Consider the following 57,671-nt stretch of genomic DNA (forward strand, 5'->3'; position numbering starts at 1 on the left):
CCTTGAGGTCCGCCGTGCTCCATGAGGTCCGCCGTGCTGCATGATCCCGACCGACGACCGGCGACGACCAGCCACCCGCCGCGCCGGCCGCGCCGCCGCGCGCCAGGCTGCTCCGGGCGCCCGGAGCAGCCGCCCGGCGGATCTCCCTGCGTGCGGGGCCGCTTCCCGGAACTGCCGTACGGACGTTTGATATGCGATGGGACCGGATCCGGCCACCGCGGCGCTGTCGCACGTTTTTCCGGGCGCCATTCCTCGCTGCCCGGTGAATCTCGCGGTCCCGGCGGATTTCAGGGATTTTGCTGTGGCGGCAAGGCTTCGGTGCATAGAATATCGCGCGCTGCCCGCGACGACGGCCGGGCGGGTCGGCGGCGGGGGCGAGGGCGACATGACTGAGCTGCGGGAACAGGGGAGTCAGGGCGGTCCCGCCGGAGGCTCCGCACGCACGTTCGCTTTTCCTCGCCCGCGATGCTTACGGCGTGCCGGTGATATCCCGAGCGGTCACCACAAAGCGGCCCACTCCACAGCGGTGGGCCATTTTCTTTTCCGTGGAGTGTGATGCCATGAAACGAGTCGGAAGAGACTCACGCCGGTCGGCCTGGAGATTCGGGGATCCGCTGGCGCGAACGGGCTTGTCCGTCCTCTTACTGGCGGGCGGCGCCGTGGGAGCGACGTCCGGACCGGCCTCGGCCGCCGCCGACGGCACGCTGACGGTCCAGGTGCTGCGCGACTTCTTCGGCACCGGCGTGCTCAACGCGACGATGGACGTGCCCCAGCGGGGCATGAAGGCCGAGGTCTCCGACCCCGCCGGACACCATGTCACCGGTGTCACGGACGCCACCGGAAAGGTCGTGGTACCGGCCTCGGACGTGCTGAGCGGCGGCCGTTACCGCGTCGACGTCAGCGTTCCGGCGCCGTACGACGGCCATCTGCGGGCGGCGCCCGCCTCGACGGCGGAGAACCACTTCGACAGCTTCACGTCGTTCGTGGACGTGTCGGACGGCAAGGACGCCTCCGTGGTCACCGGGGTGTGGGACCCGGCCGACTACACGCTGCCGGACACGCGGTACTTCGTACCCGTCCACAACGGAGCCAACGGCACCGACGAGCGGGCGCTCGTGGCGTTCGGGACGAAGGTCCGCGGCACCTGCCCCACGGACACGGCGTGCCCGACCACGCTGGCCACGCAGGACCAGGTCGGCACGACGTTCGGGCTGGCGTACGACAAGGACCGGACCCGGCTGTTCCAGAGCGCGTTCGCCCGCCGCTACACCGCCTACGGCCCGCAGGGCGGGGGAGCCGTCTACACGGTGCCGGTCGACGGCTCGGGCGGGCCGCGGCTGTTCGCGCGGGTGCCGGACGCCGCGGTGACGCGGCACGACACCGCGAACCTGGTCAAGGATCCCGGGTTCACCGACGCGCCGGGCAAGGAGAGCATCGGCGGCCTGGCCCTGTCGGAGGACGGAGCCACGCTCTACGCGGTGAACCTGCGCTCCCGCAGCCTGGTGAGCTTCGACGCGACGGGCGCCACCGCCGCGGCACCCGAGGCGACGGTCCCGATCCCGGACCCGGGATGCGCGAGCCCCGGCGACTGGCGGCCGTTCGGCCTCCAGGTCCACGACAACACGCTGTACGTCGGCGGCGTGTGCAGCGCGGAGAGCACGCAGCGGCGCGCCGATCTGAAGGCCGTCGTCTCCGTCTACGACGGAAAGCGGTTCACGACGGTGCTCAGCCACCCGCTCACGCAGGAACGCGGCAGCGTCTTCGGTTCCGGCGACAGGGTCACCCACTGGAACCCGTGGAACACCCGACCCGACTCATGGGACGACCGGAAGTCGGGCGGCGTGTTCATCGACCCGCAGCCGGAGCTGGCCTCCCTCGCCTTCGGCCGCGACGGCTCCATGGTCCTGGGATTCCGCGACCGGTTCATGGACGTGCTCAGCTGGGGCGGCCTCGACCCGCGCCCGGGGAACGACACCGCGGAGAACGGCATGTCCGGCGGTGACATCACCATGGTCTGCGCCACCGCCACCGGCGAGTACCAGTGGGAAGGCACCGGAAGCTGCCCCGACCACGCCACTCCCGCCGACAGCGGCGGCCAGGCAGCCGGTGTCGTCGAGTACTTCCCGGGCGACTTCTACGCCAACGCGCACCAGGAGACCGCGCTGGGCTCGGTGGCCTACATCCCCCAGCAGCAGTGGGTCGCCAGCACGGAGTTCGACCCGGTCGTGCACGTGGCGACCTCCGGGACGGGGTACCACGACATCACGACCGGTCAGGGACCGGGCAACAACCCGACCGCCAACGGCTTCCAGTTCGTGAGCCAGGAACAGGGCGGCTTCGGCAAGGCGGGCGGGCTCGGTGACATCGCGTACGCCGCGGCCAACGCGCCGGTCCAGATCGGCAACGTCGTGTGGTTCGACGGCGACCACAACGGCATCCAGGACCCGGGGCACGTACTGCTGCCAGGGGCGACGATCGACCTGCTGGACGCGGACGGCAAACAGGTCGCGACGACCAGGACCGATGCCGCCGGCGAGTACTACTTCGGTGGCGTCGGCGCCGACTACCAGCTCACACCGGGCGCGAAATACACGGTCCGGTTCGACGTGTGCACCGCGGACACCGGCCAGGTGCCCGAGCAACCCCCGGCGAGCGAGCTGAAGTTCACCCTCCCGCGGGCCGGTGCCGACCGTGCGCACGACTCCGATGTGACCCCGCCGACCACCGGCCCCCTGTGCGACGGCCGCGCACCGGTCACGGCACCGGACAGGCCCGGGGGCGTCGATCACACGATCGACGCCGGGGTGTACATCCCGAAGGCGGAACCGAGCCCGAGCCCCACCCCGACCCCGTCGCCGACCGCCACCCCGTCGCATGTCCCGGCCTCGCCGCCGGCTTCCGTACCGCCGTCCGCCGCACCGCCCGCGAACAACCCGGCCCCGGCCGACGGAGGTCCGGGCTCGATGGCGCACACCGGTATGTCCGGGGTGCCGCAGATGATCGCCCTCGTCGGACTGCTGGTGGGCAGCGGCCTGGTCGTCGCGTTCGTGAGCCGGCGGCGCCTGCGCAAACACTGAGTCACCTGGCCGACAGCGATCTGCCGACCGTCGGGCGACGCCGTGACCGCCCGGCGGTGAGGCAGAGGCGAGCGAAGAAGGGATGAGGCGAAGAGTGTCAGCGTCGAGCCGCACGCGGAGCGTCAGAAGCCGGCAGGCTCCACCGGACCGTGCGGCCGAACGACGCCGATGGCGGTGGTCACGCCGGACCGTCGCCGCCGCCATCGCCCTGGCGGTCGCCGCGGTGGCCGCGGTGGCCGGGTTCCTGTTCACCGGCGGCGGCCCCGGCCCCGGCGGGCCGCGCGCGCTGACCTCGGACGAGTCGAACCGGCTGGCGATCACGCGGTTCCGCAACTACCAGGCGCACGGGCGCGCCGTGACCATCACCGTGCCGGGCACCGCCGGAGCGCTGACCGTCACGGCGTCCGTCGACTACCGGGGCAAGGCCGGCTACGGCGTGGTGCGCGGCACCGGGCGCGGCACCTCCAGCGACGGGCTGATCGAGTGGACGGCCACCTCGGTGTCCGTCCACCCGATGGCGAACGCTCCGGCGTACGCCCCCGTGGTGCCGCCCCGCTCGGACTGGTACCGCCGCCCGCTGCTGGCGTCCGGCAGCGCGCTCGACAGCTCGCTGGCGATCGCGCTCGGCCTGGGCAGCGATCGGCCGGACAACGCCCAACTGCTCCCGCAGAACGGCGCCGCCTGGCAGGGCCGGGACGAGGTGGGCGGCCACCGGGTGGACATCATGACCGGGCCGTCCGCCGGGCACCGCTCCGGCACGGCGGGCAACGTGCGCTACTGGCTCGGCCCGGACGGCACCATGTACCGGGTCCGCGTCAGCGTGGGGTCCGAGCCGCAGCCGGTGGACATCGACTTCGACACCCACCGATATGTTCCGGTCGCGCCGGTGACCGGAGCCGCGGCGAGCCGGTAGCCGCCGCTCAGGACACCCGCACCCGCGCGTTCGCGGCGAGCAGCGACACCGGCGGCAGGGGGACGTCCGCCGTCCTCGGCAGGGCCGGAACGGCGGGGACGGCGGTGGCGCCCGCGGTGGCGGCCCGGGGGAACTGCGGCTGCGGGCCCGGCGCCGCGACCTCGGTGAACGGGATGCCGCCGGGTGCCGTCGGCGCCGTCCACCTGCCGGCGGGGGAGAGCGACCCGGCCGGACGCGGACAGGCCGCGACCACCGCGAGCCGGGCGGGCACGGTGGTACGCAACGTGTTGCCCCGCAGGCAGTTGCCCCGCCCCCGCGCGGCGGTGGGGAACGTCCAGCCGACGTCGACACCGTTGCCGGTGAAGGTGTTCTCCACGATCCGGTTGCCGACCGGAGGCAGGTCGGCCGAAGCGGTCAGCACCAGCCCGGCGCTGCTGTTGCCGGTGACGCGATTGCGCGTGAACTCGTTGTCGCTGCCGCCGTCGACACCGATGCCGATGCCCCATCCGCCGTCGGCCTGCTGCGGCGTGGCCGTCTGCTGATTGGCGGCGATCAGATTGCCCGCGATCACGGCGCTTCGCTGCGGGAGCAGCTTCTCCTGGTGGTCCGAGTCGGTGGTGAGCCCGACCCGGTTGCCCGCCAGCCGGTTGCCGACCACATACATGTCCCCACCGGCGTTGGTGCCCTCGTAGCCGACCGCGTTCAGCTCGGCGACGTTGTCCCGCACCACGATGCGGCAGGGCTTGCACTGCCCGACGTAGATCCCCGAGTCGGCCGCGCCCGACGCGTACGAGTGCTCGATCACACCGTTCTGCGCGGAGAACGCGTAGATGCCGTACAGGCCGTTGCGGGTCGCGGTCACGTACGAGACCAGGAACGACTTCAGGAAGGTGACGGGCTCCTCGCCGGTGTCGTAGCCACCGCTGCGTCCCGGCATCCCGGCGGCCGCCTTCGCCGAACCGGTGACCAGGACGCCGTTCTGCGTGTTGTTCTTCACGGTCAGGTTCTGCACGGCCACCCCGGGGGCCGCGACGACCACGCCGTTCGGCTGCCGCAGCCGGCCGTCGATGACGACCTTGTCCCGGGACACACCGCGCAGCGTGACACGTGCCGTGCCGATCCGCACCGACTCGTGGTACACCCCCGCGGAGACCAGCACCAGGTCGCCGGGCCGGGCCAGCGACACTGCGGACGAGATCGTCGGGGCATCGGCGGGCACCCGGATCGTCACCTGCGCACCGCTCGGCCGCCGACCCTTGTCCGACCCGCCACCATCACCACCGCCGCACGCGACCGCGAAGGACAGCGTGCCCAGTACGGCCGCCAGCACGCGAAGAGCTAATCGAGGCATGATCCCAGTCTGGCACGGTGCCCCAACCGCGCGCCGGAGTATGGCGGTTCACCGGCGCGCGAACTCTCGGTGTGGCACCCTCACTCCATGCGCCGAGCCGCCCCCCACCCGTCGCGCCGCAGGTTCCTCGACGTCACCGGTGCCATGGTGGCCGCCGGACTGACCAGCGGGTGCACACCGGACCCCGCCCGGCCGGGCCGGAGCGCCCCCTCCGCACCGGCCACCCCCCTGCCGGTTCCGGCGACGGGCCGCCACCAGGCGGGCATCACCCTTCCCCGGACGGCCCAGCGCAACCTGCTCGCCGTGGTGGCCGACCTCGCCCCCGATGTGTCTCCCGGCCCGCTGCTGGCCGAACTCGGACAGACCGTCAGCGCCCTCGCCGCGGGCACCGACCCGCGCCTGCTGGGCCTGCCGCCGGGCGACCTCACCGTGACCGTCGGCGTCGGCCCGCGCCTGGTCCGCGCGGCCGGTGCCGCACTGCCCGGCGCGACGGACCTCCCGGAATTCGCCCGCGAGCGCATCGCCCCGCGAGCACGCGGCGGCGACCTGCTGATGCAGATCTGCGCCGGTGACGCGCTGCTCCTCCCGGTCGCCGCCGCCGCGCTCCTGGACCAGGCCGGCGCACGTCTGCGCGAACGCTGGCGGCAGTCCGCACGCCGCGGTGCGGACGTGCCCCTGGGCAACGGCCTCGCCGCGCCCCGCAACCCGCTGGGCTTCATCGACGGCATCGTGGGCCCGCACACGGCCGCCGAACAACAGCGCGACCTGTGGCTCGCCGGGCCGCCCGAGGTCGCCGGTGGCACCCTCGCCGTGCTGCGGCGCATGGAACTCGATCTGCCGCGGTTCGCGGCCCTGTCCGTCGCCGAGCAGGAAGCGGTCTTCGGGCGGCACAGGGCCGACGGCACCCCCCTCTCGGGCGGTCCCGTCACCGCGGGGCCGGACCTCGGCGCCAAGACGGCGGACGGCCGCTATCTCGTCCCCGCGGACGCCCACGCGCGCAGGGCCAACCCCGCCGTGGTCGGCACCGGCCTCATGCTCCGCCGCTCCTACAGCATCGACGACCCCGCACCCGGCCTGCTCTTCATCAGCTTCCAGAACGACCTGCGGACCTTCACCGCCACCCTCACCCACATGGACACCTCCGACGCACTGCTGCGCTTCACCACCACGACCGCCGGAGCGACGTTCCTGATCCTCCCCGGCTTCGACCGCCGACACCCGCTCGGATCCCGGCTGTTCGGCCGACCACGCTGAACCCGGCGCGCCCGGCGCTTCCTCCGGGCCACGCTCGTCCACCGGCTCGCGCCGTCCCTGGCGCTCTCCCTGCTGCCCCCGGAAGCGTCACCGGCGTTGCGCCGTTCAGGTGCCGCCGCACCTGCGGCGGCGGCCGACGGGGAAGTGTTCCAGGACGGCCGTCGAGCAACGAGGAGAGGTGGTGGCCGTGGCGGACGGACCGGTGGTCGCGGACGTCGTCGTGGTGGGCGCGGGCGTGGCCGGGCTGGCGTGTGCCCGCGACCTGGCCGCGGCCGGACGCGGCGTCACGGTGCTGGAGGCCGGTGACGCGGTGGGCGGCCGGATGCGGACCGACCGCCTGGACGGCTTCACGGTGGACCGCGGATTCCAGGTCGTCAACCCGGCCTACCCGCAGCTGAGGCGCCGCCTGCCCGCCCGCTTCCTTGCCCCCCGCCCCTTCCTGCCGGGCGTTCTGGTGCACACCGGCGACCGCCGGGTGCTGCTGGCCGACCCCCGTCGCCGGCCCGACACGGTGACGTCCCTGCTGACCGGGCGGCTCGCGCGACCGCGCGACCTGGCGGCTCTGGCCGCGCTCGGCGCCCGCGACGCCCTGGCCCCGGCCCGGACGCTGAAACACGCGCCCGAGCGCACCACCCGTGCCGCGCTGGCCGCCGCGGGCTTCTCCGACGCGTTCGTTCAGGACTTCTTCCGGCCGTTCCTCTCCGGTGTCTTCCTGGAGGACGCGTTGGAGACCTCCAGCCGGGTGTTCCACCTGGTGTGGCGCAGCATGCTGCGCGGCGCGCTGTGCCTGCCGGCCTTCGGGGTGCAGTCCGTGCCGCGCGCCCTGGCCGCGGCGCTGCCCGAGGGCACCGTACGGCTCGGCACCCCCGTGGCCCGCCTGGCCGAGGGGGCAGTGGTCACGGCCGACGGCACGGAGCTGCCGGCCCGCGCCGTCGTCGTGGCGACCGGCGCCGACGCCGCCGCGCGCCTGCTGCCCGGCCTGGACGTACCCGCCCACCGCACCGTCACCACGTACTACCACGTCGCGGACCGCTCCCCGCTGGGCCGCCCCCTGCTGCTCGTCGACACCCGCCGCCGCGTGCTGAACACCTGCGTCCTCAGCGATGTGGCGCCCGAGTACGCCCCGCGCGGCAGCGCCCTGATCGCCACCTCGGTGCTCGGCGGCGACACGGCGCCCGTACGGGACGCCGTGGCCGCCGCCCTGTCCGAGATGTACGGCACCGACGCCACCGCCTGGGACCTGCTGGTCGCCCGCACCGTCGAGGGCGCCCTGCCCGCCATGCCGCCGCCCTGGCCGCTGACCCGGCCGTGCCGCACCGGGCCCGGCCGCTACGTCTGCGGGGACCACCGCGCCACGGGATCCGTCCAGGGAGCCCTCGCCGGGGGCGCCCGTGCGGCCCGGGAGGTGCTGCGAGACCTGGCGGCCCCCTGACGGACGGGCACAGCATGCCGGGCACCGGGCCGGGAAGCCGGGAGACACCGCGGCGCGCGACGGGGCGGCCCGTGGACGGTGCCGCTACGGAGCCACAGCGGCGGCGGTGGCGGTCACCGCGGCCCTCGGAGCCGGAGCCACGGCCGCCCGGACCCTGGTCCCCTGTGCGGCGTGGTGCCTGTTCGCCACCGTCCTGAACACCTCGATCGTCCGCCGCAACGCCTGACGCCCCGGCCCGGACGGCCGCCGCTTCGTCACTTCTTGCGCTTCAGGGCCGACGGCTTGTGGACGGCCGACCGCCCGCTCCTGTCGCTGCGGACCTGGTACTGCGGCTCTTCCGGAGAAGCGTCCACCGTGCGGCCGGCGGCCTCGGTCCGCTCGGTGATCTTCTTCTCCACCCGGCCCGTGGTCTCGCTGCCGTGGCTCCGCCAGGCGACCTCGTCGCCCGCGGCCGGCTCCTTCTTCCCGGAGGAACTGCGCTTCGCCATCATCATGGTGCCCTCCCGAACACAAGCGGACAGCGTCTCCTCCAGCATGCGGGCTGCCGCCGCCGGTGTCCTCCGGGACGGCGCTCACCCGGGCTAAACGCACCGCACGGCCGACCGCCCGCCGAGCCGACTCCGACAGTCCCGACCGCGACATGAACCTGTCCGGTCGGGGCACGGCTCCCTGATGGCCACCCGGCTGCGGGTGGAGGTACAACGCACGCACGAAACGCCGACCGGGCACCCGGCGGCCGACGCACGCCCTGGGGGAGGGAGTTCGTCGTCGCGCGAGCGAAGGTATGCCGGTGAGCACCGACCCGATGGTCACACATGTCGTCGCGGCCCTCGCCGTCGTGATCACGGCCGCCCAGCTCCTCGGAGCAGCGGCCCGAGAGCTCCGCCGGCCCGCCGTCATCGGGCAGTTGCCGGCCGGTGTCGCCCTCGGCCCGAGCCTGCTCGGGCTGGTGCCGGGCGGAGTCCACGACGCCCTGTTCCCCGCCCGGATCGCACCGGTCCTGACGGCGCTGGCACAAGTCGCCCTGGTGCTCTTCCTGTTCGCCGTCGGCCATGAACTCGACCTCGGCCGGTTCTGCCACCGCCGCGCGGTGACCGTGGTCGCGCTGAGCGGGTTCGCGGTCCCGATGCTGACCGGCGCCGGTCTCGTCGTACTCCTCCCGGGAGCCTTCCGCTCCGTCGATGCAGGCCGCCCGGTCGACACCGCCTTCACGCTCTCCATGGCGGTCGCCCTGTCCATCACGGCGGTACCCGTACTGGCCGGGATCATCACGGATCAGGGACTGGCCGGAAGCCGGCCGGCCGTGATCGCCCTGGCCGCCGCCGGTGTCATCGACGTCCTGAGCTGGCCGGTGCTCGCCCTGTGCCTGGCCGGCGGCGGTGACGGCTCCCTGACCACGTGGTTCACCAGGGTCGCGCTGCTGGCGGCCTACATCCTGGTGATGGTGCTCGCCGTACGGCCCGTGCTGGTGTGGTGGACGAACCGGCCGGTCTCCCCGCCGACCGACCCGGTGCCCGTCGCCACCGCGCCGGCGCTGGCCTCGGCCTGGGCGACCAGCGCGCTCGGGCTGCATGTGATCTTCGGCGCGCTGCTGGCCGGTGCCCTCATGCCCCGACGGCGCGACGGCGTCCCGGGCAGCCGGTTGCCGGGCCCCTCCGGGAGACCGGCGGCCTGCTGCTGCCGGTGTTCTTCACGGTCTCGGGGATGTCGGTGGAGCTGAGCGCACTGCGTGGCCGGGACCTCGTGCTGCTGCTCGTGCTCTGCGCCGCGGCGGTCGTCGGCAAAGTGGCCTCGGGCGCGCTCGCCGCCCGGACCGGCGCCCGCCTGCCCTGGCGCGACTGCTGGTCGGCGTTCTGCTCAACACCCGCGGACTGACCGAACTCATCGTGCTGAACGCGGGTTTGCAGGCCCACCTGATCGGTCCGAGGCTCTACGCGCTGCTTGTTGTGACGGCCCTCTTCACGACGGCGCTCGCCGGTCCGCCGGCCGGGCCCCTGCGCCGCCCGGCCACCCCGCCCCCGCGCGCCCACGCCGACCCGGCGGGCACGACCGCCCCGGAGCCGGTGGACGCGGGGGAGCGGAGATGAGGCACCCCGGGAGGCCGACTCCCGGAGGCGCGTGAGACCGCCGTGCCGGGCTACACCACCCGGGTGCCGACCACGCAGGTGTCGTCGTCCGTGTCCGACTTGCTGTAGGTCAGCAGACGGTCGAGCTGCTGGTCCAGCGTCCTCGGCGCCGTCCGGGCCGTGGCCAGCAGATGGGCCAGGGACTCCTCCACGCTCCGGTCCCGGCGTTCGATCAGCCCGTCGGTGTACATCAGCACGGTGTCACCGGACGCCAGCTCCAGCTCCGCCTCCTCGTACACGGCGTCGGGCACCGCGCCCAGCAGCAGGCCCTTGATGAGGGGCAGGGGAGCGGCCTCCGGACCGCGGACCAGCACGGGCGGAAGGTGGCCCGCCCGCGCCCACCGCAGGACACGGCGGTCCTGGTCGTACAGCGCGCACACCGCGGTGGCGGTGACCGCGCCCGTGAGATGGTGCGCCACGATGTTCAGCCACGACAGGAGCTGGCCGGGACCGGCCCCGGTCACGGCGAGCCCGCGCAGGGCGTTGCGCAGCACCACCATGCTGGTGGCGGCCTCGATGCCGTGCCCGGCGACGTCGCCCACGCACAGCAGCACCAGCCCGGACGGCAGCACCACGGTGTCGTACCAGTCGCCGCCCACCAGGTGCTCGGTCTCCGCCGGCCGGTAGCGCACGGCGATCTCCAGCCCCGACACCTGAAGCGGAGCCTGCGTCGGCGGCATGATGGCGTGCTGCAATTGCAGGGTCAGCCGGTTGCGCTCGGTCGCCTGCTGCTCGGTGTGGGCGAGCTGGTCCCGGGTGGCGGCGAGCGCGACCTCCGTCCAGTGCTGGGCGGAGATGTCCTGGTAGGCGCCCCGGACGGCGAACAGCCGGCCGTCGGTGTCCAGCACCGGCTCCGCGACCACCCGGATGTGCCGGGTCACGCCGTCGGGCCGTTGCAGACGGAACGCCGCGGAGGCCGGCCTGCGCTGGTGCAGCACGGTCCGCAGGAACCGGCCGAGCGGCACCGCGTCGTCGGAGTGCGCGTGCTGGGGCAACTCCTCCAGCGGGACCGGCGATCCGACCGGCTCACGCCCGTACAGGTGGAACAACTGGTCGTTCCAGGTGATATCCCCGGTGAGCAGGTTCTCCTCGAAGCCGCCGATACGGCCCAGGCGCTGGGCGTGCTGGAGGAGGCTCGCCAGCCGAGCCGTCTCGTCCTCGATGCGCCAGAGCAGCAGGACGCTGCTGCCGTGCCGGCTGATGCTGATGTCCGCGACCGTCGACAGCGGCACCTGGTCGACCAGCGACATCAACTGCATGCGCCGGGCCCGGAACGGCTCTCCCGTGGCCCACACCCGCTCCACCCGCTGGAACAGCTCGCTCCTGCCCGCGGCCATGGGATACGCCTCCAGCAGCAGCGCGCCGTTGACCACCGCGCGGGGGCGGCCCGCCGGGTCGAGGAAGCGGCCGTTGACGTGCTGGATGCGGAAGTCGACCAGCTGCCCCGAGCCGTCGACGTGCGGGACCAGGACCAGGGCGGGATCGTGCAACCCGTCCGCCAGGTCCATCAGTTCGGCGGTGGGCGGCAGGATCCCCGCCTCGTGTCCCGCGTCCCGGTGCAGCGTATGCGTCTCCAGGGTGTGCGCGCACAGCTCGGCCAGGGCGTCCACCTGCCGGACGATCTGCGGCGGCTGGGGTTCGAGCGGCTCCGGCCAGGCGATCTCCAGCACGCCGTGGATGCGGCCGCCGGTGCCCGCGGGGACCGCGACCCGGCCGCCGTCCGGGTGCACGTGCCGGCCCACGGTCGGCAGCCCTGTTGCGGAGAGCGAGGACAACCACTGACCGGCCCGCTCGGTCAGGGCGCGGCGTGCCACCGTCGCCACCTCCGGCGGGACGTACCGCCACCGGGTGGCTTCCGCCGGGGGGAACCCGGCGCTGCCGACGAGGGTCAGCGAGCCGTCGGCGCCCGCCGCCCACACGGCCACGGCCACCGCGCCCAGCGGACGCAGCGCGTGCTCCAGCAGGGAGTCGGCGACGGCCTGGGTGTCGTCGGCCGCCAGCACCCCGCTCTCGGCCGCCCGCAGCCGTACGGCGGCGGTGTCGCGCTCCACCGCGCCCCCGGCGGCGGCCAGGAAGGCGTCCGTGACCTCCGCCAGCCGGTCCCGGGCGGCCTGGTTGATGACCTCGACCGCGAACTCCAGCGTCGTCGTCCCGGCCTGCTCGGTCAGCTCGGCGAGTTGCCGGGCCGCCTGCGCCGGGCCGCACCCGAGCCGCTCGACCAGGATGCCCTTGGCCATCTCGACCAGGGCCCGGCCCTCCGCCTCCGCCTGCGCGCTGCGCACCTCGCGGCGCAGCCGCTCCACGGTGGCGGCCAGCCTGCCGACGGGCGACGCCGGGGCGACCGGGCCGGGCAGGTCCGGCGGCGCCGAGGCGCCGCGGGCGGCCGGCAGGGCGGCCGCCGACGGCTCCGGGCAGGGCCCGGCGCCCCGCGGCCCGTGCGGTTCTTCGGTGGTGCTCACGATGCGGATGCTCCTCGGCTGAAGGGTGCTCGCTCGCTCACGCGGACAGCCAGCGTCGGACACAGGCGATCAGGTCGTGCGCGTCCACGGGCTTGGTGACGTAGTCGCTCGCCCCCGACGCCAGCGACTTCTCCCGGTCACCGGGCATCGCCTTCGCGGTGACGGCGATGATCGGCAGATCGGCGTACCGGGGCAGCTTGCGGATCTCCGCCGTGGCCGTGTAGCCGTCCATCTCCGGCATCATCACATCCATCAGCACCAGTGCGATGCCGGGGTTGCCGAGCAGGGTGTCGATGCCCTTGCGCCCGTTCTCCGCGTGCAGCACCTGGAAGCCGTACATCTCCAGGATCCCGCTGAGCGCGAAGAGGTTGCGCGCGTCGTCGTCGACGACCAGGACCGTACGGCCCCGGAAACCGGCGTCGACGGGCGGCGCGAGGTCATGGGGCTCCTCGGGCCGTACGAGGGAGAGCACATCCCCGGGTTCCTCGGCCGACAGGTGCAGGACGATGCGTTCGCGCAGTTCGTCCAGGCCGGAGAGGAACTCCACGGACCCGTCGTCCCGGTACCGGCGCAGCAGCTCGCCCGAGCCCGCGTCGGCGCGGTGGCCGCCGTGCACGAGCACGGGCACACCCGTCAGCCCCGAGTCGCTGCGCAGCGCCGTCAGGAACCGGTCCGCCTCGCCCTCGGGCATGTCGAGGTCCAGGACGACGCAGTGGCAGGGCCTGGCCGCCAGCGCGCCCGCCGCCTCCTGCGCCCCCACCGCGGTGATGACGTCCACCGCGGGCAGCGCGGTGCCGTCGTCCGCGCCGAGCCGGGACAGATCCGCGACCACACTCTCGGCGACCAGGGTCAGCAGCCCGCGGGAACGCTCCTCGACGACGAGCAGCCGCCGCGGGTGCTGCCGGGCCGGACCGGCCGCCTGCACGGTTCCGGCCACCGGCCCGGCGACGGCGGCCGGTGCGTCCGGCGCCTGCTCGACGGGGCGGCCGCCGCCCGGCAGCCGCTCGAAGTCGGGACGGGCCACCGGCAGGAAGAGCGTGAAGGTGGTGCCCCGGCCCGGCGTGCTGTCCACCACCACGGCACCGCCCAGGAGATGGGCGATCTCGCGGGTGATGGACAGGCCCAGACCGGTGCCGCCGTACTTGCGGCTCGTGGTGCCGTCCGCCTGCTGGAAGGCACCGAAGATCGACTCCAGATGCTGCTCCGAGATGCCGATGCCGGTGTCCTTGACCCGGAAGGCCACGACGGCGCCGCCCCGTACGACACCCTCGGGCACCTCGTCGTCCGTGGCGGACTCGATGGCCAGCTCCACGCTGCCCTGCTCGGTGAACTTCACCGCGTTGGACAGCAGGTTGCGCAGGATCTGCCGCAGCCGGGAGTCGTCGGTGAGCAGGTCCGCGGGCGTACCGGCCGCGGTGCTGACGTCGAACTCCAGGCCCTTCTGCGTGGTCATGGGCCGGAACGTGGCTTCCACGTACTCGATGAGCCGGTCCAGCGGCACCCGCTCGGGAGTGACGTCCATCTTGCCCGCCTCGACCTTCGACAGGTCGAGGATGTCGTTGATGAGTTGCAGCAGGTCGCTGCCGGCCGAGTGGATGATTCCCGCGTACTCGACCTGCTTCGGGGTGAGGTTGCGCGAGGGGTTCTGCGCCAGCAACTGGGCGAGGATGAGCAGGCTGTTGAGCGGGGTGCGCAGCTCGTGGCTCATGTTCGCCAGGAACTCCGACTTGTACTTCGAGGCCAGCGACAACTGCTGAGCCCGTGCCTCCAGTTCCCGCCGCGCCTGTTCGATCTGGAGGTTCTTCGCCTCGATGTCGCGGTTCTGGTCCGCCAGCAGCGACGCCTTGTCCTCCAGCTCGGCGTTGGAGCGCTGTAGTTCGTCCTGCTGGGACTGCAACTCGGCGGAGCGGGCCTGGAGTTCGGCCGTCAGCCGCTGGGACTCCTCCAGCAGCTCGTCGGTACGGGCGTTCGCCACGATCGTGTTGACGTTGACACCGAGGGCCTCGCGCAGCTGTTCCAGGAAGTCCTGGTGGACCGGGGTGAACGCGGTGAGCGACGCCAGCTCGATGACCCCGAGGACCTGGTCCTCGAACAGGATCGGCAGCAGGATCAGCGCACGCGGAACGGCCTGGCCCAGCCCGGAGGAGATGGTGACGTACCCCGGGGGCAGGTCGCCGACGGCGATGGTACGGCGGCTGTGGGCGGCCTGGCCGACCAGCGAGCGGCCGAAGGCGAAGCGGGTGGGCCGGACGTCGTCCTCGGCCCGGCCGTAGGAGCCGACCAGCCGCAGCTCGGGGCCGCGCGCCCCGTCCTCGGCGAGGTAGAAGGCGCCGTACTGGGCCGACACCAGCGGCGTCAGCTCCTCCATGATCAGCTCTGCCACCACCGGCAGGTCCCGGTGCCCCTGGAGCAGGGAGGAGATCCGCGCCACATTGGTCTTCAGCCAGTCCTGTTCCTGGTTGGCCCGGGTGGTCTCGCGCAAGGACTCCACCATGGAGTTGATGTTGTCCTTGAGCTCGGCGACCTCGCCGGACGCCTCCACGGTGATGGACCGGGTCAGATCGCCCTCGGCGACGGCGCTGGCCACGGCGCCGATCGCCCGCACCTGGCGGGTCAGGTTGCCCGCCAGCTCGTTGACGTTCTCCGTCAGCCGCTTCCAGGTCCCGGAGACGCCCTCCACCTCGGCCTGGCCGCCGAGGCGGCCCTCGGTGCCGACCTCGCGGGCGACGCGGGTGACCTCGTCGGCGAAGGCGGACAGCTGGTCGACCATCGTGTTGATGGTCGTCTTCAGCTCCAGGATCTCGCCGCGCGCGTCGACGTCGATCTTCTTCGACAGATCGCCCCGGGCCACCGCGGTCGTCACCAGCGCGATGTTGCGCACCTGTCCGGTCAGGTTGTCCGCCATGGAGTTGACGTTGTCGGTGAGGTCCTTCCACGTACCCGCCACGTTCGGCACATGGGCCTGGCCGCCGAGGCGGCCCTCGGTGCCGACCTCGCGGGCGACGCGGGTGACCTCGTCGGCGAACGCGGAGAGCGTGTCGACCATGGTGTTGATCACGTCGGCCAGGGCCGCGATCTCGCCCTCGGCCTCCACCGTGATCTTGCGGGACAGATCGCCCCGGGCCACGGCGGCGGCGACCTGCGCGATGGAGCGCACCTGCCCGGTCAGGTTCGACGCCATCACGTTGACGTTGTCGGTGAGGTCCTTCCAGGTGCCCGAGACTCCCTTGACGTCGGCCTGGCCGCCGAGGCGGCCCTCGGTGCCGACCTCGCGGGCGACGCGGGTGACTTCGTCGGCGAACGCGGACAGCTGGTCGACCATCGTGTTCATGGTGGTCTTCAGTTCCAGGATCTCGCCCCGGGCATCGACCGTGATCTTCTGCGAGAGGTCGCCCTTGGCGACGGCGGTCGCCACATGGGCGACGTTGCGGACCTGGTTGGTCAGGTTGCCCGCCATCGAGTTCACCGAGTCGGTGAGGTCACGCCAGGTGCCCTTGACGCCCTTGACGTCGGCCTGGCCGCCGAGGCGGCCCTCGGTGCCGACCTCGCGGGCGACGCGGGTGACTTCGTCGGCGAACGCGGACAGCTGGTCGACCATCGTGTTGATGGTGCTCTTCAGCTCCAGGATCTCGCCCCGGGCGTCCACGGTGATCTTCTGCGAGAGGTCGCCCTTGGCCACCGCCGTGGTCACCTGGGCGACGTTGCGGACCTGGCTGGTCAGGTTGCCCGCCATGAAGTTCACGGAGTCGGTCAGGTCCCGCCACACACCGGCGACCCCGGGCACCTTCGCCTGGCCGCCGAGGCGGCCCTCGGTGCCGACCTCGCGGGCGACGCGGGTGACTTCGTCGGCGAACGCGGACAGCTGGTCGACCATCGTGTTGACGGTGTTCTTCAGCTGAAGGATCTCGCCGCGCGCCGGGACGTCGATCTTCTGCGACAGGTCGCCCTTGGCGACCGCGGTCGCCACCTGGGCGATGTCCCGGACCTGCGTGGTCAGATTGCCCGCCATGGCGTTGACGGAGTCCGTGAGGACGGCCCAGGTCCCGGACACCCCGGGCACCTCCGCCTGTCCGCCCAGCGTCCCCTCGGTACCCACCTCCCGGGCCACCCGGGTGACTTCGGAGGTGAACACGGACAGCTGATCGACCATGCCGTTGAACACGGTCGCGATGTCGCCCATGAGACCGGCGGCGTCCTCAGGCAGCCGGGTGCCGAAGTCACCGTCCCGTACGGCCGTCAGACCCGCCAGCAGCTGCCGCAGCTCCCGTGCGTCCGGCACGGCCTCGACAACCTTGGTCCCCTCGCTGGTCATGCGCACCCTCGTCCCGCTCGTCCGTGCCCGAAATCCCCTTGGCCACGCACGCACGGATCACTCACGTGAACCCCCGAGGGTGTGTTCACGCAAGGCCGGTTCAGCAGAAGGGCAGCCCCCAGCGCTGCGGACACTCCGCGCGACGTGTCGGCTTCCCGGCGGGTCCGGGGGACCTGCCGCGAAACCCGGGCTTCCGCTGCCTGAAAGTCCCGGTGCTGCTCCGTGAGAGCAACGCGACTCCGTAGCTTAGACCAGAGACCCGGGCACCCGACCGGCCAGATCCCCCGGAGTCACCCGGCGGAGCGGCGGCCCGAGCCCCCGGGCGCTGCGGCGACGCTCAGTGGTCCAGGGCGTCGGGGAGGGTGGGGTGGCAGCCGATGACTTCGTCGATGCCGACGATCTGCAAGGTGCGCAGCACCGTGGGGGAGGGGGCGGCCAGGCGCAGCCACCCTCCCGCCGCCGTGGCGGCCTGGTGGCCGTTGAGGAGCAGGTTGATGCCGCTGGAGTCCATGAACGTGACCTGCCGCATGTCGACCGCGACGCGGGAAGGGCCGGGGGCGTCCAGGGCCCGGCGGAGCGTCTCGCCGGTGTCGTGGTCGATCTCCCCGGCCAGGGTCAGGACCCGGACGTCGTCGCAGGTGGTGGCGGTGACCGACAGCCCGACCGGCTGGGGCGCCTGGGCGGCGGCTCGGGCGTCTGTCGTGTGTCCTTCGGCCATGCGGGTGATACTGGCACACCGCGGCCTCGCCCGGCAGTACCGCCCCGCACGGCGCGGGCGGGCCGACGGGGTGCGGGGCGTGCTCCGCACGAGCGGGGGTATGCGCGCGGGACGGGATCCGGGCAGTGAGGACGGCAGCAGTGGTGACAGCGCCGGTGGGCGAGGACGGCAGCACGCCGGGCGGACAGGACATACGGACCACGGCCGCGTTGGACGGGGACGGCCCCGGCATCGCCCGCGCCCGCGGGCTGGCAGTCGAGTTCCTCACCCGGGCGCGGGCCGAGCACGGTCTGCCAGTCTCGCGGCGGGCGATGGATCTGACGCAGCTGGTGGTGAGCGAGCTGGTCACCAACGCCCGCAAGTACGCCCCCGGTCCGGCCGTGCTGGACCTGCGCATCACCGGCGACCTGGTCGAGATCGCGGTGTGGGACCACGATCCGGTGCTGCCCGTCGCCCGCGCCGCGGACGCCGGCCGTGTCGGGCAGCACGGCCTGGAGATCGTGAGGGCCGTCGCCCAGGAGTTCGCGGTGCGGCGCGAGCCGGTCGGCAAGTGCGTCACGGCCCGCCTCGCCCTCGCCGACGACGCCGGCGAGGACCCCCCGGGGCACCGGCACCTGTGAGCAGGTCTCGGGCCGGGGCAACGTCGGTCCGAGTGCCTGCCGCGGGGAACGTGGGCCGCCGGCCGGGTCAGAGAACGGGGACGCAGATCTCGCAGAGGTGCTGGGCGAGCATGGCGGGCCGATAGCGTTCGAGGACAGGGCGTGCGGTGTCGACGGTGAGGGACCGGGCGGCAAGGCCGTCGAACAGACCGGCCCAGGCGTGTGCGAGGCCCTCGGCGGTGTGCGCGGTGGTGAGCACCGCGTGGCGGCCACCGGCGATACGACCGGCCCGGACCTCGGGGTGACGGACCTCGGTGTCGTCGGGCAGTACGAGGCAGGTGTCGTAACGGCAGTCGCCGGGCGGAGTGCGGGCGGGGTCGTCGCGGGCGATGCCCAGGACGGCGGAGTCGGCCCCCAGCAGGCCGTTCGCCGCGGCCCAGGACTTCAGCCTTTCCATCTGCATTCCGTTCGCCTCCCCATAGGGGCCTGTTCGTCGCAGAAAGGCGATACGGAATTCTGGTATTTCTTCCACCGTGAACACGGTCTCCTCCTCTTTTCGAGCGGATTCGAGACCACGGTATCAAGGTATAAAATTCACCCTCGGTGGTTTGTAAAAGAAAAGAAGAGCCGGGCGTATTCAGCGCAGCAGGAGACCGATGGCGACCTTCAGCCGTTCGAGATAGAACTCCGGTGCCGCGGCCTGGTGCTTCAGGCCGGTCGATGTGCTGATCAGCGTCTGGGCGATCTGCCGGGCCGTCACCCGTCCCGTCTCGGCAGCGATCGCGCCGGTGACCAGGTGCTCGAAGCGCCGCGGCGTGGTCACGGCGATCTCCCCCAGCAGACCGGGGTTGTCCTCGATGACCACCGCCACATCGCGGGCCAGCGGGCCGATGTAGCGGCCGGCCCAGTGGTCGAACGCATCGAGGAGGCGCTCTCCGAGGGGGCGGCCGGTGTCGCTCAGAACGTGCTCGACCGCTGCGATGTCGCGTTCCAGAGCCTGGGTGACGGCGGCACGGAACAGGCTCTCCTTCGAGGAGAAGAGGAAGTAGAGCCCGGGTCGGGAGATGTCCGCCGCCCGCGCCACCTCCTCCATCGACGTCTTCCGGTAACCGAATCGGGCGAACGTGGCCATGGCGGAGTCCAGCACCATGGTCCGGCGGTCGGTGCCGACGACTGCGTCCGGCGAGTCGCCGGCGGCGGGACGGGTCATGGACCGACCCTACGAGCCGAAGTCGAACTATACAAACCAAGCCCAGTACGTATAGTCGGCGCCATGACTGCTCGCGAACCCGTCTCCACGCCCTTCACCGCCGCCGACACCGCGGACGAGGTACTGCGGGGCGTCGACCTCACCGGTGTCCGCGCGATCGTGACGGGAGCCTCCTCCGGAATCGGGATCGAGACGGCGCGCGCGTTGACCTCCGCCGGGGCGGAGGTGACGCTAGCTGTCCGGAACACGACGGCGGGGGACGCCGTCGCCGCGACGATCGAGAGGTCGACCGGGGGGATACGCCCCCGGGTCGTCCGGCTCGATCTGGCCGACAGGGCCGTCGTCACGCGGTTCACCGGCGCGTGGGACGGCCCGCTGCACCTGCTGATCAACAACGCCGGCCTGGTCACCGGTGGGCTCGAACGCACAGCCGAGGGCTGGGAACTGCAATTCGCGACGAACCATCTCGGCCACTTCGCCCTCGCCACCGGCCTCCACGACGCCCTGGCCCTCGGAGCGGCCGACCGCGACGGAGCGCGGATCGTCTCGGTCAGCTCGACGGCGCACATGCGCGCCGGGATCGACTTCGACGACCTCCACTTCGAGCGGCGCGACTACGATCCGCAGATCGCCTACGCCCAGTCGAAGACGGCGAACTCCCTCTTCGCCGTCGAGGCGACCCGGTTGTGGGCATCCGACGGCATCGTCGCCAACGCGGTGAATCCCGGCGGTGTCGCGACGGGGCTGCAACGCAACTTCACCGCACGGCAGAAGGAGTCCCTCGACGCGGCCGAGGCCGCCGGAGTCTTCACCTACAAGACGGTCGAACAGGGGGCGGCCACCAGCATGGTCGCCGCCGTCGCCCCGGAGTTCGCGCGCTCCGGAGGCCACTACCTCGACGACGGGCGGGAGGCCTGCACCGTGACGAACGACGCCGACCTCGCACAGCACCCGCACGGGGTCAAGGAATGGGCGCTCGATCCCGCCACCGCCGAGCACCTCTGGACGGTCTCGGCCGATCTGCTCCGCCGCTGACCCCCGACCTCCCGACGCCACGGCAAGCGCCACCACCGGCTTCCCGGCCGGTCACCGCCTCCGTGAGGAACAGTCAGACACCCTCAGGATCCAGGTCGTCCAACAATCGCGGGCCGGACGGCGTCCATCCGAACCGCTGCCGCGTGCGCGCGCTCGACGCCGGCTTGTCCACGGTGGCGAGATGCCCGAGGAACCCGAGCGCGTCTGCCTCCACGGACCGCACGGGGACGTTCAGCGCCCGTCCGATCGCCGTCGCCGTGTCCAGCAGGGTGACGCCCTCCTCGTGCACGGCGTGCAGCACGCTGCCCGCGGGAGCTTCCTCCACGGCGATCCGGAAGAGCCGGGCGGTGTCGCGGACATGGACGGCGGGCCAGCGGGCGGAACCGTCTCCCACGTAGCCGGACACACCGCCTCGCCGGGCCAGGTCGAACAGCGCGCCCGCGAACCCTCCGCGCCCGCCCGCGGCGTGGACGGTGTGCGGCAGCCGTACGACGGCGGAACGCACACCCCGCGCCGCCAGGCCGAGCACGGCGCGCGCGTTGTGGGCGCGCCCCGCCAGGGGACCGGTGTCCTGCGGGTCGTCGTCCTCCGTGGCGGCCCTGCCGGGGACGGCCGGGACGGTGGCGGCGGCGACGAACGGCTTCCCCGTTCCGGCCAGTACCGCACCGATCGCGTCGATCGCGGCACGGTCGGTGCGTACGGCCTTGCCGAAGTCGCCGAAGTCGTGGACGAAGGCGAGGTGCACGACACCGGCGGCCGCGCGGGCGCCGGTACGCAGCGCGCCGAGATCGGCGAGGTCACCGCGGAGCACCTCCGCTCCCGCGGCACCGATCGCGGCCGCGGCCGCGTCCGTACGGGCCAGACCGAGGACCTGATGGCCCGCCGAGAGCAGTTCGGGGACGACGGCCGACCCGACGAATCCGGACGCGCCGGTGACGAAGAGCTTCATGCCACTCCCTCAAAGTCCCAGCAGGCGGCGGGCGTTGCCCGAGCCGATCGTGTCCTTCTCGGCCTGTGTGAGGGAAGTGCCCTCAAGGGCGGCGACGGCGGCGCTCGTCCGCTCGTACGGGTAGTCGACCGCGAACAGGACGGCGTCCGCGCCGAGCACCCTCACCAGTGCCTCAACGGCGGCGGGGGAGAGCACACCGCTGGTCGTGACCAGCACGTTCTCGCCGAAGTACGCCGACGGGGGGCGGCGCAGCGGGTGCGGGTGGGTGAGAGTGGCGTAGCGCGAGTCGAACCGGGAGAGCTGGAACGGCAGGAACTCTCCCGCATGGCCGAGGATCATCCGCGCGTTCGGATGGCGGTCGAAGACACCGGAGAGGACCACGCGCAGGGCGTGCCCGCCGGTCGTCGCCTGCCAGCTCCACAGCGCGCCGTCCATCTCCGGGTGCCCCGTGAGCACATGCCACGAGTCGGCCGGTGGCATCCCCGGGTGCAGGTACAGCGGTACGCCGAGGTCGGCCAGTGCGGCCCAGACCGCGTCGAACGACGGATCGTCGAGGTACTTCCCCTGCACATGGTCGTTGACGAGGACGCCCTTGAACCCGAACTCGCTCACCGCACGGCGTAGTTCGAGGACAGCCGCGGCCGGATCCTGGAGCGGGAGCGCCGCGAAGGCCGCGAACCGGTCCGGGTGCGCCGCCACGATCTCGGCGAGGGAGTCGTTGACGTAGCGGGCGTTCTCCACCGCCCGGACCGGGTCCGGATCGGCCTCGATGCCCGGCACGGTCAGCGACAGCACCTGCATGGCGACGCCGTTGGCATCCATGTCCGGCAGCCGCAGCTCCGTGACGTCCGGGAGCCGCGCGGTCATGTCGGCGTAGAACTCCGGGGCGACGTTGTCCGGCACGGGGAACGGCGGGCGCCGCTCGGCGAGTCCGGGGAAGGCGATCGCCTCCTCGACAGCGATGTAGCCGCCCATCAGAGGCTCGCCACCGGCGCGAGGCCCCGTTCTTCGTGCGCTGCCCCGGTCTTCTGCACTGCGATGCGCATGACGTCCCTTTCGTCGGTGCACACTTGTCGACCACATGACTGAACAAGTGTTGGCGATTTAAGTGAACGTCTGTTGGTTATGGATGTCAAGCGACGGCGCTCTGGGCGGTCACCTCACGTCAGGCGGGACGGGGGAGGTTGTCCACCATCATTCCGAGGGTGAACTCGAACCGGTCGTGTCCGGTTCCGGAGGTCAGCTGGGCGGCATGGCGCCGGGTCTGCGGGAACGTGTCGGCGGGCAACGCGGTGAACCGGCGGATCAACTCCTCGCGGTCCAGGACCCACTCCTGGTCCGGGTCTTCGCGCCGCTGCTGGACCAGCGACTGCTCCAGGGCGTACGCGCTGACGTAGAGGGACAGGGCGTCGAGCGCCCAGGCGGCGGTCTGCGCCTCGATCCCGCCGGTGAGCAGGATCGCCAGCAGCCCTTCCCTGACCCGCAGTGCGGAGAGGTTGGTCGGGACCATGCCCAGCGCGGCCCGGGAGACTCCGGGGTACTTCAGGTACTGGTCGCGGATCTGCCGGTACACGTCGAGCACTTGCTCGCGCCATGTGGCCCGGTCCGGTTCCGGCAGCGCGATCTCGGAGCAGAGCCGGCCGACGAGCAGGTCGTCGATGTCCTCTTTGCTGACGATGTGCGCGTACAGCGACGACGGCCCGGTGCCGAGGACCGCGGCGACCCGGCGGATGGTCAGTGCGTCGTAGCCCTCGGTGGCCACGACCTGGAGGGCGGCGTCGGTGATCCGGTCGACCGTGATGGGCTTCTTGCGCGGGGGTGCCACCGGGGGCTGCCCCGCGGGCTGGGCGTGGCGGGCTGCTCGGCGCTGCCGGGGATCGGAGGGCATGCCCGCCACTATAGCTTGACACGATCAATGTTCGCCTCATAGAACTTAGATCGTTCCTTGACGAACTAAGTTCGTCTCCATGTCCGGCCGGGCTGCGCCTGCTCAGCTCCGCAGCAGCGTGCGCACGGTCCGTTCCTTCAGGAGGTTGTGATGCGTGTTTCCGTGATCGGGGCCGGTCTGGGAGGTCTCTGCCTGGCGCAGGGCCTGTACGGCGCCGGGATCGGCGTCGACGTGTACGAGCGGGACCCGGCGATCACCGCGCGATTCCAGGGGTACCGGCTCGTGCTGGACCCGGTCGGATTCGAGGCGCTGCGCAGTTGTCTGCCGAGGCGTTGGCATCCGCTGCTGGACGCCGTCGTCAGTGACGCCTGCGCCGAGCGACTGGTCCTGGACGCCCAGCTGAACACGATCGGCGAACTCGGCCCCGCCAGGAGCGGGACCGTGGTGGACCGGCAGGTCCTGAGGCATCTGCTGCTGACCGGACTGCCTGTGCACACCGGGGCCGCGCTGACCGGCTACGACGTGCTGGACAACGGCAGGGCCGAGGCCCGGTTCGCGCACCGTGATCCGGCAACCGCTGATCTGCTCGTAGGGGCGGACGGGGTCGGCTCCGCGGTGCGCCGGGTGCTGTCGCCGCGGACCACCCCGGCTGACACCGGCGTCCGGTTCGTCATCGGCCGTACGCCGCTGACGGAGCAGTTCGCCGGCCTGTCCCGGGCCTACGGCGGGAAGATCGTCGGGGGCGGAGCGAGCCTGCTGCTCGGGGCGATGCGCTTCCCCGTTCCGCCCAAGGAGGCGGCCGAGGAACTGGCACCCGAGGTGACGCTCCCCGACATCCGTGACTACGTGCGCTGGGCCATGATCCTGCCGCCGAACGGCTCTCTCGGCACCTCGACGGCACAGGAGGCCGCGCTGTCCAGGATGGAAGGCTGGCACCCGGACCTCCAGGCGCTCATCGAACAGGCCGACCCTGACAACAGCACCCTGCTGTCCATCCGGGTGGTCGCACCGGGCGAGCGCTGGGCACCCGGTCCGGTCACCCTGCTCGGCGACGCCGTCCACGCCACCTCTCCGACCGGCGGCAACGGCGCGAACACCGCCCTGCGCGACGCCGCCCTGCTGGGCCGCTGCCTGATCGAGGCCGCCGAGGGCCGTCAGGACCTCCTCACCGCGGTCGACACCTACGAGCGGCAGATGTTCGAGTACGGCGGCGAGGCCGTGCGCCACAGCCTCGCCGCGCTGCCCGCCTACGTCCCGGACGCGGAACGATCCGAGTCGGCATAGGAGGCCAGGGGAGGACGTCTCAACTGCCCGCTCGGCGGCAGCAGACGGGGGCGCAGGCGGCGACACCGGCCGCACCGTCCCCTGCCCCGCCCCCGCGCCACCCCGCTCCCGCTCAGCCCGCCGAAGTGTCCCGTACCGCCGCGCCTGCCCCGGCGAGGGCTCGCTGTCTGAGACCGCCACCGAACAACTGCACCGCGGTGGCGGTCAGGACGTCATCCCTGCCGATGGTCCGCCCGTCCCCGGTACGGTCGGCCGGGTTCCGGAGGGAATCCTCGCGGACGGCCCCGGCCGCGTCCCGCGCGAGTTCCGTCAGGAACACGCTCGCGATGCCGTCCAGGTCGCGGACCATCGCCGGGACGGCCGTCACCCCCCGGCTCCGCAGCAGCTTCCTGGTCCCGGCCTCGAACCTGTGGGCGCCGGCCACAGCACCGGACCTGCGCGCCCCGCGGCGCCGACGAGAAGGTACGACGACACCCTGGGCGTCGTACAGGACACCGGTCAGACCCCGGAACGTCGGGCTGTGGTCGTACCACTCGGTGCCCACCTCAAGCTCGACGTTCCGGTCGATCGCCGCGAGAAGGTCCCCCGGAACCAGCCTCTTCCGGTCCTGCTCCGCCGCCGCGCTCCGCGCGCCGTCGATGATCTCCGTCAGCACTGTCCCCGTCACCGACGCGGCGGCCCGCGCGGCCGACCGGGAGACGTGCATCGGCGTCACGTCCCTGAACACCGCTTTGACGAGAGGTGACTTGAACGGCGAGACATCCGTCCCGAAGGTGATCTCGCTTCTCATGAGAGGTCCGCCGCGGGGCCGGTGCCGACGGCCTCGGACGAGCTCCCCGGAGCGAGGCGACCCGTGGGAACGGCGGTCTCGGCCGAGAGTTTGAGGAAGTCGGCGGCGTCGGACGCGTCCTGGAACCACGGATGGCCGAGGGTGCCCTGCCCGTCGACGACCTCCACGTACTGGACCGGGCCGTCGGCCGTGCTCGCGTAGTCGACCGGGCCACCCGGCTCGGGGGTGAAGGAGAGTCGCTCGTCGAACCACGGATTGCTCGATCGTCCGTCACTCATGGTGAATTTCAGCCGTCCGTTCCTGCTGCTGGTGCTCTTGCAGCGCGTCGACGTTACCGCGCGCTCGATGTGGTTGCCGCGTCGGCCATGTCCCCTGAAGCGGCCCGCCGCCCCGTCGGCTGGTACGTGTGTCCCGAGTACGAGTAAGGGTGAGACGGCGGCGCCGGTGCGCAGTGGTGGGACGACGACCCTGATGCGTGGTGCTGGGACGACGGCCCCGGCGCGGGGTGGTGGCCGCCACCGTGGTGCGCGCCGGGCTGGCCGGTCTTCTCGGCGGCCTCCATGGTCTTCGCCTCCGCGAGCTCCTTTTCCGTGAACTTCCGCCCCTCAAGCTTCCACGGTGAGTTCTGGACATCTGCTCCATGGCTAAGCCCTCAGACGTTCCGGCCGCCGTATTTCTTGGCGTCCGCCGAATGGTCGAACACCAGCGACTCGTCCCCGTTGTTGCCCGCCACGGGGCCCGCTGCACAGCCGGCTTCCGCGTCGCCGCCGCGTTGCCCGCCGCGCGCTGGAGAAAGCGCATGGCGTCGGACGTCCGCTCCTTGCGTTCGCGTATTGCGGTCCTCGGGAGAGTTCGGCCGGTGCCGGGGCGTCGTCCCGGGACCGGATGCGGCGCTTCCATGCCACTTCCTGCTACGCCCGGCGTCCAGGTACGCCGGGGCAACCATCGGGGCAGTCCTGTGGAAACCCCGTCCGCCGTTCGGCAGAGATACGGCGCAGAGATACGGCGCAGAGATGCGACGCAGGGATGTGGCGCAGGGATGTGGCGCTGAGATGCGGCAGCGCTGTCGTACCCGCTGTGTACGGTGGCTCAGACGTACAGGCATACGGGCGAGGCGCGCAGGCAGGAAGAGGGGGCGGGGGTATGACACGCACGGTCATCACCGACACGGTGTTTCCGCACGAGAAGCTGACCGGCTCACCGCGCTCACTGGGCGGTGCCGAACTCGTCCGCTGCACCTTCCAGGGCGGAAGCCTGGTCCAGTACGAGGACCCGGAGTTCGGGCTGAGCGTGCACGACCTCTCCCTGCGCGACTGCCGGGCCGGCGGTGTGCTGCACGGCGTGCGGTTCAGCGACGTCTCCGTGCACAACCTCGCTTCCGGAGACCGGGTGTCGCCGTTCGCCTGCGTCTTCCGGCACGTCACCCTCTCCGGACGTATCCCGCGACTGATGACGCGACCGGCCCACTCGTCCCTCCCGGCGGAGGTCCAGGAAGCCTTCCGGGACGGCGCGGAGCGCTTCTACGCCTCGGTCGACTGGGCGCTGGACATCTCCGCCGCGAAGTTCTCCGACGCCGAGTTCTCCGGCGTCCCGGGGCATCTCGTCCGCCGCGATCCGAAGACCCAGTTCCTCCTCCACCGGGATCGGGCCGAGGCGGCGGACGCCGAGGGCTTCTCCTCCCGCGCGCGCTCCTACCTCGCCAAGGCCCGTACCTCCCCCTACCCGACGCTGGTGGTCGTGGCTCCGACCCGCTCGAAGTACTTCAAGGACATGCTCCAGGACCTGGAGAGCCTGCGGGCCGCGGGAATCGCCGAGTAGCGAACGCGCCCGGAGCCCGCTCACCCACCGGCGCCCCCAGCGCTGCGAGCACGGCTCTCTGACCCGTCAACAGCTCATCGGAAGCGGCGAGTTGCACGATGCTGCCCTCTACACTCACCCCGGTCGCACACTGGCACAGGCGCATGGCGAGGGACTGCATGACATACGCCTTCCGGGCACCGACGGGCGAGGTGGAGGCGGAGGCCGGGCTGTTCCTGTGGCGGGTGGAGCACGGGACCCCGCTCTTCCTGGGCCGGTAGCAGCAGGCGAAGCTCCGGCCGAGGACGGCGGCGGGGCAGCCGAGAGGAACGCCGGTCGGGACGTCCGGTCCACCCCTCGGCCACCACCTTCCCGGTCCGCCTCCGTAGGTCTCCGGCCCCGAGAGGCCGGAGTGTTCCCGGGCTACTGCTTCTTGAAGGAGCGGATCTGGTAGCTGCCCTGGAGGTTGCCGCCGTGGCCGGCGGCCGTCGAGCCGACCCGCGCGTGATAGTTGGTCTGGGTGTAGTACTGGACGCGGTGGCCGGTGCCGTTCCACAACGACAGCACCTTCTTGCCGCTGCGGATGAAGGAGCACGCGTCGGCGGTGTTCGCGACCTTCTCCGCCGTCCACTGACAGCGGCTGCCGCCACCGTCCCAGCCGCTGTAGATGCAGAAGTGTCCCGGGTCGCAGTGATAGGACGCGGCGGAGACGACCGCCGCCGGGGCGGCCGAAACGGCGGCGGTGGCGGCGGGGGCGGTGCCGAGGGCTGCCGCGAAGGCGAGCGAGGCGAGGGCGATCGGAGTGACACGGCGCATGAGAGTCGTTCCCTTTCCACTGGTCTTCCACTGGTTCCACCGTGGTCTTCCTCGGACCACGACCGTCAGTCTCATGCGCCGGGAACAGCAGCCGACAGGGCGTGCGGGCAGGCGCGTGAGGCGCCTAACGCGGCCACCGGTACCATCCCTCCCTCGGGTGAGCCGGGGCCTCCGGCGGAGTCCGGGGCATGGCGCCGTACACGACCGCCGCACACGGCGCGCCGAGCCCGCAAGCTGTCCGTGCCCACACGCCGTCCGTGCCCACACGCCGTCCGGGCCCGGACGCCGTCGGGAACCGCTCAGGTGTGCGGCGAGGCGGGATGATCACACTCGACGGGCCGATAAACGCATTCAGCCGATTGTCACTGCTTCGAGGTAAGCGTCTCGTCTCCGTGGTGAAGGCGGCCAGTTCGGTGGCTAGCTTTGTGCGGGCGGTCGGAACCCCGCTGTTCCTGCCCCGAGTTGCCCGCTCTTCCCATGTCTCCCGGTCGGCGCAGCCGTCTGCGCCGGGCGTCCCGTCGTGCAAGGAGATAGCCCCTCGATGTCCGTCGACAGCACCCCGGAAGCTACGACCACCGCGCCGCAGCAGTCTCTGGGCACCGCCGCCGCCCGCAACCTCGCCACGATCACCAAGTCCGCGCCGCAGATGCAGGAGATCACCTCCCGCTGGCTGCTGCGGATGCTGCCCTGGGTCGAAGCCCGAGGCAGTACCTACCGCGTCAACCGACGGCTGCGGCACACCCTCGGCGACGGACGCATCGAGTTCGTCCAGGAGGGTGCCACCGTCCGTGTCATCCCGGGGGAACTCGGCGAACTGGCCCTGCTGCGCGGGTTCGACGACACGGACGTCCTGACCGCCCTCGCCGGGCGCTGCGCGCAGCGGGACTTCACGGCGGGCGAGGTCCTCGCCGAGCGCGGCAGACCCGCGGACCGGATCCACCTGATCGCCCACGGCCGGCTGAGCCAGACCTCGGCGGGCGAGTACGGCGGCGAGGTCGGCATCGGGGTCCTCGCGGACGGCGGCCACTTCGGCGACAACGCCTTGCTGGATCCCGGCGCCACACACGACTGCACGGTCACCGCCGAGACGTCCGGCGTCCTCCTCACCCTCTCCCGCGCCGACTTCGACGCCGTCCTGGCCGACGCGCCGCATCTCCAGGCCCATGTCGCCGATTTCCGCTCCCGCTCACGGGAGCGGCAGAACAAGCACGGCGAGGCCGAGATCGCCCTGTCGGCCGGTCACGTGGGCGAGGCGGAACTGCCCGGCACCTTCGTCGACTACGAAGCGAAGCCGCGCGAGTACGAGCTCTCCGTCGCGCAGACCGTTCTGCGGATCCACACCCGCGTATCCGACCTCTACAACGGTCCGATGAACCAGAGCGAGGAACAACTCAGGCTCACCGTCGAAGCCCTGCGGGAACGCCAGGAACACGAACTCGTCAACAACCGCGAGTTCGGACTGCTGCACAACGCCGACTTCAAGCAGCGCATCCAGCCCCGCTCCGGCCCGCCGACCCCGGACGACATGGACGAGCTCCTCTGCCGTCGGCGCGGCACGAAGTTCTTCCTCGCCCATCCCAGGACGATCGCCGCCATCGGACGGGGCTTCAGCGCCTGCGGCCTCTACCCCGACCACGTCGACCTCGGCGGGCAGTCCGTCCCCGCCTGGCGCGGCGTCCCCATCCTGCCCTGCAACAAGATCCCGATCAGCAAGGAGCAGACCAGCTCCATCATCGCGATGCGGACCGGCGAAGAGAACCAGGGGGTCATCGGGCTGCGGCAGACGGGACTGCCGGACGAGTACGAACCGGGCCTGTCCGTACGGTTCATGGGCATCAACGAACAGGCGATCACCTCCTACCTCGTCAGCGCCTACTACTCCGCCGCGGTCCTCGTGCCCGACGCCCTGGGCGTGATGGAGAACGTGCGGATCGCACCCGGGGCACGCCGGGACCCCTGAGCAGGACCACGCCTGACACGCCGCACGCACAACGCGGCGCCCATCTCGCCGCAGCAAGGAGCCGCCGATGCCCGAAGCCGTGCCCGACGCCCCCGCCCCGGCGGTCCCGGACCCTCCGGCCACGCCGTCCGCGCCCGACTTCCTGACCGCACTGCATCCGCCGGTCGGAATCCCCCACCCGTCACCCGCCCCGGCCGACGGGGAGGCCACCGGCACGACCACCGGCACGACCACGGCCGGCTCCTCCCTCCAGCGGATCCTGCGCGGCCCGACCGGACCGGGCACGGCCTCGCTCTTCCTGGCCGGTGGGCACGAACCTCCGCTCCCCGCGCCGCCGGTCCCGGCCACCGCCGCTCCCGCCGCCGGGCGGGCCGTTCCCGGTCTCTACCACCACCCCGTCCCGGAGCCCGACCCGGCGCGCGTCGAGGAGGTGAGCCGCCGCATCAAACACTGGGCCGAGGAAGAGGTCCAGCTCTATCCCGAGGAGTGGGAGGCCCAGTTCGACGGCTTCTCCGTCGGCCGCTACATGGTCGGCTGCCACCCCGACGCCCCGACCGTCGACCACCTGATGCTGGCGACGCGGCTGATGGTCGCGGAGAACGCGGTGGACGACTGCTATTGCGAGGACCACGGCGGATCGCCCGTCGGCCTCGGCGGCCGTCTGCTCCTCGCGCACACCGCGATCGACCCGTTCCACAGCACCGCGGAGTACACCCCGGAGTGGCAGGAGTCGCTCGGCTCGGACGCCCCGCGGCGCGCCTACCGCAGCGCGATGGACTACTTCGTCCGCGCGGCGACACCCTCCCAGACGGACCGCTACCGGCACGACATGGCCCGACTCCACATGGGCTATCTCGCCGAGGCCGCCTGGGCACAGACCGACCACCTCCCGCAGGTGTGGGAGTACCTGGCGATGCGGCAGTTCAACAACTTCCGGCCGTGCCCCACGATCACCGACACCGTCGGCGGTTACGAGCTGCCCGCTGACCTGCACGCCCGGCCGGACATGCAGCGGGTCATCGCGCTCGCCGGCAACGCGACCACCATCGTCAACGACCTCTACTCGTACACCAAGGAACTCGACAGCCCCGGCCGGCACCTGAACCTGCCGGTGGTGATCGCCGAACGCGAGCGACTGAGCGAGCGCGACGCCTACCTGAAGGCCATCGAGGTCCACAACGAGCTCCAGCACGCCTTCGAGGCGGCCGCGGCCGACCTCGCGGAGGCGTGTCCCCTGCCGGCCGTGCTGCGTTTCCTCAAGGGCGTGGCCGCCTGGGTGGACGGCAACCACGACTGGCACCGCACCAACACCTACCGCTACAGCCTGCCCGATTTCTGGTGAGAAATGGATATCTCTGTGACGACCGAAACGACCCCCACCGCCACCGCGAAGATCCCGGCCCCGGCGACGCCCTACCAGGAGGACATCGCCCGCTACTGGAACAACGAGGCGCGGCCGGTCAACCTCCGCCTCGGTGACGTGGACGGCCTCTACCACCACCACTACGGCATCGGCGCCGTGGACCAGGCCGCGCTGGGCGACCCGGCGCACAGCGAGTACGAGAAGAAGCTCATCGCGGAGCTCCACCGGCTGGAGTCGGCACAGGCGGAGTTCCTTCTGGACCACCTCGGCCCGGTCGGTCCCGACGACACCCTCGTCGACGCCGGCTGCGGCCGGGGCGGCTCCATGGTCATGGCCCACCGGCGCTTCGGCTGCACGGTGGAAGGAGTGACCCTGTCCGCCACCCAGGCCGACTTCGGCAACAGGCGCGCGAGGGAACTGCGCATCGGGGACCATGTCCGCTCCCGGGTGTGCAACATGCTCGACACACCTTTCGACAAGGGAAGCGTCACGGCCTCGTGGAACAACGAGTCCACCATGTACGTCGACCTCTACGACCTGTTCGCCGAGCACTCCCGCTTCCTGAAGGTGGGCGGCCGCTACGTGACGATCACCGGGTGCTGGAACCCCCGCTACGGCCAGCCGTCGAAGGCGGTCTCCCAGATCAACGCCCACTTCGAGTGCAACATCCACTCCCGCCGTGAGTACCTGCGCGCCATGGCCGACAACCGGCTCGTACCGCAGACCGTCATCGACCTCACCCCGGACACTCTGCCCTACTGGGAGCTGCGGGCCACGTCGTCGCTGGTCACCGGCATCGAGAAGGCGTTCATCGAGTCCTACCGCGACGGCTCCTTCCAGTACGTCCTGATCGCGGCCGACCGCGTGTGAGCCCGGTCCACCGCCTCCCGGAACTCCTTCCGGGCTGAAGCAGGTGCCGCCCGCTGCCCGCCGGGCAGCGGCGCAGGCACCGGCGGCCACGCCCGGACCGGCGCCCGGACGTGCCGGAGACCAGCGATCGGAGCCGTCACCCGCCGCACCCTCCTCCACCGCCGCACCCGCTGCCGCACCCGCCGCCTCCGCCGCAACTGCTGCCCCCTCCGGACGAGGACGACGACGAGGACGAAGAGGACCGGGAGAAGAAGCCGGAGCCGAAGAGGGACGAACCGGTTGTCGGGTCGGAGATGTTGATCCAGCCTGTCGTGGCGGCGGCGAGTACCGCGACCGGTACCTTCGGGCCGTCGCCTGTCGGCCCCCAGCGCACCGGGTGACCCGACCTCCCGGAGTTGCGTACCGCGGACCAGCCCGCGGGGGTGATCCGGGGCGGCGTGCAGAGGAGGACCGCCGCCACCACCAAGGAGACCAGCAGGAAGAGCACCAGCCAGCCCACCGGACGCCCCAGACGGACGCCGTTCACCATCCGGGCGACGCCGACCCCGATCAGCACCAGCATCGGCAGCCCCGCCGACCGCCCGGCCAGTCGGCGGGTGCGGCCGGGCAGCAGACCGAGCCTGCGCGCGCCGCCTCCGGCCCGGCGGATCTCCGGCAGGCGCAGAGCGGCCTCGCGCATCCGCGCCGCCGTGGTGATCCCCTGGCTCCGCGCGGACTCCAGGACGGCCCGCTGCACCGGTTCACCGGGGACGCTGCCGGAGTACGTGAGGGTGCCGTCCTGGGACGTACGCAGATGGCCGCCCTGGACGAGGGCGCGGACGGCGGTGCTCACCACCTGGCGGGGCCCGCCGACGACCCGGGCGATGCTGTACACGTCGGGTACGGAGGCAGTGTCCGTGGCGGGGTAGAAGCTGCGGGCCGCTCGCCGTACGGCCAGGCCGAGCAGCACGGCGACCGCGAAGCCCGCGGCGTACAGACCGAGGAACTCAGGGCCGGTGAAACCCCAGGGGTCGTTCATCACTGCCTCCCCATGAACGAAGTCGACGCCCTGTCAGGCGAGGTGATGTGGTCGATGGCGTCGAACACGACGTCGGCGGGCGTCCGATCGGTTCCCGCGCCGGGTGCCGGGTGCCGGGTGCCGGGTGCCGGGGTGCCGGGGTGCCGGGTGCCGGGGTGCGGTTCGGCGGTTCTCGCACCCGCGACGGCGTCCTGGCCCGACTCGCCGTACACGGGATCGGCGGGCCACGAACCGGCCGGGGCACCCGCCCNCCGAGACCGGGCCGGCCCGCTCCGTCTCACCCGTCGGTGGCTGCGGGTCACCCGCTGCCGTAAGGTCGTCCAGCACCCGCCCGTTCCGCCTGTCCAGTACCTCAGGAGACCTGTCGTGAGCCTTGACGGCCTGTCCGCCCCCTCCGCTCCGGGCGGAGCCGGCGAGGCGGACGCCCGCAAGCAGCGCCTGCGCCGCCGCCTGGAGCGACTGATCGGCGTGGCAGCCACCGAGGGCAACGCACTGGTGCCGCTGCGCAACGGCGACGAGATCTTCCCGGCCATGCTGGGTGCCATCCGCTCGGCCCGGCACACGATCGACATGATGACCTTCGTGTACTGGCGCGGTCAGATCGCCCGCGACTTCGCCGCCGCCCTGGCCGACCGCTCCCGGGCGGGCGTGCGGGTGCGGCTGCTGCTGGACGGCTTCGGGGCCAAGGAGATCGAACAGCGGCTGCTGGATCTCATGGACGACGCCGGAGTGCAGGTGGCGTGGTTCCGCAAGCCCGCCTGGCTCTCGCCGTTCAAGCAGAACCACCGCTGCCACCGCAAGGCCCTCGTCGTCGACGAGCACACGGCCTTCACCGGTGGTGTCGGCATAGCGGAGGAGTGGTGCGGCGACGCCCGCGGCCCCGGCGAATGGCGCGACACACATGTGCGGGTGCGCGGCCCGGCCGTGGACGGCATAGCCGCCGCGTTCGCGCAGAACTGGGCCGAGTGCCACGACGAACTCTTCGACGACCGCGACCGTTTCACCGAACACGACCAGATCGGAACCTCGGTCGTTCAGGTCGTCCGGGGCTCGGCCAGTATCGGCTGGCAGGACATGCAGACCCTCATCCGGGTCGTGCTGGCCTCGGCCGAAGAACGCTTCCGCCTCGCCACCGCCTACTTCGCGCCCGACGCCTACTTCGTCGATCTGCTGTGCCGGACCGCCCGGCGCGGCGTGTGCGTGGAGATCCTGCTCCCGGGCCCCCACACCGACCAGCGAGCCTGCCAACTCGCCGGCCAGCAGCACTACACGCGGCTGCTCCAGGCGGGCGTGCACATCCGCCAGTATCAGCCGACCATGATGCACGCCAAGATCATCACGGTTGATTCGGTGGCCGCCCTGATCGGCTCGACCAACTTCAACCGCCGTTCCATGGACCACGACGAGGAAGTCATGCTCGCCGTGCTGGACGAGGAGTTCACCGCCGAGCTGGACCGCGACTACGAGAGGGACCTGCTCCGCAGTGTGGCCATCGACCTCGACCGGTGGAAGCGACGCGCGGTGCTCCAGCGGCTCAAGGAGACGGCCGTCACGCCGATCCGCCGCTTCCTGTGAGCCCGGCGCCGATGCGGGCGGAGTCTCCCGGCCCGGCGACCGGCCCGGTCGGCGCGCTGCCTCTTCCACTGCCCGACCACCGGAGGAACCGCCGGAGAAGCTGCCCGAGGTATAGCGCTCAGCGCCGATCAGGACCTCACGCGTGTGTGGCGTCCGGGTCGGCGTGCCGGGCGATCCAGCGGTCGACGCGCTCCCACTGGGCCAGCAGCCATTCGCTGCGGGCTTCCTCGCCGCGCGGGACGCGGTCGGCGGGTACGCGCCACCAGTGCGCCCGCACCTCCTCCCGCAGCGGCAGCCGGGCCCAGACGGTGCGCGCCGAGTGCAGGGAGTCGAGGCCGGTGTGCGCGACGAAGACCACGTCGGCGGTGGGCGCGGCGGCGATCGCGGCGAGGGCACCGGCGTCCCGTGGCGGCAGGACGTGGCGCATCCGTTCCGCGTGGGCGGCCCGCCGCCGCAGCCCCCGGCGGCGCAGCGAGGTGATCGCGCGCCGACGGCGGCGCGGGGTGAAGTTGCCGCCCTCCGGGAAGATCACGAGGGCGTCGCCCGCGCCGAGCCCGGCCGCCAGGTCCCCGATCGCGTCCTCGGCCCGGCGCCCGATGGCCGGGAGGAAGCAGTGCGGGACCCGCCCGACGAGGACGTCCAGGGCGGGATCGGCGCGCAAGGTCCGCTTCAGCACGGTGTGGGGGCGCAGTCCCGCCTGGGTGAGCAGCGTCTGCAACAGCAGGAAGGAGTCGCCGACCCCGGCGTGCCGTACGAACACGAGTACCGGCGCCGCCACGTGGGCGCACCCGCCGGGCGGCGCAGGCGTCACCGTCACCCGGAGCCGGAAGATCCGCTCACCCGCCCGCCTCAGTACCCGAAGCAGCCTCTCCAGCAGGGCGAACGCGTCCGCCGCGCGCCGCGCCCGGTCGTCTCGGCCGGGCAGCCGCCGCACCCACAGTCCCGCGGCGGCCACCAGCCCGGCCAGATCCGCCAGCAGGTAGAGAAGGGCGAAACCGGCGATCCGCACCGGCCGCCACGGACCGCGGGTGGCGAGCGAGACGGGCGCGCAGAGCACGCACACGGCGACGAGCAGCGCGGCCGCCACGGGCACGAGGGCGAGCAGCAGCGCGGTGGTCACCGTACGGCGCAGCCCGGTCAGCACGGGCCCGCCCGGCCGCCGCAGCCGCTCGCCCCGAAGGCCCGCGCCGGGTATCTCCGCGTCGGTCACGGGGCGCCGTCGGATGCGCCGAGGACCGTCTCGATGTACCGGGAGGACGCCGCGTAGGCGCGCTCGATGCGCTCGGCGGTCCGGCCGAAGGTGCGGTACCGCAGCTGCCTGAGGGTGGCCGTGCCCTCGTCGGTGCCCGAACCCGATGGCAGCACCCGCACGGTGACGTCTGCGGGCAGGTCCGCCATGTCGCGCGCGAACCGGTGTCTGCGGGCGATCTCGAACGCCACCAGCGCCACCTGCCAGGGCGCTCGCGGCGGCGAGAGCGCCCGTTCGACGCGGCCGACCTGAAGGACGTAGATCTCGGTCGCGCCGAGGGCCACCGCGCGGCCCACGGGGATGCTGTTGACCAGGCCGCCGTCCACGAAGTGCGTGCCGTCGAGCCGGACGGGCGGCAGCAGTCCGGGCACCGCGCACGAGGCGAGCACGGCGTCCACGAGCGGCCCGTCGGTGAACCAGTGCTCGGCCGCCCGTTCGATGTTCGCGGCGACACACTGGAACGGCAGGGACAGCGCCTCGATCCGGGTCACCGGCAGGTGGGCGCAGAGCAGTTCGCGCAGCGGCGCGGGGTGGTAGAGGTGGGTGCCGCTGCGTACGGCCGTGGCCAGCCGCCCGAGCAGCGAACCGGAGAACACACCGGCGCGTCCGAGGCCGGTCCAGAGGTCGGCGAGCCGGGTCACCGACGCCTGTGAGGGGTCGGCCGCGACCGCGGCCCCGTTGATCGCGCCGACGGATGTGCCGACGACGAGGTCCGGGTGCACTCCGGCGGCGAAGAGCGCCTTGAGCATCCCCACTTCGTAGGCGCCGAGGGCGCCCCCGCCGCCCAGCACGAAGGCACGGGTCGGTGCACGGTCGGGCCTGCTGTCCTCCATGGCCCACAAGTGCCCCGTCCCGGCGCCGCCAACCACCGGGGCGGCGGTCCGCCGGGCACGGAAGCGACCCGCCGCGCCGCACCCGCAGCACACGGCCGGGGGAACAGCCGGGGGAGGGGACCCGTCACCCGAGCCGGTCGTGGCGGGCGCCGCGCGCGCGGCGCTGCTCCGTGGGACCGGCCAGCAGCAGTGCCGCCCACAGCACGGCCTGGACCGCGAGACCGAGCACGGTACGCACACCGGCGCCGGTGGAGATGGCCGAGGCGAGCAGAGCGGCGGAGAGCACCAGGAACGCGAGGCAGGCCAACTGGGCCGAGCGGAGGGCCGCGCCGGCCCAGGCGGAGGATCGAGGCGGCCGTCGTTTCGGACGCGGTGTCATGTGATGGGTCGGCCGGGCAGTCGGCATCTGTTTCCCCTCCCGTGCTTCCTCCGTGTCGGTTCCGCGCCGGGCGGCGGGACCGCGACAGGGAACGGGTGCCCCGAGAGGGGAGCAGGACACGCGCTACGGGCGGATCAGCCGTCCCCGGGAGGCCGGTCCAGTGCGATATACGCGGTGATGCGCTTGCCGTCCGGTTCACGCTGGATCTCGACCTCCCGGCTCAGCGCGGCGACGATCTCCAGACCGTGCTGGCCCACGCGCGCCGGGTCGGCGAGTCTCGGCGTCGGCAAGGTGGTGTCGCCGTCCCGGACGGTGACGGACAGTGTCCCGCCGGTGGAGCCCAGCGTCAGCTCGATCGGGCCGGAGCCGTATTTGACGGTGTTGGTGATGAGTTCGCTCACCACCAACTGGACGGCCGCCGCGACACCCTCCGGCAACGGGCGGCCGTCGTCCGTCACCGAAGCGGCCAGGTAGTCGGCCGCGAAGGCGCGTGCGTCAGCGATCCGCACAGTGGCACGGTCCAATGTGACCGAGACGTGCCCCAACCCCGTTTCGCCCCGCACTCCTTCGCCCGACGGACTGTTCAGCCCCGTCTCATCCATTCCAACTGCCACGTTACCCCCGTGTGCCGCACGCTGTGCCGACGATTGCCCACCATGGGAACATCTGTCACTCCCACAGTAGTTCCGCATGTCGACGGCTTGTAGCCTCGCGGTACGTGACCATGACCGGCTCGGGCGGGTCCGGGACGGTGACGTGGCCGCTCGGCCGCGTCGCGCGCTGCACTGTCGCCGGGACCGGCACGGACGTGCCCCGGGTCAGCTCTCGGCCAGCATGCCTTCGCGCAGCCGGGACAGGCAGCGGGAGAGCAGCCGGGAGACGTGCATCTGGGAGACGCCGAGGCGTTCGCCGATCTGGGCCTGGGTGAGCTCCTCGACGAACCGCATGTGGATGATCCGCCGGTCGCGTTCGTCGAGGGCGGCGATCACCGGCGCCAGGGCGTGGAAGTCCTCCACCAGGGCGAGGGCCGCGTCGTCGAAGCCGATGAAGTCGGCCAGAGGGGTCTCGCTGTCGTCGCTCGTGCTCAGCGCGGCGTCCAGGGACGCGGCCCGGTAGCCGTTGGAGGCGACACGGGCCTCGACGACCTCGGCCTCGCTCAGGCTCATCAGCTCGGCGAGCTCCCTGGTGCTGGGGGTGCGGCCCATGCGGCTGCGCAGTTCCTCGGTGGCCTGCGCGAGGTGGACGCGGGCCTCCTGCAACCGGCGGGGCACGTGCACCGCCCAGGAGGTGTCCCGGAAGAAGCGCTTGATCTCGCCCACGATGTAGGGCACGGCGAAGGAGGTGAACTCCACCTCGCGGGAGATCTCGAACCGGTCGATCGCCTTGATCAGGCCGATCATGCCGACCTGGACGATGTCCTCCATCTCCTCCGGGTTGCGGCTGCGGTAGCGGCCGGCCGCGAAACGGACGAGGGACATGTTCATCTCGATCAGCGTGTTGCGCGCGTAGCTGTACTCGGGCGTGCCCTCCTCCAGCGTGGCCAGCCTGCTGAAGAACAGCCGCGACAGCTCGCGTGCGTCCTTGGGAGCGACCTTGGTGGCATCGCCGATCTCCGGCAGCACCTCCTGCGTGCGTCCCCGGACCTCTTCGACGGCGATTGCCATGGGTGCCCCTCCCGACCTGCGTCTGAACTCGTCTTCCGATACCGGCGAGACCGCCGGTACCCCCGATCCCGCCGGGCATGCACGGCCGTTACCCATTCGTTGTCAGCATCGACGACGGTGGTGCTGCGCCGGTCCGGCTGCCACGTGCGGGACCCGCACAGCACGGCCACGCCCCCTGATCCTGCCGCCACGCGCACCCGGAGCGACGCGGCGACAGCGGCGGTCGCGCGGGATCAGGCGGCGCCGTCGTCCCCGTGACTGCGGACGATCTCCTTGACCTTGGCCACCGCGAAACCCCAGCCCTGCTCGACGGTCGGCTTGGCCGGGACCGCGACCTCGTCCGGGTTGGTGAGCACGTCGAGCAGTACCGGACCCGGGGTGCCGAAGGCGCGGCGCACGGACTTCTCCAGGTCGGCCGGGTCGGTGACACGGATGCCGGGGATGCCCATGGCCTCGGCGACCGCGGCGAAGTCCGGATTGTCCAGGACCGTACCGAACTCCGGGAGTCCGGCCTGCTCCTGCTCCAGTTTGACCATGCCCAGCCGGCGGTTGTCGAAGACGACCAGCTTGACCGGGAGCCGGTGGGTCTTCAGCGTCATCAGGTCGCCCAGGAGCATGCTCAGACCGCCGTCCCCGCAGAAGGCCACGACCTGCCGCTCCCGGTCGAGGCACTGGGCACCCAGGGCCTGCGGCATGGCGTTGGCCATCGACCCGAGGTTGTAGGAGCCGATCAGCCGGCGCTCCCCGCGCATCTCCACGAACCGCGAGAGCCACACCGTGGCCATCCCGGTGTCGGAGGTGAAGACGGCGTCGTCCGCGGCGAGCCGGTCCACCACGGACGCCAGCGCCTCGGGGCGGATGTCGTCGGAGCGGTTGTCGAAGGAGGACCGCAGCCGGCCGATGAGTCCCTTGTCGTGCGCCGGGTCGGCCAGCCGCGCCTGGCCCGTACGCCACTGCTCGAAGCGCTTGCGTGCCTTCTCCAGGTGCGAGCGGTCCCGCGGGCCGTCCGCCCCGGCCACGTCGTCGGCGCGGTCGGGGAGGTGCGTCAGGAGGGCGCGGACGGTCGCACCGGTGTCCCCGACGAGACCGGCCTCGACCGGCACGCGCCGTCCGATGTGGGCCGCCTCCGTGTCGACCTGCACGACGGTCTTCCCCTCCGGATACCACTCCCGGTAGGGGAAGTCGGTGCCCAGGAGCAGCAGCGTGTCCGCGTCCTGCAACGCGGACGCGGCGGCCGGGTTGCCGATCAGTCCCGTCTGGCCGACCTGGAAGGGATTGGTGTCGCCTTCGAAGCCCTCCTTGGCCTTCAGGGTGAGGACCATCGGCGCGGCCAGCCGGTCGGCCAGGGCGAGCACCTCCTCGCGGGCCCCGCGGGCGCCCCGCCCCACCAGCAGGGTGACCCGCTCGGCCCGGTCCAGGAGCTCGGCCGCCCGGCTCACGGCCGCGTCCTCGGGCCTGGTCACCGGCGGGTTGAGGGAGAAGCGGGCCGGGCGGTCCGTACCCACCTCGCGTTCGCCGAGATCACCCGGCACGGTCAGGACGGCCACGCCCTTGCGGCCGATCGCGTTGCGCACCGCCGCCTCCAGCAGGTGCGGCAGCTGGTCGGCAGAGGTGAGGGTGGCGCGGAAGACCGCCACGTCGCTGAAGAGGGCGTCGTTGTCGACCTCCTGGAAGTAGTCGCTGCCCAGTTCGCTCAGCGGCACCTGGCCCGCGACGGCCAGGACCGGCGTACGGCTCTTGGCCGCGTCGTAGAGTCCGTTGAGGAGGTGCACGGAGCCCGGTCCGACGGTGCCCATGCAGACCCCCAGGGTGCCGCTGAGCTGCGACTGGGCGCTCGCGGCGAACGCCGCCGCCTCCTCGTGCCGGCAGCCCACCCACTCCAGGTCTTCGGTGGTGCGCAGGGCGTCCGTCAAGGGGTTCAGTGCGTCCCCCACGACGCCGAACACCTGCCGTACGCCGAGTTCGCTCAGCGCGTCCACGATGACACGGGCGACAGTACGGGCCACTTCGATCCTCCAGGTGAGACGAGAGACGGATGGAACAGGCCGGACGACGACCGGCAGGCCGGGCCGGTCGGACGACGACCGGCATGCCGGACGGCCGGACAGGGGGCCGACGGGTCAGACGGTGAAGCGGTCGGGGTCGGCGGCCCTCCAGTCGGCCGCCCAGTCCTCGGGGGGCTCGTCGAGCAACTGCCCCGGCTCCAGCCACGCGTACAGCTCCGCGTAGGAGCGTGCGGTGTGCGGATCGATGCGTCGGCGCAGCATGTGCGGGCGCAGCCCGGCCGGGTCGGTGACCCCCATGGAGGCCATGATCTCCAGGGCGCCGGCCACGGTCGCCTCCTGGAAGCGCCGCACACGCGGGGTCTTGTCCCGGACGTCGAGGGCGCGGGCACGCCGGGCGTCCTGGGTGGCCACACCGCTGGGGCAGGTGTTGGTGTGGCACCGCTGGGCCTGGATGCAGCCGAGCGCGAACATCATCGCGCGTGCGGCGTTGCCGTAGTCGGCGCCCTGGACGAGGCGTTTGACCAGATCGCTACCGGTGGCGATCTTGCCGCTCGCGCCGATGCGGACGTGGTCGCGCAGCCCCGCGCCGACCAGGGCGTTGTGCACGGTGAGCAAGCCCTCGGTCAGGGGCGCGCCCACATGGTCGGCGAACTCCAGCGGGGCGGCCCCGGTGCCGCCCTCACCGCCGTCCACGACGATGAAGTCGGGCGCCGTGCCCTCCTCCAGCATGGCCTTGCACACGGCGAGGAACTGCTGCCGCGAGCCCACGCACAGCTTGAATCCGGTCGGTTTGCCCCCGGACAGCTCCCGGAGCCGGGCGACGGACCGGACCAGTTCCCGCGGGGTGGAGAACAGCCTGTGGTACGGCGGTGAGATCACCGTCCGCCCCCGGGGCACGCCGCGCACCTCCGCTATCTCCGCGTTGACCTTCGATCCCGGCAGGACACCGCCGATGCCCGGTTTGGCGCCCTGCGACAGCTTGAGGGAGACGCACTTGACGTGGTCGTGCGCGGCCTTGTCGGCGAACTCGGCGGGGTCGAAGTCACCGTCCTGGGTGCGGCACCCGAAGTAGCCGGTACCGATCTCCCAGACCAGGTCCCCGCCCGGCCGCAGGTGGTACGCCGAAAGACCCCCTTCGCCCGTGTCGTGGGCGAAGCCACCGGCCGCGGCACCGCCGTTGAGGGCGAGGATCGCGTTGGCGGACAGCGAGCCGAAGCTCATCGCCGACACGTTCAGCAGCGCCATGTCGTAGGGGCGGCGGCAGTCGGGGCCGCCGATCCGGACGCGCGGGGGTGTGCGCGGCGCCCGGCGCGGGGCCATGGACGGCACCAGGTACTCGTAGCCGGGCAGGTGGACGTCGCGCTCGGTGCCGTACGGCTGCTCGGCGTCGGTGCCCTTGGCCCGCTCGTAGACGATGGTGCGGACGTCCCGGTCGAAGGGGCGGCCGTCGAAGTTCCGCTCGATGAAGTACTGCTGGAGCTCGGGACGGATCCGCTCCAGGAGGAAGCGGGCATGGCCCAGTACGGGATAGTTGCGCAGCACCGAGTGCCGGCGCTGGGCGAGGTCCCATGTGCCCAGCAGACCCAGCGCGAGGAGCGGCACGGCGCCGAAGCACCACCACGGCGACGCCGCCACCGCGGCGAGGGCCGCGAGCAGGCCGAGCGTCAGGGTCAGGGCGACGAGTGCGATGCGGGTCACCCCTGGCTCATTGCCCGGCGACGCCCTTCCACTCCCGTGGTCCGCCAGGAAACCGGGCAGGGCGGTCGCACCACCACCGCCCGGAGAAGCCGGCGGCGCCCGGTCCTCCGAGTTCCCCCGGACCGACGACCCTCCGGAGCGTCCCGGTCCTCCCGGTCCTCCCGGTCCGCCCCACTCCCGTCGTACGCTCTGCTCCCGTCGTACGCCCCGCTCCCGCCGGTACGCTCCGCCCCCGCGATACGGACCCGCTCCGACCGGGGCCGGATGACGGCGGCCGATGGTGTGATGAGAACGTGAAGCCGCAGATCCCGTGCTGGACACCGCACGGCCGGACTCCGCCCCGCCGGGCCGCTGCGGTTCACCCGTCTGCCGTACGATCATTGTCTACAGCGAGGAGCGTGGAAGTGACCGACGACCGTGGTTCGCAGCGCCTGGTGGAGCTGCTGACCGGCAACAGCGAGACGTTCGTTGACCAGTGGGTGACGGTGGTGGGCGAGTCGCTCACGGGCCGACTGAGCACCGCCGAGGTGGAGCGGGAACTCCGTGACCTCTACACAGCCATCCGCGCCGGACTCGCCACCGGCGAACTCAGCGTGCACGCCGACGGTTTCGCCGAGGTCCGCAGCCTCCTGGTGGAGCTGTCCCGCAACCGTGCCCGGCAGGGCTTCACCCCGACCGAGACGGCCATCAGCGTCTTCGCCCTCAAGCAGGTCCTGGAGCCGTCGCTCACCGGGAGCGCCGAGGACGTCCGCGCCTACCTCCAGCTCGGCCGCGTCCTGGACGAACTCGGCCTGCTGACCGTGGAGGCGTACGCGCGCACACGCGAGGAGATCATCTCCGCGCAGGCCGACCAGCTGCTGGAACTGTCGACCCCGGTCGTCAAGCTCTGGGACGGCGTGGTGGCGGTGCCCCTCGTCGGCACCCTGGACTCGGCGCGTACCCAGGTCGTCATGGAGCGGCTGCTCCAGGCGCTGATCGACTACAACTCGACGCAGGCGATCATCGACATCACCGGCGTCCCCGCGGTCGACACCCAGGTCGCCCAGCACCTGCTGAAGACCGTGGTCGCCGCGCGGATGATGGGCGCCGACTGCGTCATCTCGGGCATCCGCCCGCAGATCGCGCAGACGATCGTCGCCCTGGGGATCGAGTTCGGCGACATCCCGACGAAGAGCACCCTGGCCGACGCCCTGCGGCACGCGCTGGGCACCATCGAGCGGGACAAGAAGCTGGCGGAGAACCGCGGGAGCCTCCTGTGACCGATCGCGTCCCCATCCTCCAGATCTCGGACGTCCTGCTGGTGTCCATCCAGGTCGATCTGGAGGACCACACCGTCCTGGACCTCCAGGACGACCTCTCCAGACGCATCGTGGACACCGGGGCACGCGGCGTCGTGATCGACATCTCCGCCCTGGAGATCGTCGACTCGTTCGTCGGCCGCATGCTCGCCACGGTCGCCGCCATGTCCCGGGTGCTCGGCGCGGAGACCGTCGTGGTCGGCATGCGTCCGGCGGTCGCCATCACCCTGGTCGAACTGGGGCTGACCCTCGGCGGCGTACGCACCGCCCTGAACCTGGAGGCCGGCCTGGCGGCTCTTCGCCGCGCCGTGCACGCCGAGCAGCCGGGCCGCGCCTGATGCCCGGCGACACCGCGCGGCGGGCCGAGTCGATCGAACTCGACGGGAGCGCCGGTGTGGTCAAGGCGCGCCAACTGGTGCGCGCCCTCGCGCAGGAGGCCGGACTGTCCCTGGTCGACCAGACCAAACTCGTCACCGCCGCCAGTGAACTGGCGCGCAACACCGTCGTCTACGGGGGAGGGGGCCGGATGGACGCCGAGGCGGCCTGGAGCAACGGCCGCTCCGGAGTCCGGCTGCTCTTCGCCGACGAGGGCCCCGGCATCCCCGACGTGGAGCTGGCCCTGACCGACGGCTGGACCACCGGCAGCGGCATGGGACTCGGCCTCAGCGGCGCCAGACGCCTGGCGGACGAGTTCGAGCTGGACACCGGCGTGGGACGCGGGACCCGGGTCACCATCGTGAAGTGGGCCCGGTGACCGCGCCGCTGCTCTCCGAACCCGGCGAGACCGTCTGGCTCCGGGTCGACGTCGGCCTGCCGATGGCGGCCCGCCGGGAGGCCGCGCGGCTGGCCCGCAGGCTCGGCATCGGCGAGGACCGCGTCGCCTCGGCCGAGATCGTGGCGACCGAGGCGGCCACCAACCTCCAGCGGCACGCCGTCGACGGCGCCCTCGTCCTGCGGGTGGCGCTGGACGGGGAACACGCGGCACTGGACATCCTGGCCACGGACACCGGCCCCGGCATCGCCGACCTCCGGGCGGCGCTGCGCGACGGGGCCTCCTCCGCCGGGACCCTCGGGGTGGGCCTCGGCGCCATCGTCCGGCTCGCGGACGCCTTCGACATCCACACCCTGGCCGGTCGCGGCACGGCCCTGCTCGCCCGCTTCCACGCCGACGGCCGAGGCGCCGCCTGCGCCTCCGGGGTGGAGATCGGCGGCCTCACACGCCCCATCGGCGGCGAGGAGATGTGCGGGGACACCTGGGCCGTGCGGTACGCCGACACACCCGCCGAGGGGGCCGAGGCCACCACCCCCCTCCTCGCCATGATGTGCGACGGGCTGGGCCACGGCCCGCAGGCGGCGCGGGCCGGCGAGGTGGCGCGGGAGGCCTTCCGGACGAGCCGCGGCACCCGGCCGCAGGCCGTCCTGGAGGACATGCACCGCGCCCTGCGCGGCACCCGGGGCGCCGCGGTCGCCGTGGTCCGCGTCGACTTCCCCGGCCGTCAGATCGAGTTCGCGGGCGTCGGCAACACCACGACCTGCCTGGTCTCCGACGGCCGCAGGTCCTCCCTGCTCTCCTCGCCCGGCATCGTCGGAGCCCATCTGCCCCGGGCGCGGAGCGTCTTCGCCGACGCCGCTCCCGGCGCGGTCCTCGTCATGCACTCGGACGGCCTCAACGACCGCTGGTCACCCGGCTCCTTCCCCGGCCTCTTCGCCCGCACCCCCACGGTCGTCGCCGCGCAGATCCTGCGGGACGCGGGCGCGCGCCGCGACGACATCGGCGTCCTGGTCCTCAAGGCGGCGACTTCGTGAACCCCGGGCCGGCGAGAGACCCCGCCGACCGTGAACGCATCCTCGCCCGGATGCACTTGACCAGGCAGGACGATCTGTTTCAACTCCGCCGTCACGGGCAAGCGGTGTGTCAGGCCCTGGAGCTCGGCGAAGCGAAGCGCGTCCGCCTCGTGACTCTGGCCAGCGAGGCGGGAGCCGAACTCCTCGGCTCCGCCGGTCTGGTCACCGAGTTCGTCCGCCTGGCCGGGCAGCCCCACCGGGTTGCCGTCCGCTATCTCTGGAAGGGGGACCAAGCGCCGAGTCACGACCTGCTGACCGCTTCGCACAGGCTCCTCGACCTCTGCACCGACGGCCCCGGCCGTCTGCTCATCGGCCAGGACCTGACCGCCCCGTTCACCGCCGAAGAGGCCGCGGAGCGGGTGACGGCGGAACTGGCGGGTCTGCGCGGCCCCGATATGAGCGAGGAGCTCCGCAGGCAGAACAGCCAGCTTCTCCAGGCGCTTCAGGACGAACGCGCCCGCGCCGAGGAACTGGAACGCCTCAACAAGGAACTGGACGAGACCAACGCGGGCGTGATGGCGCTCTACTCCGAGCTGTCCGCCGAGCTGGAGGAGACGAACCGCGGTGTCGTCGCCCTCTACGCCGACCTGGAGGACAAGAGCCGCCGCCTGCGCCAGGCGAGCGCCGCGAAGACACGCTTCTGGGCGAACGTCAGCCACGAGCTGCGGACCCCGGTCAACGCGGTGATCTCCCTCGCCCGGCTGCTGCTGGACGAGAACGCCGATCCGCTGACGGCCGAACAGCACCAGCAGGTGTCGCTCATCGCGGGATCGGGCAGCACCCTGCTCGCCCTGGTCGAAGAGCTGCTCGACACCGCGAAGGCGGAGTCGGGACGGCTGGAGCCGCAGCTGGTCCGCGTCGACCTGCGGACCGTCCTGCACCAGCTGCGGGGCACCCTCGCCTCCTCCGCCGCCGAGGGCGTCACCCTGGACATCGCCGACACGACCTTCCCCGGACCGTTCACCACCGACGAGGTGATGCTCACCCGGGTGCTGCGCAACATCCTCTCCAACAGCCTGAAGTTCACCGCCTCCGGCACGGTCCGGCTCACGGCGCGCGCCGAGGAGCGGCCGGACGGCCCATGGGCGGTCCTCACCGTCACGGACACCGGCGTCGGCATCCCCGAGGACAAGGTGGAGCAGGTCTTCGAGGAGTTCTACCAGGTGCGTGGCGCCCACCAGCGCCACGTCTCCGGAACCGGCCTGGGCCTGCCCTACGCCCGCAAACTCACCGAACTGCTCGGCGGCACACTGACCCTGACCAGCCGCCTCGGCCAGGGCACGGAGGTGACCGTCGAACTGCCCGCGGCCCCGACGCACGCCGGGCCCGTCCCGCTGCCGCAGGAGCCCCTGCTGCGCAGCGTCGTCATCATCGACGACGACCCGGTCTTCCTCAGCACGCTCCGGCCGACGCTGGACCGGCTCGCGGAGACCACCACCGAGGTCACCCGCAGCGTCGAGGCGCTGCGCACCATCCGCACCACGCTGCCCGACGCGGTCCTGGTCGACCTCGCCATGCCGCCGCCCGACGGCTACCAGGTGCTCCAGCAGATCGCGGCGGTCCCCTCGCTCGCGCAGGTACCCGTCGTCGTCCTCACCAGCATGGGCGTCTCCGACATCGACCGGGGCCGGGTCGGCCGGGCACGGGCGGTGCTCAGCAAGACCCACCTGACCGCCGAGCGGCTGGCCGAGGCACTCGGCCTGCGCCCCGCCGCCGAGGGCCGCACCACGGCCGCCGAACCGGCGGACACGAAGGACTCGAAGGACACGAAGGACACGCCGTCACCATGACGATCCCCCGGCAGCCCGACGAGAAGCCCGCACTGATCCTCCTCGTCGACGACAACCCGACCAACCGCTACGTGCTCGGCACCACCCTGCGCCGCGCGGGCCACCAGGTGGTGGAGGCCGCCGACGGCCAGGAGGGACTGGCCCGCGCCGCCGACCCGGAAGCGCCGCCCGAGGTCGTCCTGGTCGACGTACGGCTGCCCGACATGACCGGTTTCGAGGTCTGCGAGCAGATCAAAGTGGACCCGCGCACGGCATCGCTGCCGGTCATCCACGTCTCCGCGTCGGCGATCAGCGCATCCGACCGGACACAGGGGCTCAACCGGGGCGCCGACGCCTACCTCACCGAACCGATAGCCCCCGGCGAACTCCTCGCCACCGTCACGGCGACACTGCGCTACACCCGCGCCAGGCGCCGCGCCGAGACCCTGGCGCAACGACTCGGCCTGCTCAACCGCACCACGCTCGGACTGTACTCGGCGATGTCGGCCACCGCCCTGGCCCGCACGGCGGCCGAGGGCACCGCCGCCGTGCTCGGCTGCGCCGCCGCAGTCGTCCTCAGCGACCCGGAGGGCCGTACGATCCAGCACGCGGCCCCCGCACCCGGGCAGCCCACCGACAGGGGCCCGGCGCCCGCGGTACCCGCGGAGATCTTCGAACGGCACGTGCTCGGAGCCGCCGTGGGAGCGGCCGTGGAGACGGTGGCGGACTCCTGGACCGCCCCGCACACCGGCGGACAGCCGCACAGCACCCGCGCGATCGCCCTGGCACGCACCAAGCCCGGCCGACCCCCGGCCGCGGTCGTCGTCCCCGCCGACGCGGTGCCCACCCCCGCCGACACCGACCTGCTGACCCAGCTCGCCCACGCCACCGCGCTGGCCCTGGAGGCGCTGCGCTCCTACGACGAGGAGCACGCGCTCGCCCTTAAACTCCAGCGCAGCTTCCTGCCCGAGGCCCTGCCCTCTCCCGAGGGCATCGACCTGGCCGTGCGCTACGACCCGGCGAGCAGGCACGCCGAGATCGGCGGCGACTTCTACGAAGCGGTCCGGACGCCCGACGGGCTGGTGCTGGCCGTCGGGGACGTGGCCGGGCACTCCCTGGAGGCCGCCATGGTGATGGGCCAGGTACGGCACGCACTGCGCGCCTACGCCCTGGACGGGCACGCACCCGACCAGATCCAGGTACGGCTGGAGAAGGTGCTCGCCATCAACGAGCCCGTCCGCGCCGCGACCCTGTGCATCATCCAGGTCGACCGGACGGCGGGTGTGCTCCGCGTCTCCAACGCCGGCCACATCCCGCCCGTCTTTCGCGACAGCGACGGCCGCACCTGGCTCCACCACGAACACGGCCCGCTCCTGGGCATGGACCTGCCCCACCCCCCGCCGGCCGAGGTGCCGCTCACCCCCGGCACCGAGTTCGTCCTCGTGACCGACGGCCTGATCGAGCGCCGGGGCGTCGACCTGGACAAGGCGCTGGTGTCGCTGCGCGAGGCGGTGGCCTGCGGCCCCGCGAGCCCGGAAGCGATGTGCGAGGCGCTGATGACGGCCTTCCCGCCGGACGGCAAGGACGACGTGGCCATCCTGGCGGCCCGGCTGCGGTAGGCGACGGCCGTACGAGGCTCTCGGGGGCCCGGACCGCGAGGTCCACCGCGTGGGTGGTCCGTGCGGTCCGGGCGGCTGACCCCTGGTGCGCGGCTCCGCAGGGCGGGGGAGTGGTGAGGCATGAGACCTCAGCACGGCGACGGCCCGGACGGTGCACACCTGCGCCCTGCGGGAGTGTCGGACACCCTCGTCCGCGCCCTGGGGGCGCTGTCTGAGGCGCTGGAGACGACCGAACGCGCCCGCGGCCACCTCTACGCCTTCCACCAGCTCACGGGAGGCGCGGACTTCACGCTGGACCGCGCGGTGGAACTGCTGCGGGAGGCCGGCCACCCCGGGTGGGCGGACCGGGTCCAGCGGGAGATCCTGGGCCGCAACGTGATCCCGGGACACTGGACGTTCCAGATCATCGAGGCCTACAACGCCACCTACTACCAGCCGTTCAAGGACACCGAGGCCGACGCACGCCGGGAACTGGCCGAGGGCAGGGACCACCTGTACGAGGCGGAACTGAAGGAGCGGCGCCGCACGCGCGGACACCCCGACCACAGCGCACGTCCGGACACCGTCGGTCCACCGGACGAGTAGGCGCGCCCCGGCGGCGGGCGCCGTCGCAGGAGCACACGGCCCGGCGGCCGAGGACGACAGCGACCGCTCAGCGGGCGCGACCGTGGCGGAGGAGCCGACGTGCCACGCTCACCCCCCTGCTTACGGGCGCGGCGACGGACCCGGTGGTGACGCCGCTCCGGGCAGGGCGCCCCCGCCCATGCGCCGGGACTCCCGCAGCCAGCCCGTGCCCGACCGTACCGCCCAGAAGAACACCGCGAAGGCGAACGCCGCCACCGTCAGTGAGTCCCACGGAGCCGGGAGCCGTCCGGAGCCGCCGAACGAGCCGAGCCAGGACAGGAGAGTGAGCACCGCGAGGAACACCACCAGCCACGCACCCGTGCGCAGCTCCGCGGCGAGCGGCCGCCCCGCCGTGGCGCCGCGGTGCATGGCGAGGAACACCAGCAGCCCGGCCAGCACCAGCGGCAGCGCCAGCCGCAGATCGTGCCAGCCCGACCAGTACACGAACTCGGCCGCCACCGTGAAGCTCACCGGAGCGATCCAGCGCAGTCCGGGCACCCAGCCCGCGGTGCCGCCGTGCGGGTCGGCCAGGAACACCGCGGCCGCCACCGCGGAGGCCGCGTAGGTCAGCGGATACATGTCGCCCATCACGCTCACGATGTGCTGCCAGCCGCCGAACGGCAGCAGGAACACCACGATCACCGCGAGGTTCAGCACCAGCGCCCGGCGCGGGATGCCCGAGCGCGGTTCCACCGCCATGAACCAGCGCGGCAGGGTGCCGTTCTTGGCGAGCGCGTAGGTGTGCCGGGCGTCCAGCGCGACGCCGACGTACGCCGAACCGCCCGGCGAGACGACGGCGTCCGCGTACAGCAGCACCGACAGCCAGTGCAGGTTGAGCAGCAGCGCCAGCTGGCCGAACGGCGAGTCGAAGTCCACGCCGTGCCAGCCGTGCCCGAGCGCCCCCTCCGGCACCGTGAACAGGAACGCGACCTGCAACGCCAGGTACATCGCGACGGCCAGGGCGATGCCGGTCAGCACCGCTGCGGGCACGGTGCGCCGTGGGTCGCGGGTCTCGCCGGAGAAGTCCAGCGGCGCCTGGAAGCCGTTCACCGAGTACACGATGCCGCCGCCGGCGAGGGTCGACAGACAGGCGGCGTAGCCGTACGGCGCGAATCCGCCGTGGTCCGTGAGGCGCCCGGAGTGCCAGCCGGACGCCAGCAGCGCCACCACCGTGACGACGGGCACCGCGATCTTGAAGACCGACAGCAGGTTGTTCAGCCGGGCGAACAACCGCACCGCGAACCAGTTCAGCACCGTCAGAACGATGCTCAGCGCCGCGGCCACACCGAGACCGGCGGCGGTCAGCGAACCCCCGCGGTAGATCCCGGGCAGGTAGTGTCCCGCGTACTGCATGATCGCGCTGATCTCCGCCGCGGTACCGCCCACCGAGAGCAGCACCGACCAGCCGATCAGCGTGCCCACGAGCCGTCCTGTGGCGTACAGCGGCCAGCGCACCGTGCCGCCGCCCTCCGGCCGGGAGGCGCCCAGCTCGATCATCACCAGCGCCACCAGGACGCACAGCAGTCCGGCACCCACCCACGACAGCAAGGACGCCGGGCCCGCGGTCTGCGCCGCGTACATCGCGGCGAACAGCCACCCGGAACCCACGATGTTGGAGAACGCGATCGCCGTCAGCCCCCAGAAGCCCAGATCCCGGCGCAGCCGCCGTTCCTGGTCCACCGCCGCCGGGACCGTGCTCCCCTCGGCCGACCGGTCCTGAGGCACACGACCGCCTCCTCGTCCTCCTCGCAGGTCTGCCGAGAGTAACGGCCGGAGACAGGACACCACGCGACACACGCGCGGGAGGAGCCACCCCGATCGGCAGCCTCGCCACCACCATCGGCACCCGCACTGCCGGATGCCGGTCACGCACCCACCGATCCCGACGTCCTCGGGCCCCGGCCGGGAAGACGCATCGGGCCCTTGAGCCACACCGGCACCTGATCCGGTGACGCGGACACCGCGTTCGCCCCCGGGAACTGCCGAGACCCGACGAAGTCTGCTACCTGGCAACGCTGTTCGCCGGGCGAGGGACCTACGCCGAGTTCCACGTCGCCGACCAGACGCTGGTCGAACGCACCGGGCTGCGAACCGCCGGGGAGCGGGCCTACCCCTTTCTTCCCGGACCGCGAACGGCACGGACTCAGCGGTGCCACCACGGCTCGCGCACGTACAGACTCTCCTCACCGGTGCAGCCGAGCCCGTTGGAGATCTCCCGAGCATCCAGGTTCCAGCCCACGACGCCGTTTCCTCTGCGGCCCAGCTCGATCAGACGGTTGGTCTCGGTCCGTACGCCGTCGGTGACCCGGCAGCGGACGATCGAGGTCCACGCCTGCCCGTCGAGCGCCGAGACGAAGAACAGCACCGGGAGCGCGACGGTGGTCAGGCCGAGCGCCACCCACTGCTCCAGGGCCGCCGCCCGGCGCATCCAGGACGACGGCCGGTAACCGCCCCCGTCACCGGTGGACCCGGACGCCGTCCGCCGTCCCGGACCCTGCCGGTGCGCTCGGCGCCTGCCGGTGCGGTACTCCACCACGACGCCCTTGCGTAGAGCGTAGGCGGCGAGCCCGGTGCCCAGACCCCACAGGGGACCGAAGAAACATGCCTCCGCCACTCCCATCGCGACCGGATTCACCACGGTCAGCGCGGCCCGCTGGACCCCGCGCAGGAAACCGCCGCCCACCGGGACCGCGCCGCGCCCGGCGAACAGGACGAACACGACCCGGGAGACGACGACGGCCAGCACACAGGCGAGGAGTGGATCGGTGAGCACCATGCCGATGAGGACGTCCGGCCAGTTCGCGGGTTCCATGCCGACGAACACGTCGCGCGCCGCCCCGCCGCCTCCGACCGTGTACGCGACCTTCACCACCGGAATCGCGAGGAGCAGCGCCAGCAGGACCGTGTGTCCGGGGCCGCCCTTGCGGTCGACCGACCTGGCCGCCCCGCCGTCGCCCCGGTCCGCGCTCGCGCCGCCGCTCGCCCCTGTCGGTTCCGCCGCCTCCGCCACGGCACCTACCCGTGACGCCGGACGGCGCCGGACCGCCCCGGAACCGGATCCGTGCGGGCGGCCCTGCCGACGCCCGCGACGGCGACCGGCCACTCGTCGGTGCCGAGGGGCAGCATGAAGATCATCAGCGGTTCCTGCTTCCGGCGCCCGCGAAGGTGGCGGCTTGAGCCGTCGTACCTGCTCAGCCTCCGGCGCGCTCCCCGCATCGGCCACTAGCACTGCTCCAGCCGGGGGGGGGCGGCACCTGCGGACAGGGCCCGGTATCCGGGGAGCGGCCCCGGCCCCGGTGCCCGCCCGCGGAGGCACTGCGGTACCGCGGGCGAAAGCGGGCCCCGACATGTGTCGTCGGGACCCGCTCGCGCTCGGACAGGTTCGCTGCCGGACGGTGCGTCCGAGGGCACCCCACGAGCAAGTCAGGGGTGCTGTGTGTCGGTCAGCGGGAGCGGCGCAGCCGACGGGCGACGAGGGCGCCGCCTCCCAGAGCGGCTGCCGCCACGAGGGCCAGGAGCGTCGTAGCGCTGTTGCCGGACACACGGCCGGTGGTGCCGGTCGCCGTGGCTCGGGTGGCCTTGCCGGGCGCGGTGGTGTCGGCGGACCTGTTCCGTGCGGCGGCGTCCGCCGCCGCGTCGCCGAACCCGCCGGCCATGCCCTTCTTGTCGTAGGACGAGCCGGGCAGCCTCGTGCCGTAGGCGCTGTGCACGTGGTGGTAGTAGGCGGCCAGCGATGTCCCGGAGGGGCCGACCACCGCACGGGCTTCGGTGTTGAGCGGCAGGATCTCGTCACCGCGCACGGTGTACCAGGCGTTGATCTGCGGCTCGCGGAAGACCGTGCCCCTGCCCTGCGCCTTGGCGGTGAAGTCGGACTCGTCGGTGCCGCTCGCGATGGTGACGATCTGCCAGCCCTTGGCCGTCAGGGCCGTCTGCACGGTGGCCGTCTGGCCGGTGGGGGAGACGAAGTCGGTGGCGACGAAGGACGGCCTGGCGACCGGTGCGCCGGACTCCCCGGCCACGAAGGCGGGGTTCAGCGAGCTGACGGTGACACTGCGGCCCACCGCGCGAGGGGCGCTCTGCCCCCTCCGGACGGTGTGCGCGGCGCCCCGCACGGGGGCATGGGCGAAGTAGTTGTCCAGGAGGGTGATGGTGCTGTCGGTGGTGGCGGCAGTCCGGGCCGCGGTGAGCTGCGCGGCGGTGTAGGCCCCCGGAACACGGTGGTCGGGAGAGCCGGCGGAAGCAGGCGTGACGGCGAGGCCGAGTGCGAGGACGGTCAGTGCGCCGGCACTCACGGCGCGCTTCGTGGAGGGACGGCGCGTCACGGCGGCCTCGATGGTCTCGGGGGTCTGGGAGGTCTGGGCGGGCTGGGCGGGCTGGGGGATCCGGGAGGCCATCAGGTCACGCTCCGATTCCGTAGAGCGTGTGGGTCCAGGTGAAGTCGCCGTTGTCCCGGTAGTAGCTGTAGGAGGACCAGTTGTAGCGGTAGTCGTCGGGCCACGGGTCGCCCCAGTAGACGAAGTTGGTGGAGGTGTCGTAGCCGTAGAGCACCTCCATGTGCCCACCGCCGGAGGACCAGGCGATGCGGGTCTGCACGGGGCGGTTGTAGTCGATCTCGCTCTGGAGCTTGGAGTAGCTGATGGTCCCGTTGATGTAGGTACCGGGGGCCATGCCGAGCCATCGGTAGGCGGTCTGGTCGTTGCCGAGGGTCGCCTGGTCGTTGGGACAGGTGCTGTTCTGGCTTCTCCCGAAGGCGGCGTTGCAGAAGCTGTTCTGCGAGACGGAGTGCCCCTGGTACGCGGCTATGGACGCGCCGGTGGCCGCCCAGCACCAGTTGTCCTTGCTCTGCACCTGTTCGGTGAAGTCCAGGACCTTCCTGGAACTGGCCGCGGTGTGACGGGAGTCGGCGGCAGAGGCGCCGGTGACCGACAGGGCGGTCGCCGACAGCACGGCGGCCAACAGGAGGGACGATGCGGTCAGGTCGCGCCGCCACCGGGACAGGCACGAGCGCTGTGAATGGGATGACATGAGGCCGGTTCTCCCTGAGGGGGACGGAGAGTGGGGAGTGCCCGGCCGTTCCTGCGGGGGAGCGCGTCCGGGCGTCTGCCGAAGAGCATCCGGTCCTGACGGTCCACGGTCAACGTTCGGATTCCGTCCAGGCGGCGGCGAAGTGAACACGGACGCCTGCGTTTGTGAACACCGTGGCCTACACTGCGTCCTCCCTGGCCCGCCGCCCCGGCTCCGGCTCGAAGGCGGCAGTGAAAATCCACACCGCGCACCGGCCGGGGACGAAGGCAGGAGGAAGCACGTGGCCCTCTCCGACGGCAGAACCACAGCCGACCGTGCTGCGAGCGAAGTCCACTTGCAGGAAGCACTGCGCACAGGACCGTTCTCCCTCGCCCTCCACACCGCGCTGGCCGCCCGCGGGCTGGCTCTGCACCGGGTCCGGCAGAGACTGTCCGAACGAGGCATCACCGTGAGCGTCACGACACTCAGCTACTGGCAACGAGGCATCCGCCACCCGGGCCGACGGCAGTCGCTGCGCGCGATCGCCGCCCTGGAGGACCTCCTCAACCTGCCTGGACAGGCGCTGAGTCAACTCCTGGAACCGCGCGACACCTTGGCACACCCGGCCGGCCGCCGATACAGCACGCTGGTCGGGTCGGGCATGGGAGACGTACTGGCCGAGCTGGAAGCCCCGCAGGACGGCGGACTGCACACCGTGATGCAGTCCGAGACGGTGGCCATCGATGCTCAACGACGCCTGGCCTCCCGCGAGTCGCAGCAAGTGCTGCGCGCCCACCGCGACGGCGTGGACCGCTATCTGGCCGTCCACATCGGTGAACACGGCTGCGCGACCGAACGCGTACAGATCACCGGCTTCGTGAACTGCCGGCCGGGCCGGATACGCAGAAACCAGAAGGCGGGCCTCGTGGCGGCCGAACTGCTCCTCGACACCCGGTTGAGAGTGGGCGACACCACCATGGTCCGCTATCACTTCCAGGACGGCACAGGCGAACCGTCCCAGGAATACTCACGCGCCTTCCTCTTCGCCGGCAGCCCCTACGCCCTGCACATCGGCTTCGACCGCACCGCACTTCCGGTACGGTGCCACAGCTTCACCCAGACCTCCGTCTCCGTACCGCCCGCTCTCACAGCCGAACTCACCCTCAACGCCCATGGCGTCGTGCACCTCTTCGAGCAGGAAGCCGCTCGCGGGCTCCTGGGCATCCGCTGGGACTGGGAGTGAGGAACATCGCCGACACGCAGACCGCGATCCGCACACCCACATGAGGCGGACACGCTCGTTTCACATCGGTCACACATCATTGCAACTCGTTCACAACCGCTTTCCCCGCGCCCAGAACACACATGTGACGGCTGGTAACGTGCGCGCCGTTCCACCTGCACAGAACCACACAGTAGACACTTGGACGCGTTCTATGACTGGTACGCCAGACGAAACCCCCACCCCTTCCTTCACCCCGTCCGGACACCACCGGCACCGTAAGGCGAGAGTGAGCCGTATAGGCACGCGCCGCTCCCTCGTCCTCGCGCTGGCCGTCCCCGTGGCCTCCGCCACGCTGGCCGGCACCTCGGCCTTCGCCGCAGACGGCAACACCGTCACCGCGGGCAGCCCGGCCCACGACGTCGAGACCGGCCGGACCGGCAGCACCCTCACCGCCGCCGACGCCCAGCTCGTGAAGAACCTCAACGAGCGTATCGCCGACACACGCCTCGGCTCGGACGTCAGCGGAGTCGTCCTGGACGGCGACTCCGACACCACCCTGTGGGACCACAACGGTTCCACCGCACTCATGCCGGCGTCCAACGCCAAGCTCGCCACCGCGACCACCGCCCTGACCCTGCTCGGCCCGGACCACAGGTTCACCACCAAGGTCGTCTACGGCGACGGCACCCTCACCCTCGTCGGCGGCGGCGACCGCACCCTCACCAGCGCGGACCTGGCCGACATGACGAAGGCCGCGGTCGCCGGCCTGAAGGCGGCCGGCCGGACCGACGTCAAGGTCAGGATCGACGACAGCCTGTTCGCCGCGCCGAGCCTGGCGGACGGCTGGAACGAGGGCTACTACCCGACCGAGGTCACGCCGGTCCGTTCGCTCGTCGTCGACGGCGCCGCCGTACAGGACACCTCCCTCGACGCCGGCAAGGTGTTCGCCGGGCAACTCACCGCGGCAGGCATCACCGTCGACGGCGAGGTCGGCCGCGCGCAGGCGAGCCGGTCCGCCGTACCGGTGGCGCAGCACACCTCCGGGCCGCTGTCGGACATCGTCAAGAAGATGCTCAAGACCAGCGACAACAACATCGCCGAGACCCTGCTGCGGATGACCGCCGTGACCCTGGGGAAGCCGGCCACCTTCGAGGGCGGCGTGGACCTGGTCCGCCAGGTCCTGACTTCGTACGGGGTGTCGCTGGACAACTTCGTGATGCACGACGGCAGCGGTCTGTCCCGCGCCGACCGCATCCCCGCCGCGACCCTCGCCCAGCTCCTCGAAGCGATCACGCGGGCCCCGGCCCTCGCCTCCATCGTGGACGGTCTGCCGGTCGCCGGCGAGGCCGGCTCCAGCCTCGGCCCGGAGTGGGGGCGCTTCGACGACGCGCACTCCAAGTGCGCCGTGGGCAAGGTGCACGCCAAGACCGGCACACTCACGGGTGCCGTCGCGCTCAGCGGCGTGACGAAGACCGCGGACGGCGAATGGCGCGTCTTCTCGTTCATCGAGAACAACTCCACAGCCGACCCGGCAGGCATCAAGGACGCCATGGACGGCCTTGCCGCGACGGTGAACGGCTGCTGGGCCTGACCGGTCCGCCACGCCGCTCCACAGAAGACGCCGGGGCGTACGGACCATTCCGTACGCCCCGGCGTCTCCCC

50 protein-coding genes are annotated in these 57,671 nt (G+C 72.2%); 25 read left to right on the plus strand and 25 right to left on the minus strand.

The window, feature by feature from the left end:
• The first annotated feature begins 659 nt into the window (after positions 1 to 659).
• Together B086_RS0118030 and B086_RS0118035 are read left to right on the plus strand one after the other, a co-directional pair.
• Positions 660 to 3,077, plus strand: a complete 2,418-nt coding sequence (locus tag B086_RS0118030; RefSeq protein ID WP_026252533.1) for an SdrD B-like domain-containing protein — start codon at positions 660 to 662, stop codon at positions 3,075 to 3,077.
• Between the two features lie 232 nt (positions 3,078 to 3,309).
• Positions 3,310 to 3,990 carry a hypothetical protein gene (locus B086_RS0118035; protein ID WP_026252534.1) on the plus strand — a complete coding sequence of 227 codons (681 nt, stop codon included), beginning with the start codon at positions 3,310 to 3,312 and terminating at the stop codon, positions 3,988 to 3,990.
• Between the two features lie 7 nt (positions 3,991 to 3,997).
• On the opposite strand, the gene B086_RS0118040 is transcribed toward B086_RS0118035, so the two are convergent.
• The gene (locus B086_RS0118040) at positions 3,998 to 5,341 is read right to left on the minus strand and encodes a right-handed parallel beta-helix repeat-containing protein (RefSeq protein WP_026252535.1); all 1,344 of its coding nucleotides are present in this window, start codon (positions 5,339 to 5,341) and stop codon (positions 3,998 to 4,000) included.
• A gap of 87 nt (positions 5,342 to 5,428) precedes the next feature.
• Between B086_RS0118040 and B086_RS0118045 the strand changes: the two genes are divergently transcribed.
• From B086_RS0118045 to B086_RS45500, 3 genes are all read left to right on the plus strand, one after another.
• Positions 5,429 to 6,595 (plus strand): Dyp-type peroxidase, encoded by a 1,167-nt coding sequence (locus tag B086_RS0118045; protein WP_026252536.1) that lies wholly within the window; start codon positions 5,429 to 5,431, stop codon positions 6,593 to 6,595.
• A 181-nt stretch (positions 6,596 to 6,776) separates the two neighbouring features.
• Positions 6,777 to 8,027: an NAD(P)/FAD-dependent oxidoreductase gene (locus tag B086_RS0118050; protein ID WP_018567835.1), complete on the plus strand. Its 1,251-nt coding sequence runs from the start codon at positions 6,777 to 6,779 to the stop codon at positions 8,025 to 8,027.
• Between the two features lie 106 nt (positions 8,028 to 8,133).
• Entirely contained in the window at positions 8,134 to 8,253 is a 120-nt protein-coding gene (locus B086_RS45500; protein WP_018567836.1) for a tryptophan-rich sensory protein, read from the plus strand.
• Between the two features lie 28 nt (positions 8,254 to 8,281).
• On the opposite strand, the gene B086_RS0118060 is transcribed toward B086_RS45500, so the two are convergent.
• A complete protein-coding gene (locus B086_RS0118060) occupies positions 8,282 to 8,521 on the minus strand; it encodes a DUF2945 domain-containing protein (RefSeq protein ID WP_018567837.1) in 240 nt (79 codons plus the stop codon).
• A gap of 296 nt (positions 8,522 to 8,817) precedes the next feature.
• On the opposite strand from B086_RS0118060, the gene B086_RS40225 reads away from it, so the two are divergent.
• The 3 genes from B086_RS40225 to B086_RS42930 are packed head-to-tail and all read left to right on the plus strand — an operon-like array spanning position 8,818 to position 10,114.
• The gene (locus B086_RS40225; RefSeq protein WP_158690398.1) at positions 8,818 to 9,747 is read left to right on the plus strand and encodes a cation:proton antiporter; all 930 of its coding nucleotides are present in this window, start codon (positions 8,818 to 8,820) and stop codon (positions 9,745 to 9,747) included.
• On the plus strand, positions 9,738 to 9,902 hold the full coding sequence (locus tag B086_RS45935; RefSeq protein ID WP_267880888.1) for a hypothetical protein: 165 nt from the start codon (positions 9,738 to 9,740) through the stop codon (positions 9,900 to 9,902). Before B086_RS40225 ends, B086_RS45935 begins: the two co-directional genes overlap by 10 nt.
• Before the next feature lie 11 nt (positions 9,903 to 9,913).
• The gene (locus tag B086_RS42930; protein ID WP_018567839.1) at positions 9,914 to 10,114 is read left to right on the plus strand and encodes a hypothetical protein; all 201 of its coding nucleotides are present in this window, start codon (positions 9,914 to 9,916) and stop codon (positions 10,112 to 10,114) included.
• Positions 10,115 to 10,164: 50 nt separating this feature from the next.
• On the opposite strand, the gene B086_RS0118070 is transcribed toward B086_RS42930, so the two are convergent.
• The 3 genes from B086_RS0118070 to B086_RS40230 form a co-directional block, all read right to left on the minus strand.
• Positions 10,165 to 12,612, minus strand: a complete 2,448-nt coding sequence (locus tag B086_RS0118070) for a SpoIIE family protein phosphatase (RefSeq protein ID WP_018567840.1) — start codon at positions 12,610 to 12,612, stop codon at positions 10,165 to 10,167.
• Between the two features lie 37 nt (positions 12,613 to 12,649).
• Complete coding sequence (locus B086_RS0118075) at positions 12,650 to 16,924, minus strand: HAMP domain-containing protein (protein ID WP_018567841.1); 4,275 nt, start codon at positions 16,922 to 16,924, stop codon at positions 12,650 to 12,652.
• Between the two features lie 337 nt (positions 16,925 to 17,261).
• Complete coding sequence (locus tag B086_RS40230) at positions 17,262 to 17,642, minus strand: STAS domain-containing protein (protein WP_018567842.1); 381 nt, start codon at positions 17,640 to 17,642, stop codon at positions 17,262 to 17,264.
• 140 nt (positions 17,643 to 17,782) lie between these two features.
• Between B086_RS40230 and B086_RS0118085 the strand changes: the two genes are divergently transcribed.
• Complete coding sequence (locus tag B086_RS0118085; RefSeq protein ID WP_018567843.1) at positions 17,783 to 18,262, plus strand: ATP-binding protein; 480 nt, start codon at positions 17,783 to 17,785, stop codon at positions 18,260 to 18,262.
• A 67-nt stretch (positions 18,263 to 18,329) separates the two neighbouring features.
• On the opposite strand, the gene B086_RS0118090 is transcribed toward B086_RS0118085, so the two are convergent.
• On the minus strand, positions 18,330 to 18,782 hold the full coding sequence (locus tag B086_RS0118090) for an AraC family transcriptional regulator (RefSeq protein ID WP_018567844.1): 453 nt from the start codon (positions 18,780 to 18,782) through the stop codon (positions 18,330 to 18,332).
• Positions 18,783 to 18,878: 96 nt separating this feature from the next.
• Positions 18,879 to 19,451 carry a TetR/AcrR family transcriptional regulator gene (locus tag B086_RS0118095; protein WP_018567845.1) on the minus strand — a complete coding sequence of 191 codons (573 nt, stop codon included), beginning with the start codon at positions 19,449 to 19,451 and terminating at the stop codon, positions 18,879 to 18,881.
• A 63-nt stretch (positions 19,452 to 19,514) separates the two neighbouring features.
• Here B086_RS0118095 and B086_RS0118100 point away from each other — a divergent pair, with 63 nt between their 5' ends.
• The gene (locus B086_RS0118100) at positions 19,515 to 20,486 is read left to right on the plus strand and encodes an SDR family NAD(P)-dependent oxidoreductase (protein ID WP_018567846.1); all 972 of its coding nucleotides are present in this window, start codon (positions 19,515 to 19,517) and stop codon (positions 20,484 to 20,486) included.
• A 73-nt stretch (positions 20,487 to 20,559) separates the two neighbouring features.
• On the opposite strand, the gene B086_RS0118105 is transcribed toward B086_RS0118100, so the two are convergent.
• The 3 genes from B086_RS0118105 to B086_RS0118115 form a co-directional block, all read right to left on the minus strand.
• A complete protein-coding gene (locus B086_RS0118105) occupies positions 20,560 to 21,435 on the minus strand; it encodes an SDR family oxidoreductase (protein WP_018567847.1) in 876 nt (291 codons plus the stop codon).
• A gap of 9 nt (positions 21,436 to 21,444) precedes the next feature.
• Positions 21,445 to 22,410: an amidohydrolase family protein gene (locus B086_RS0118110; protein ID WP_018567848.1), complete on the minus strand. Its 966-nt coding sequence runs from the start codon at positions 22,408 to 22,410 to the stop codon at positions 21,445 to 21,447.
• Positions 22,411 to 22,600: 190 nt separating this feature from the next.
• On the minus strand, positions 22,601 to 23,323 hold the full coding sequence (locus B086_RS0118115; protein ID WP_078509848.1) for a TetR/AcrR family transcriptional regulator: 723 nt from the start codon (positions 23,321 to 23,323) through the stop codon (positions 22,601 to 22,603).
• 150 nt (positions 23,324 to 23,473) lie between these two features.
• Between B086_RS0118115 and B086_RS0118120 the strand changes: the two genes are divergently transcribed.
• Positions 23,474 to 24,607: an FAD-dependent oxidoreductase gene (locus tag B086_RS0118120; RefSeq protein ID WP_018567850.1), complete on the plus strand. Its 1,134-nt coding sequence runs from the start codon at positions 23,474 to 23,476 to the stop codon at positions 24,605 to 24,607.
• A 112-nt stretch (positions 24,608 to 24,719) separates the two neighbouring features.
• Here the strand turns inward: B086_RS0118120 and B086_RS0118125 are convergent, their stop codons facing one another.
• Entirely contained in the window at positions 24,720 to 25,397 is a 678-nt protein-coding gene (locus tag B086_RS0118125; RefSeq protein WP_018567851.1) for a hypothetical protein, read from the minus strand.
• Positions 25,394 to 25,675 carry a hypothetical protein gene (locus B086_RS41975; protein WP_018567852.1) on the minus strand — a complete coding sequence of 94 codons (282 nt, stop codon included), beginning with the start codon at positions 25,673 to 25,675 and terminating at the stop codon, positions 25,394 to 25,396. The genes B086_RS0118125 and B086_RS41975 overlap by 4 nt, the downstream gene beginning before the upstream one ends.
• A gap of 865 nt (positions 25,676 to 26,540) precedes the next feature.
• Between B086_RS41975 and B086_RS41980 the strand changes: the two genes are divergently transcribed.
• On the plus strand, positions 26,541 to 27,215 hold the full coding sequence (locus B086_RS41980; protein WP_018567854.1) for a hypothetical protein: 675 nt from the start codon (positions 26,541 to 26,543) through the stop codon (positions 27,213 to 27,215).
• A gap of 402 nt (positions 27,216 to 27,617) precedes the next feature.
• Here the strand turns inward: B086_RS41980 and B086_RS0118150 are convergent, their stop codons facing one another.
• Positions 27,618 to 28,010, minus strand: coding sequence for a peptidase inhibitor family I36 protein (locus B086_RS0118150; protein WP_018567856.1), 393 nt, complete (start codon positions 28,008 to 28,010; stop codon positions 27,618 to 27,620).
• A 541-nt stretch (positions 28,011 to 28,551) separates the two neighbouring features.
• Here B086_RS0118150 and B086_RS0118155 point away from each other — a divergent pair.
• The 3 genes from B086_RS0118155 to B086_RS0118165 all read left to right on the plus strand — a co-directional run bounded on the left by B086_RS0118155 (position 28,552) and on the right by B086_RS0118165 (position 32,203).
• Positions 28,552 to 29,970, plus strand: coding sequence for a family 2B encapsulin nanocompartment shell protein (locus tag B086_RS0118155; protein ID WP_018567857.1), 1,419 nt, complete (start codon positions 28,552 to 28,554; stop codon positions 29,968 to 29,970).
• A gap of 67 nt (positions 29,971 to 30,037) precedes the next feature.
• Positions 30,038 to 31,312, plus strand: coding sequence for a family 2 encapsulin nanocompartment cargo protein terpene cyclase (locus B086_RS0118160; protein WP_018567858.1), 1,275 nt, complete (start codon positions 30,038 to 30,040; stop codon positions 31,310 to 31,312).
• Between the two features lie 15 nt (positions 31,313 to 31,327).
• Complete coding sequence (locus B086_RS0118165) at positions 31,328 to 32,203, plus strand: geranyl diphosphate 2-C-methyltransferase (protein WP_018567859.1); 876 nt, start codon at positions 31,328 to 31,330, stop codon at positions 32,201 to 32,203.
• Positions 32,204 to 32,339: 136 nt separating this feature from the next.
• Here the strand turns inward: B086_RS0118165 and B086_RS41985 are convergent, their stop codons facing one another.
• Positions 32,340 to 33,221, minus strand: a complete 882-nt coding sequence (locus B086_RS41985; protein ID WP_018567860.1) for a TIGR04222 domain-containing membrane protein — start codon at positions 33,219 to 33,221, stop codon at positions 32,340 to 32,342.
• A 366-nt stretch (positions 33,222 to 33,587) separates the two neighbouring features.
• On the opposite strand from B086_RS41985, the gene B086_RS0118180 reads away from it, so the two are divergent.
• Positions 33,588 to 34,796: a phospholipase D-like domain-containing protein gene (locus tag B086_RS0118180; RefSeq protein WP_018567862.1), complete on the plus strand. Its 1,209-nt coding sequence runs from the start codon at positions 33,588 to 33,590 to the stop codon at positions 34,794 to 34,796.
• A 136-nt stretch (positions 34,797 to 34,932) separates the two neighbouring features.
• On the opposite strand, the gene B086_RS0118185 is transcribed toward B086_RS0118180, so the two are convergent.
• The 7 genes from B086_RS0118185 to B086_RS0118215 all read right to left on the minus strand — a co-directional run bounded on the left by B086_RS0118185 (position 34,933) and on the right by B086_RS0118215 (position 42,625).
• On the minus strand, positions 34,933 to 36,006 hold the full coding sequence (locus B086_RS0118185; RefSeq protein WP_018567863.1) for a 1-acyl-sn-glycerol-3-phosphate acyltransferase: 1,074 nt from the start codon (positions 36,004 to 36,006) through the stop codon (positions 34,933 to 34,935).
• Positions 36,003 to 36,878, minus strand: a complete 876-nt coding sequence (locus B086_RS0118190; protein WP_018567864.1) for a patatin-like phospholipase family protein — start codon at positions 36,876 to 36,878, stop codon at positions 36,003 to 36,005. The genes B086_RS0118185 and B086_RS0118190 overlap by 4 nt, the downstream gene beginning before the upstream one ends.
• A 124-nt stretch (positions 36,879 to 37,002) precedes the next feature.
• Positions 37,003 to 37,185 carry a hypothetical protein gene (locus tag B086_RS0118195; RefSeq protein WP_018567865.1) on the minus strand — a complete coding sequence of 61 codons (183 nt, stop codon included), beginning with the start codon at positions 37,183 to 37,185 and terminating at the stop codon, positions 37,003 to 37,005.
• A 206-nt stretch (positions 37,186 to 37,391) separates the two neighbouring features.
• On the minus strand, positions 37,392 to 37,766 hold the full coding sequence (locus B086_RS0118200) for an ATP-binding protein (RefSeq protein WP_018567866.1): 375 nt from the start codon (positions 37,764 to 37,766) through the stop codon (positions 37,392 to 37,394).
• Between the two features lie 309 nt (positions 37,767 to 38,075).
• Positions 38,076 to 38,921 carry an RNA polymerase sigma factor SigF gene (locus tag B086_RS0118205; protein ID WP_018567867.1) on the minus strand — a complete coding sequence of 282 codons (846 nt, stop codon included), beginning with the start codon at positions 38,919 to 38,921 and terminating at the stop codon, positions 38,076 to 38,078.
• 233 nt (positions 38,922 to 39,154) lie between these two features.
• Positions 39,155 to 40,927 carry a thiamine pyrophosphate-dependent enzyme gene (locus B086_RS0118210; protein WP_018567868.1) on the minus strand — a complete coding sequence of 591 codons (1,773 nt, stop codon included), beginning with the start codon at positions 40,925 to 40,927 and terminating at the stop codon, positions 39,155 to 39,157.
• Positions 40,928 to 41,041: 114 nt separating this feature from the next.
• Positions 41,042 to 42,625 (minus strand): FMN-binding glutamate synthase family protein, encoded by a 1,584-nt coding sequence (locus tag B086_RS0118215; protein ID WP_018567869.1) that lies wholly within the window; start codon positions 42,623 to 42,625, stop codon positions 41,042 to 41,044.
• A 404-nt stretch (positions 42,626 to 43,029) separates the two neighbouring features.
• Here B086_RS0118215 and B086_RS0118220 point away from each other — a divergent pair, with 404 nt between their 5' ends.
• From B086_RS0118220 to B086_RS0118250, 7 genes are all read left to right on the plus strand, one after another.
• On the plus strand, positions 43,030 to 43,884 hold the full coding sequence (locus B086_RS0118220; RefSeq protein ID WP_018567870.1) for an STAS domain-containing protein: 855 nt from the start codon (positions 43,030 to 43,032) through the stop codon (positions 43,882 to 43,884).
• Positions 43,881 to 44,261, plus strand: a complete 381-nt coding sequence (locus tag B086_RS0118225) for an STAS domain-containing protein (protein WP_018567871.1) — start codon at positions 43,881 to 43,883, stop codon at positions 44,259 to 44,261. The genes B086_RS0118220 and B086_RS0118225 overlap by 4 nt, the downstream gene beginning before the upstream one ends.
• Positions 44,261 to 44,677 (plus strand): anti-sigma regulatory factor, encoded by a 417-nt coding sequence (locus tag B086_RS0118230; protein ID WP_018567872.1) that lies wholly within the window; start codon positions 44,261 to 44,263, stop codon positions 44,675 to 44,677. The genes B086_RS0118225 and B086_RS0118230 overlap by 1 nt, the downstream gene beginning before the upstream one ends.
• Entirely contained in the window at positions 44,665 to 45,729 is a 1,065-nt protein-coding gene (locus B086_RS0118235; RefSeq protein WP_018567873.1) for a SpoIIE family protein phosphatase, read from the plus strand. The genes B086_RS0118230 and B086_RS0118235 overlap by 13 nt, the downstream gene beginning before the upstream one ends.
• A gap of 50 nt (positions 45,730 to 45,779) precedes the next feature.
• Entirely contained in the window at positions 45,780 to 47,558 is a 1,779-nt protein-coding gene (locus tag B086_RS0118240; protein ID WP_051115862.1) for an ATP-binding protein, read from the plus strand.
• Entirely contained in the window at positions 47,555 to 49,156 is a 1,602-nt protein-coding gene (locus tag B086_RS0118245) for a SpoIIE family protein phosphatase (protein WP_018567875.1), read from the plus strand. The genes B086_RS0118240 and B086_RS0118245 overlap by 4 nt, the downstream gene beginning before the upstream one ends.
• 120 nt (positions 49,157 to 49,276) lie before the next feature.
• Positions 49,277 to 49,741: a hypothetical protein gene (locus B086_RS0118250; RefSeq protein ID WP_026252542.1), complete on the plus strand. Its 465-nt coding sequence runs from the start codon at positions 49,277 to 49,279 to the stop codon at positions 49,739 to 49,741.
• Positions 49,742 to 49,861: 120 nt separating this feature from the next.
• Here B086_RS0118250 and B086_RS0118255 read toward each other — a convergent pair whose 3' ends face one another.
• The 4 genes from B086_RS0118255 to B086_RS0118275 form a co-directional block, all read right to left on the minus strand.
• Positions 49,862 to 51,505: an APC family permease gene (locus tag B086_RS0118255; protein WP_018567877.1), complete on the minus strand. Its 1,644-nt coding sequence runs from the start codon at positions 51,503 to 51,505 to the stop codon at positions 49,862 to 49,864.
• Between the two features lie 418 nt (positions 51,506 to 51,923).
• A complete protein-coding gene (locus B086_RS0118260) occupies positions 51,924 to 52,790 on the minus strand; it encodes a hypothetical protein (RefSeq protein ID WP_018567878.1) in 867 nt (288 codons plus the stop codon).
• A gap of 433 nt (positions 52,791 to 53,223) precedes the next feature.
• Positions 53,224 to 54,174 (minus strand): hypothetical protein, encoded by a 951-nt coding sequence (locus tag B086_RS0118270; protein WP_018567880.1) that lies wholly within the window; start codon positions 54,172 to 54,174, stop codon positions 53,224 to 53,226.
• A gap of 4 nt (positions 54,175 to 54,178) precedes the next feature.
• Positions 54,179 to 54,805, minus strand: a complete 627-nt coding sequence (locus tag B086_RS0118275) for a papain-like cysteine protease family protein (protein WP_037873648.1) — start codon at positions 54,803 to 54,805, stop codon at positions 54,179 to 54,181.
• A gap of 334 nt (positions 54,806 to 55,139) precedes the next feature.
• Between B086_RS0118275 and B086_RS0118280 the strand changes: the two genes are divergently transcribed.
• Together B086_RS0118280 and dacB are read left to right on the plus strand one after the other, a co-directional pair.
• Positions 55,140 to 56,027, plus strand: a complete 888-nt coding sequence (locus B086_RS0118280; RefSeq protein ID WP_018567882.1) for a hypothetical protein — start codon at positions 55,140 to 55,142, stop codon at positions 56,025 to 56,027.
• Between the two features lie 193 nt (positions 56,028 to 56,220).
• Positions 56,221 to 57,600, plus strand: coding sequence for a D-alanyl-D-alanine carboxypeptidase/D-alanyl-D-alanine-endopeptidase (gene dacB / locus B086_RS0118285; RefSeq protein WP_026252545.1), 1,380 nt, complete (start codon positions 56,221 to 56,223; stop codon positions 57,598 to 57,600).
• Positions 57,601 to 57,671: the final 71 nt, after the last annotated feature.

It is taken from the genome of Streptomyces sp. PsTaAH-124, from assembly GCF_000373685.1.
In the GTDB taxonomy this organism is placed as follows: domain Bacteria; phylum Actinomycetota; class Actinomycetes; order Streptomycetales; family Streptomycetaceae; genus Streptomyces; species Streptomyces andamanensis.

Bases quoted from the DNA above. Each gene is read 5' to 3' on its own strand.
- B086_RS0118105 (WP_018567847.1), bottom strand. From the start codon at position 21,435: ATGAAGCTCTTCGTCACCGGCGCGTCCGGATTCGTCGGGTCGGCCGTC.
- B086_RS0118250 (WP_026252542.1), top strand. From the start codon at position 49,277: ATGAGACCTCAGCACGGCGACGGCCCGGACGGTGCACACCTGCGCCCT.
- dacB (WP_026252545.1), top strand. From the start codon at position 56,221: ATGACTGGTACGCCAGACGAAACCCCCACCCCTTCCTTCACCCCGTCC.
- B086_RS0118115 (WP_078509848.1), bottom strand. From the start codon at position 23,323: ATGCCCTCCGATCCCCGGCAGCGCCGAGCAGCCCGCCACGCCCAGCCC.
- B086_RS41975 (WP_018567852.1), bottom strand. From the start codon at position 25,675: ATGAGTGACGGACGATCGAGCAATCCGTGGTTCGACGAGCGACTCTCC.
- B086_RS0118150 (WP_018567856.1), bottom strand. From the start codon at position 28,010: ATGCGCCGTGTCACTCCGATCGCCCTCGCCTCGCTCGCCTTCGCGGCA.
- B086_RS0118095 (WP_018567845.1), bottom strand. From the start codon at position 19,451: ATGACCCGTCCCGCCGCCGGCGACTCGCCGGACGCAGTCGTCGGCACC.
- B086_RS0118155 (WP_018567857.1), top strand. From the start codon at position 28,552: ATGTCCGTCGACAGCACCCCGGAAGCTACGACCACCGCGCCGCAGCAG.
- B086_RS40230 (WP_018567842.1), bottom strand. From the start codon at position 17,642: ATGGCCGAAGGACACACGACAGACGCCCGAGCCGCCGCCCAGGCGCCC.
- B086_RS0118270 (WP_018567880.1), bottom strand. From the start codon at position 54,174: ATGGCCTCCCGGATCCCCCAGCCCGCCCAGCCCGCCCAGACCTCCCAG.
- B086_RS0118110 (WP_018567848.1), bottom strand. From the start codon at position 22,410: ATGGGCGGCTACATCGCTGTCGAGGAGGCGATCGCCTTCCCCGGACTC.
- B086_RS41985 (WP_018567860.1), bottom strand. From the start codon at position 33,221: ATGAACGACCCCTGGGGTTTCACCGGCCCTGAGTTCCTCGGTCTGTAC.
- B086_RS0118205 (WP_018567867.1), bottom strand. From the start codon at position 38,921: ATGGCAATCGCCGTCGAAGAGGTCCGGGGACGCACGCAGGAGGTGCTG.
- B086_RS0118190 (WP_018567864.1), bottom strand. From the start codon at position 36,878: ATGGAGGACAGCAGGCCCGACCGTGCACCGACCCGTGCCTTCGTGCTG.
- B086_RS0118125 (WP_018567851.1), bottom strand. From the start codon at position 25,397: ATGAGAAGCGAGATCACCTTCGGGACGGATGTCTCGCCGTTCAAGTCA.
- B086_RS0118040 (WP_026252535.1), bottom strand. From the start codon at position 5,341: ATGCCTCGATTAGCTCTTCGCGTGCTGGCGGCCGTACTGGGCACGCTG.
- B086_RS41980 (WP_018567854.1), top strand. From the start codon at position 26,541: ATGACACGCACGGTCATCACCGACACGGTGTTTCCGCACGAGAAGCTG.
- B086_RS0118100 (WP_018567846.1), top strand. From the start codon at position 19,515: ATGACTGCTCGCGAACCCGTCTCCACGCCCTTCACCGCCGCCGACACC.
- B086_RS0118045 (WP_026252536.1), top strand. From the start codon at position 5,429: ATGCGCCGAGCCGCCCCCCACCCGTCGCGCCGCAGGTTCCTCGACGTC.
- B086_RS0118075 (WP_018567841.1), bottom strand. From the start codon at position 16,924: ATGACCAGCGAGGGGACCAAGGTTGTCGAGGCCGTGCCGGACGCACGG.
- B086_RS0118230 (WP_018567872.1), top strand. From the start codon at position 44,261: ATGCCCGGCGACACCGCGCGGCGGGCCGAGTCGATCGAACTCGACGGG.
- B086_RS0118120 (WP_018567850.1), top strand. From the start codon at position 23,474: ATGCGTGTTTCCGTGATCGGGGCCGGTCTGGGAGGTCTCTGCCTGGCG.
- B086_RS0118275 (WP_037873648.1), bottom strand. From the start codon at position 54,805: ATGTCATCCCATTCACAGCGCTCGTGCCTGTCCCGGTGGCGGCGCGAC.
- B086_RS0118245 (WP_018567875.1), top strand. From the start codon at position 47,555: ATGACGATCCCCCGGCAGCCCGACGAGAAGCCCGCACTGATCCTCCTC.
- B086_RS0118060 (WP_018567837.1), bottom strand. From the start codon at position 8,521: ATGATGATGGCGAAGCGCAGTTCCTCCGGGAAGAAGGAGCCGGCCGCG.
- B086_RS0118240 (WP_051115862.1), top strand. From the start codon at position 45,780: ATGCACTTGACCAGGCAGGACGATCTGTTTCAACTCCGCCGTCACGGG.
- B086_RS0118160 (WP_018567858.1), top strand. From the start codon at position 30,038: ATGCCCGAAGCCGTGCCCGACGCCCCCGCCCCGGCGGTCCCGGACCCT.